We start from the raw sequence: 57671 nt of genomic DNA on the forward strand, positions 1-57671 counted from the left end.
CTGGCGTAGGTGAACACCACGTCGTCCGCGGTGACCGGCTGCCCGTCGTGCCACTTGGCGCCGTCGCGCAACTCGAACTTGAAGCTGGTGCCGTCGACGTCGGCGGGCAACTCCTTGGCCAGACCCGCGTACGGCTCGCGGCTGACCTGGTCACCTTCCACAAGGGACTCGTAGCAGTGCAGGATGGCGGCCATCGAGAACGCCGACGCCGTCTGCAACGGGTCCCACGTCTGGTTGTTGCCGTAGCCGACCACCGCGGTGATCTCCTCGGCGGAGTTGCCGGTGGAATTGGTCGAGGCGGGCCCGCCGCACGCGGCGAGCGTGGACGAGAACGCGGTGGCGACGCCGGCGAGGCCGGTGAAGCGCAACATGTCCCGCCGACTGAATGACTGACCGGATCCGGGTCGAGTCTTGGACACCGGGCCTCCTGACTGTGTGTGCTTCACCGCAGGACGATTCGACTACCCCGTAGGACATGGGACGTCCTATGACCTGCAAAACCATAGGGTGAGATCGCGAGGAGGTCAAGACCTTGGACGCACGGACGAAACGTGCTGGTCACGCACCGGACACGGTGTCGTCGGGTGTCAATTCGCGCGCGGCGCGCAGGTGCTGGGGCCGCACCGGTGACCTGCCCAGAGGGTGCCACAGCCGTCGATGTCCCGTGGGATCAGACCTTCTCGACGTGACTGGGAGTAGTGGTGCGGTGGCAGGACGTGCAGTCCGTTGCCTGGAGCCAGTCGGGTGTGCGCGGTGACGACTGGCGGATTCCCGGGTGGGTCGGTGGGTCAGCGCGGTGAGCGGCGGGCGCGTTCGACCTCGGCCAGGTCGGCCGGGGTGACCAGGCGGACCTCGGCGGCACGGCGGGCGATGGCGAAGCGGGTGTTCTGCTTGCGGGCGGCGTCCTCGGTGGTGAAGGGGTTGGCGTCCGGACCGAAGGCGACGGCGGCGATGACGCGCAGCGCGTCGTCCACCCGCTGGGGGCGGATGAGGTTCCAGGCGTAGCCGTGCCAGGCGAGCACCCGGTCGTGGATCTCGCGGTTCGACGGCGGGCGGGGGTAGTCGTCGGCCCCCGTCAGCCAGGGCTCGCACAGGGCCAGCGCCACGTACCACTCGCGGGAGTGCCGGGGCAGCATGGGGCTCGCCGCCGTCGGGTCGCCTGCCTGCCCTCCGTGGATAGCGGGCTCGCGTGGCTCGACCGCGACCACGACGTCCACGTCGATCCGGAGATCGGCCCCGCTCTGCTTGCCGCGCAGCAGAAGCAGCTGGTTCTCCCCGGCGTCGAGGGTGACGGTCGCGCCCTTCGACACGACCACCCGCCGCGCGCCGCCCGGGGCGTCGAACAGGCTCGAGAGCTGGGCCTCGCTCGCGCCCGACCAGTGCAGCGTCGCCGTCTCGCCGGTCACCGTGAGCGTGCCGACGAGGCGGGACACGTGCGGGGCGCAGCCGGGCAGCGCCAGCGCGAGGTCACCCGCGCCGCCGACCTGGTGCGGGGCGCGGCCGAAAGCCAGCCGCCCGCCCGGGTACAGCACGGTGGTGGGGATGTCCGGGCCGCGCACGACGACGTGGAGCATGGTTCACTCGCATCCGGTGTCGGTGGTCTCGATATCGGGGTGCTCGGCCATGATCACGCACAGCCTGGCCACGACCGCGGCCGGGTCCGTCGGGATCCGCAGCACCTCGTCACCGGCACTGGCGACCTCGGCGGAGGTGAACGCCAGCCGGGTCGGCGGAGAGCGGTGGCCCTGGACGGTGGCCAGCGGCTCCCCGCTCTCGACGTCCCACAGGCGCACGTCGGTCCGGTCGTCGGAGATCGTGGCCAGCGTGCCGCCGTCGGGGGCGAACGCCAGCGCGGTCACCGGGCCGACCGTGATCTCCCGCTTGACGTGCCCGGTCGCGGGATCGGTGAACCGCGCGGTCCCGCCCGCCGCGACGACCAGCGAGCCGCCGTGGAAGCCGATGGCGACGTCGAGCTTGTCTTCGACCCGGCCTTCCTGCTGGGTGAACGACCCGGTGTCCCAGACCCGCGACCACACGCTCACATCGCCGACGATCTCCCCGGCCAGCCACGCGCCGTCAGGTGAGAACAGGAGGCCGCGCGCCGCGTACGGGATCTCGAAGTGCCCGCGTTCGGCGAGGGTGTCCAGTTCCCACACGCGCACCTCGTTGCCAGTGGTCTTCCCCATGGGACGCAGGGAGACGGCGATCAGGTCCGCCGACACGGCGAAGGCGATCACGGCGCTGCCGGTCGGCAGCGGGACCGGCCGTCGCGTGCCGTCGGGAGCGGTCACGGTGACCTCCTCGCCGCCGGTCGGCCTGCGGACCACGGCGCGGTGTCCGCGCGGTCCGGTCCGCACGTCGACGCCGGTGACGGGTTCGCCGTTCAGGACCTCCACCTTGCCGCGGTCGGCCGTGATCCAGACCGTGTCGTCGGCGGTATCGGCGCCCGTGCCCGTTGTGGAGCTGTGCGGCCCGTCGAAGCGGTGCGGGTTCGGCCGCCACACGACCACGGCGTCGCCCGTCGTGGCCGCGACGGTGCCGCCCGCCGAGGCCAGGCCGATCACGGGATCCGGATTGCCTTCGTACTCGACCATGACCTCGCCGGTGGCCGGCGACAAGGCCGACAGTTCGGCCAGGTCGCTGGTCAGCACGCGGTCGCCCGCACCGAGCAGCGCCAGCCGGCCGCGGGCGGGCGCGAGTTCGCCCAGCGGTTCGGCGGTGTCCGGGTGCCAGAGCCGGACCGCGTCGTCCACTCGTGAAGTCACCAGGTAGGACGCGGCGAACGCGACGTGGACGACGTTGCGCGAGTCGGGCAGCGCGTCGCCGTGCTCTGTGCGCAGGGCTACGCGCTCGCCCGCCGGATCCCACAGTTCGACGGCGCCGTCCTGGCGTCCGACGGCCAGCCGCAGCCCGTCGGGGCGGAACCGCAGGTCGGTGATCCACCCACCGGACCCGAACGTCCGTACCCGGCTGCCGCCGCGCCAGAGCTCGACCCGGCCCGACACGGCGACCGCGAGCGTCCCGTCAGGACTCCACGCCGCCGTGTTGCCACCGTCGATGATGTGCTCGACCGACGCCGACCCGACGTTCCAGACGGTGGTGCCAGTGCCCACACCGGACACCGCGAGCCGGGTGCCGTCGGCGGAGAACCGGACCGTGTCGATGTGCTTGCCCGACCGGCGTTCGGCCGCGAGCACGGCACGGCGTTCGGCGACGTCCCAGACCAGCAGTTCGCCGCCGAACCCGCTCACAGCGACGCGGCGGCCTTCGGGGTCGACGTCGATCGTGAGCGCGGTGGTGAACGCGGGGTGGTCCTGTTCGGTGAAGAGCACCGGGGGCACGCGGGCCACCGCCGACAGCAGCGCCGAGCGCGCCTCCGGGGTCGTGTCCGCGTTCCAGGCGCGCAACGCGTCGCGCACCGACTGGACCGGGTCGTCCGTGGTCAGCGACTCGGTGGCGAGCTGCCGGGACAGCCGCTGGGCCGACTCGCCGCGGGCCAGCACCGCCACGGTCGCGGCGATGGCGACGACCACCACCACCGTCGCGGCACCGAACGCGGCCGCTGCCCGGCCGGCGCGGGAACGCCTGCGCGCCCGTCGGCCGGCGTCGACGTACTCCCGTTCCACCGGGGGCAGGTCGGTGCGTCCGTCGGCCAAGCTCAGGGTCGCGGCCAGGCGCGGTCCGCGCGGCAGGTCGCCGGGGTCGCGGCCCGCCTCGGCCCACCGTTGGGCGGCGTCGGCGAGGCGGCGTCGGGCCAGCAGGACGTCGCGGTCCTCGTCCACCCAGGCCCGCAACCGGGGCCAAGCCGACAGCAGCGCCTCGTGGCTGAGTTGAGCGCCGTCGTGGTCGACGGTGACGAGCCGGGCGGAGACCAGTTCGTCGAGCACCGGACCCGGCGGCACCACCGCGCGGCGGCGGGTGACCGTGCCGCTGTCCTGCACGGCCACCATGCTCAGCACGGTCGTGCGCAGAACCGCCTGGTCGGCGGGGGAGAGGTTGGCGTGAACCTGCTCCGCGGTGCGCGCGACCGCGCCGTCGATCCCGCCCGTGGCGAGGTATGCGGCGAGGGTGAGCGTGTCGCTCTGGCGTTGGTGCCAGGTCTCGCGCAGCGCGTGCGCCAGACGGGGCAGCGCGCCGGGGTCGTAGTCCGGTCCGCCCAGGTCGGCGATCAGGCGGGCGGGCAGCCCCGGTTCGACAGCCGCGCCCACCGCGGCGGCGGGGGCGGTGATCGCCTGGCTGAGCTCGTCGACGCTGAGCGGTCCCAGGATCACCGAACGGGTGAGCGTGCGGCGCAGCGGGGGCAGGCCGATGCAGTGCTCCACGAAATCCGCGCGCACGGCCAGCACCACCAGGCCCAGACCCGCGTCGGCCAGAGCCGCGGCGTACGCGGCACGGTCGGACTCGTCGGCGCCGTGCGTGAACAGCTCCTCGAACTGGTCGACCACGATCAACAAGCGCTTGGTCACGTCGAGCCTGCCCGCGCGGATCCGACGGGCGAGCACGGCCGGGTCGTCCCCGGTTCGCTCGGCGACGGCGGCGGCCAGCGTGCCGATGGGGTCCGCGCCGGGGGTGACGATCACCCACGGCCAGTCGGCGGCAGCCGGCAGCAGCCCCGCGCGCAGGAGCGACGACTTGCCCGAGCCCGACGCCCCCATCAGGACGGTCGGCTCGGGGCGGACGAGTTGGTCGGCCAGGCGCACCAGCAGATCGGTGACCACGTGCGCGCGGCCGTGGAACCAGCCCGCTTCTTCCGTGGTGAAGCCGCGTAACCCCGGATACGGGCAGCCCTCCCCGGACGCGACCGCGGTCGTGCCGGTGGCCGATCGGATGATCGCCTCGACGAACCACTCCTGGTCGGCGGTGCCCGCGGCGATCGTCGGGGTGCCGTTGGCCGGCATGGCGTCGGAGGCTGCGGAGATCAGCGCGGTCGCGGTGGGGTAGCGGTGGCCCGGGTCCTTGGCCAGACCGCGGGCCAGCACGGCGTCCAGGGCGGGTCCGATCCGCGGGTCGAGCCGTGACGGGGCGGGCGGCGGTTCCAGCAGGTGCGCGGCCAGCTTCGCGGCGGGTTCGGCGCCGCCGAACGGCAGTCGGCCGGTCAGACCCTCGTACAGCACGCAGGCCAACGAGTACACGTCGGCGCGGCCGTCGGTTTCGCCACCGAGCCGTTCGGGGGCGATGTAGTCCAGCGAGCCGATGAAGTGGCCCGTCCGGGTGATCGCGGTGGCCTTCGCCGACACCGGGCGCGCGATGCCGAAGTCGGCCAGGTAGGCGTGGCCCGCCCGGTCGACCAAGACGTTGGAGGGCTTGACGTCCCGGTGCACGAGCCCGGCCGCGTGCGCGGCGTCGAGCGCCTCGGCGACCTGGCCCAGCAGGGCGAGCAGGTCGTCCGGGGTCAGGCCGTCGGCCAGCAGGCGGTGCAGGTCGACGCCGTCGACGAGCATCATGTCCAGGTAGAGCGTGCCGTCGATCTCGCCGTAGGCGTGCACGGGGACCACGTGGGGGTGGGTGAGCGCGGCGGCGAGCCGGGACTCCCGACGGAACCGCGCCTCGAACTCCGCGTCGGCGGTCAACAGCCGTTTCAGCGCGACCGTCCGGTTGTTGGCGGTGTCGTGCGCGCGGTGCACCACCCCCATGCCGCCCCGGCCGAGCAAGGTGCCCACCCGGTACGGGCCGAACTGCTCTGCCATGCCCCTCCTCCGTGTCAGAGCCAGTCAACCGTGCGCGGGTTTGCCGCACTGGCGGTTCGTCGGACAAGGCGGAAGTTTCCGGTTCACCTTCAGCACGACGGTGGATACGGTCGCTGACATGATCGATACGAAGCAGGCGGGACCTCGGCACAACTGGCAGACCATCACCTTGCTGACGTTGCTGACGTTGGCGAACGGGTTCGTCTTCGTGGCCCTCATCTTCGCGTGGGTGGACGACGTCGACCACGGTGGGGACTGGGGCGACAAGGAACTGAACTACATCGTCTTCGCCACCGTCTTACAGGCCGCCGCGGTCGGCGCGCTGCTCGCGGCGTGGTTCAAGCGCCTCTGGGGCGCGCAGACGTACCTGGCGATCCAGGTGCTCGCGCTGTTCATCCTGCTCGTGACCACGCCGGAGGCGTTCAGCCTCCAGAACCTCCTGTCCATCGCGCTGGGAGGCCTCCTGGTCTCGGTGTGCGGCAAGGCCTGGCGCGACAGCGCGGCGTCGCTCTGACTGGCCAGGCCGGAAACCGAGGTCGTGCGCCGGGCCCGGCCGGTCAAGGGCCGGGGTCCAAAGCGGCGGTGACTTCGTGTCGATCAGCAGTCGTCCACCCGCCACGTGCCGGACTCGCGTACCCACGGCTCGCCCCGCTGGTCCAACTCGGGCTTGGCGAAGGTGTACGTGACGCGGGCCATGTCCCCGGCGGCTTGATCCACGGTCAACGTCCGGACGTCCAGCGGCCCGTAACGCCTGCCCGCCAGTTCCACCATCTGCACGAAGTCCACGCGTGTGTGCCGCTCCCGGCAACGCTGCGACAGCAGGTCGTAGGCCTCGCCGCCGCGTCCACCCAAGAATGCCGCCGAGTAGGCCCGGACCTGAGCTTCGAGGTCGGAGGTGTCCGGCTGCGCGGTGGTGGTCGACGCTTGGCCGGCGGTCGTCGCCGGTCGGGTGGCGGAGATCGGCTGACTGGTCGGCGACTGCGGGGCGGCGGTGTCGACGGGGGTGTTCCCGCAGGCGCTCAGGGCTGTCAGGGCGGTCACCAGGATGATCGTTCGTCTCACAGCACGCTGATCGTGCCCGGCTGTCGATTCGCTACCGCGGCGTCCCTCTGACTAGTCCAGTTGCACCACTGGTGCACCAAGAGGACTGGTCGGATGCGGCATTCGGTGCTGGGCGTAGGCCCATGCGACGCATTGACCGAAAGTTAATTTCAACCATTCTCATAGGTACGAAAACATCGGACCTAGGAGACGTTGGATGCCACGGCTACCCCTGCTGACGCACCGTCACCGCCTGAGAGGCATGGCGAGACCTTCACTCGCCATCGCCACCGCCATCGGGCTGTTCGCCGCACTGTCTCCCACCACCCAGCAACCGCTGGACGCCACCCCCGCGTCCATCGCGCCCGAACTCGTCGCACAGGTCCAGGCGACCTCCGCGGGCGAGCCGGTGCAGGCGCTGCTGATGCTCCCGAACGCCGAACTGTCCGGCGACCGCGACGAGGTCCTCGCCACCCTGCACGACCACGCGGCCGGTACTCAGGCCGAGGTCGCCGAGGCCATCGGTGAGACCGCGACCGTGGTGAACCGCTTCTGGCTCACCAACATGCTGCTGGTCGAGTTCCCCGCGGACACCGACACGCTCAACTCGCTCGCCGCCGTGCCAGGCGTGGAGCAGGTGATCCCGAACTTCACGATGACCGCGCCCGATCCCGTCACGAGCACCGCAGCCGTCACCCCGGCCGCCGAACTCACCTGGGGTCTCCAGAAGATCGGCGCGGGCCGGGTCTGGGACGAACTCGGTGTCAACGGCAGCGGCGTCCGCATCGCCACGCTGGACACCGGCGTCGACGTCAGCCACCCCGACCTCGTCGGCAAGATGGTGACCGACAACGCCGGCGACCCCAAGTACCCCGGTGGCTGGATGGAGTTCGACACGACGGGCAACCGCGTCGCCTCCGCGCCGCGCGACTCCGCCTACCACGGCACCCACGTGGCGGGCACCATCCACGGCGGCGCGACCTCCGGCACCGCGATCGGTGTCGCACCCGGCGCCGAGATGATGCACGGCCTGGTGATCCCCGGCGGTAGCGGCTCGTTCGCACAGGTCGCCGCGGGCATGCAGTGGGCCGTCGCGCCGGTCGACGCGGCGGGCAACCCCGCCGGACGGCAGGCCGACGTGGTCAGCATGTCGTTGGGCGGCAACGGTTTCCACGCCGTGATGATCCAGCCGACGCGCGCGATCCGCGCACTCGGCTCGTTCCCCGCCTTCGCCATCGGCAACAACTGCGGCACGTTCGGCACGGCGAGCCCCGGCAACGTGTACGAAGCGGTCGCCGTCGGCGCCACCGACAGCTCCGACAGCGTCGCGTCGTTCTCCTGCGGCGCCGTCGTGCGCAAGGACCAGTGGACCAGCCCGCCCGCCGACTGGCCCGCCACCTGGGTGAAGCCGGACATCTCCGCACCCGGTGTCGACGTGCACTCGGCGTCGCCGGGCGGCGGTTACCGGACCCTGTCCGGCACCTCGATGGCCACCCCGCACACCGCGGGCGCCGTCGCGCTGATGCTGTCGGCCGCCGGCGACATGCCCGTGTCCGACGTGCTGAACGTGCTGGCGGACACGGCCTTCTGGGACGACCGCTACGCCGGCGCACCGCCGGACACCCGGTTCGGCAAGGGCCGGATCAACGCCTACGAGGCGACGCGGTTCGTCGCGCTGAACTCGGGCGTGCAGGGCAAGGTCACCAACGCCGCGTCCGGCTCGCCGGTCTCCGGCAGCACCGTCCGGATCGAGCCTGGTGGCCGCACCGTCACCACCGGCGCGGACGGCACGTTCACCAGCAGGCTCGAACCGGGTGACTACACCGTCGCCGTCGAGGCGTTCGGGTTCGAGAAGGCCACGGCGAACGTCACGGTCGCGCCCGATTCCTTCGCCACGGTCGACGTCGTGCTCACACCGGCGCCCTTCGGCCGCGTCACGGGCGCCGCGAGCCTCGACGTGTCCGGCGCCGGCATCCCCGGTGTCGCGGTCAAGGTGCTCGGCGTGCCGACGGACCTCTCCGCGGTGACCGGCGCCGACGGCAAGTACACGATCAACAACGTGCCCGCGGGCACCTACCGGATCAGCGCGTCGTACCCGGCGTTCCGGTCGCCCGGCGAGGTCGAGGTGACCGTCGTCGCGGGTGAGGCGGCCACGGCCGACTTCGCCTTCGGCGCGCCGCCGCGCACGGTGGCGATCGTGGACAGCTCCGAGTCGCGGGCCAACCAGTACCGCGACGTCGTGTTCGCGCCACGCGGTATCGCGACGGCCTACTACAACTGGACCGAGCTGGACAAGGCGGCGCAGCACGCGACCGTCGTGCTCGGCTACGGCCTGACGTCGAACTACGACCAGGCCCGGTTCCAGGCGTTCCTCGACGCGACGGACGCCAACGGCACCGGCGTGATCTTCACCGACCACGCCAACTCGACCGGCAACGGCATCCGGCAGCTGTCCAAGCACACCGGGCAGCCGGCGTCGACCGGGTACAACTCGGGCGGCAGCACGTCGGCCGTGTCGTACTACGAGGTGACCTCGGCGCACCCGATCTTCGACGGGTACGCGGTGGGCGACCGCATCCCGCTCGACGACAGCACGCGGGCGAAGTGGGTGGCGTGGTTCGACGGCTACTCCGGTGAGGGCAGGCAGACCATCGCCGGCCTCGGCCGGACGGTCGACGGCGTGATGGGCGGCGGCATCGGCGTCGACCAGCGGGCCAAGAACCGGCACGTGCTGCTGTCGCTGCACGGTGTGTCGGCGACCAGGGGCCCTGGCGACTGGACGACGCAGTCGACCGACCTGTTCCTCAACGCGATCGATTGGGCGTCGCCTGCTCCGGACCCGAAGCAGCCGTACTACGCCGTGCACGACCTGAAGGTGTCGCCGGGTCTGGTGAAGGCCAGCGAGAACGTCACGGTGACCGTCCAGGTCAAGAACGTCGGTTCGTCGGCGGGCACCTACAACGCGGTGCTCAAGGTCGGCGGCGCGGTCCACACGACCACGCCGGTGCAGTTGACGGCCGGCCAGTCGAAGACCGTCACGTGGACGGTCGACCCCGACAAGCTGGGCACGTTCGCGGTCGAAGTCGGGCACCTGACCGGCTCGTTCCGGGTGCGGGCGCCACGCGTCGACCTCGCGGTGTCCACGGTGGAGGCACCGGGCGCCGCCGCGGTCGGTCCGCTCGCCGGGGCGACCGTCGAGCTGATCAGCGGTGGTCAGCTCCGCGGGCTCGGGAAGACCGACGGCGCGGGCAAGCTGTCGTTCGAGATCCCGGACACGGTCGGCAGGTACACCCTCGTGGTGCGCAAGCCGACGCCCGAAGGTGGCGGCGACGCCTACCTGCTGCACCGGGTCATCACCGTGATCGACGACGACGCGATCTCGTTCACGCCCAGGGTGTTGGCGGGCGCGCAGGCCGCGTCCATCGGCGAGAACTTCGCCGTCCGGGCGAACATCGCGCTGGACGCCGCCGACCAGCGGCACACCGGCTCGGTGTTCCTGCGGCCGTCGGGCACCGCGCCACACGGGTACCGCTTCGAACCGGGCAAGCTGGTGGCGACCCTGGACAAGTACGAAGCGGTCACCGTGCACTCGGTGAAGCACCTCGAACAGGACTGGTTCCTGCCGAGCACGAAGGTCGGCGGACTCGACTGGACCACCCCGTACGACGTCCCGTTCACCTTCGGCGGTCCCGCGAAGGTCTCGGTCGGCGACGTCGTGGTCGGCGCGGACGGTCAGGCCGCGGTGGACTGGTCGGTGACCGACGCGCACGGCGTGCCGTTCGCGACGGTGATGGCCTCCGCCGTGCGGCCGTTCCTGAGCCTCCCCGAGCGGGTGGCGCTGGAGGACGTCGAGGGCCTGGTCCGGGCCGCGGCGCCGAACGAGCTGAAGCCGGTCCTGCGGCTGTTCGCGCCGGACGGCAGCCCGGTGCGGGCCGGTTCGATCAACTGGAACGCGCGGCCGTACACGTTCACGGTCGCGCCGGGGACGCCGAACGGGGCGTACCGGTTGGCGCTGGACGTGAATACCGGCGGCTACTCCGGTGACCTCACCGGTGAAGCCAAGCTCAGGGTCGGGCCGGAACCGGTGGCCAACGTGTCCGTGACGGACACGCGGGGCACGTTCGCACCGGAAACGCACACGCAGTACGACGTGCGTGCGGTCAACAGCGGCACCGCCGACTCCGGGCCCATGGCCTGGACCGTGCGGATCGCGACCGGCCACGCACTGGCGCCGAAGGACGTGGTCCTGCGGCTGAAGGTGGGCGACAAGTGGCAACGCGTGGCGCTCACCCACGACGGCGGTGCGCTGGTCGGCACTGTCGTGGCCGACGCGGCGGTGGCCGCCGGGGCCGAACACACGTGGCGGATGTCGTTGCTGCTGCGCACAGCCGGCACCTACACGGTCACTGACACGTTCGCGGGCGGCGGCATCTCCGTCACCAACGCCGACGAACTGGTCGTGGCCGCACCGGTGGGCGTCCGGTAGTCGTCCGGTAGTCGTCCGACAGGCAAGGCAACACGTCCGGTCCCGCGGTGCTCCTGCCGCGGGACCGGACGTGTTTCCGGGACCATGTCGTCCTTCGAGCTGATCGTCGCGGACCGCGACGTGATCAGGGATCCGTGCGAGGTCGGTGCTACCTGGTCGCCGGGTCGAGGCGCACGCAGCAATGGCCCGCCGCGGGGGCGAGTCGGGCGGTCAGTCCGGTCGTGGCGAGCCCGTCGAGCAGGCCGTCGAGCAGGCAGAGGTTCATGCCGCACACGAGCTCGGTGTGCTGCCGGGCCAGTTTGTGGAAGGGGCAGTTGCCCAGGACGATCGAGGTGCCGGGATCGTCGGCGCGTGGCTCGAACCCGAAGTCCTCCAGCGCCCTCATCACGGTGAGCAGGCCGTCCTCGGTGGCCGGGGTGGCGGCTCGGGCTGTCTCACCCAGGTCCTTGCCGACGTCACGGGCGCGTCGGTGCAGGACGGTGCGCGGCGGTTCGCCGGAGGTCTCGGCTTCGGCGACGGCGTCGGCCAGCAGGAGCCCGGCCAGTTCGTAGTGCCGGTCGGGCAGCGAGACCGCGATCTGTTCGGCGGACCGCCGGTACAGCTTCGCCGGCCGGCCCGCGCCGGGACCGGTACGGCCGGTGCGCCGCTCGTGGACGACTTCCAACAGTCCTTCGGCGACCATCCGGTCGAGGTGGAACGCGACCGTGGTGCGCGGTACTCCGGTGGCCTCGGCGACCTCGTCACGGCTCGCCGGCGCGGGGTGGCGCACGACGAAGTCGTACAGCCGGCGGCGGGTCGGTTCGTCGAGCGCCGCGACGGCGGAGATGTGCGCCATGGACTGGTCGGCCTCACCCATTCTAAAACCCACTTCTGTTGACGAAATCTCGCGCTGCGTTCTAAGGTTAGCCGAAGTTGTCTATAGAAGGAGGAGCCATGGCCACCGAGGTGTCCGGCGTCCAGCCGGCCAGTCGAGCGTTGCGGTCCGACCCCGCCTACCAGGCGTTTCTTCTTCTGCGAACCGTGTTCACCGTGGCGCCGGTCCTGTTCGGGCTCGACAAGTTCGCCAACCTGCTCGTGGACTGGCCGCTCTACCTGGCCCCGTGGATCGACGGGATCCTGCCCGGGTCCGCGCAGCAGGCCATGTACGGCGTGGGCGTGGTGGAGATCGTGGCCGGCGTCGTGGTGGCGGTGGCGCCGCGCTTCGGTGGGCTGCTCGTCGCGGTGTGGTTGGCCGGGATCATCGTCAACCTGCTGACCATCCCGGCCTTCTACGACGTGGCCCTGCGCGACTTCGGCCTGTTCGTCGCCGCCGTCGCACTGGCCCGGTTGGCCACGAAGTACGCGCCGGCGCGCGGTGGGAGCGCGGGGTGAACGGGCTCGCGCGACAGACCTCCCTCGACGCTCCGCCCGCGGGCTCGCATCGACGGCTCCAGTCGGTCCACGGGCGTGACGGCGTCGACCTGGAAGCGGCACAGCGGGCGGTGGCCGACCTGCTCACCGCGCTCGGCCGGAACCCGGGGTCGGACCACCTGGTCGACACGCCCAGGCGGGTCGCCCACGCCTACGCGGAGATGCTCACGCCGCGCGAGTTCGACCTGACGACCTTCCCGAACGACGAGGGCTACGACGAACTCGTTCTGGCTCGCGGCATCCCGGTCCAATCGCTGTGCGAGCACCACCTGCTGCCGTTCCACGGTGTCGCCCACGTGGGTTACCTGCCGGGGGAGCGCATCCTGGGCCTCTCGAAGCTCGCCCGCGTGGTCGAGTTGTTCGCCCGCGACCTCCAGGTGCAGGAACGACTGACCAAGCAGGTGGCGGACTGGCTGCTGGAACACCTGGCGCCCAGGGGTGTCGGCGTCGTGATCGAAGCCGAGCACCTGTGCATGTCATTGCGTGGCGTCCGCGCCACCGGCTCGCGCACCGTCACGTCCGCCATGCTGGGCATGCTCCGTGACGACGCGCGCACGCGGCAGGAGTTCCTGGCCATGGCCGGCGTCTCGAGGTGAGCGGATCCCGGGACGCCGGCCTGCCGGAACGGACGTCGTCAGGCGTGCGGTCCGCGTGGTGGGTGCAGGGCGGCGCAGGTGATCACCAGCGAGGCCAGGACGACCACGGTCATGAAAACGGTGATCAGCACGTCGACGAGCCATTCGAAGAGCATGGTCAGTCCAGTGGTGAGGTGGTCTTGTCGCCTGGAGGGTGGGTGCGAGCGTCGGCACGTCGCAGGCTGGTCAGGCTGGTCAGCGTCACGACCGCGAGCACGACGATGATCACGGCGAGGGAGACCGGCGTGGGGATCTCCGGCACGGCCGGCCAGATCCCGTGCGCCCAGTGCAGCACCAGCTTCACCCCGATGAACGCGAGGATGATCGCCAGCCCGTGGTTGAGGTGGACGAGCTTGGCGAGCGCGGTGTGGAGCACGAAGTACAGCGCGCGCAGCCCGAGCAGGGCGAAGGCGTTCGTGGCGAACACCAGGTACGGGTCCTCGGTGATGCCGTACACCGCCGGTACCGAGTCGACGGCGAACACCACGTCGGTGGCGAAGACCGCCACCACCACGACCGCCAACGGCGTGAGCGCGCGTCGTCCCTGCTGACGGACGGTCACGTGGGCGCCGTGGTAGTGGTCGGTGACCGGCATCAGCCGGCTCAACAACCGGACCGACCGCATCCGGGAGACGTCCGGCTCGACCACGAGGCCGGTGATCGCGTGGTGGAGGACCTTCACCGCCGAGGCGAACAGGATCAGGCCGAACACGAGGAACGCCCAGGTCCCGGCCGCCAGCATCGCCGCGCCGGCCGCGATGAACACGCCCCGCAGCACGAGGGCGCCGACGATGCCGTAGAGCAGGACGCGTTGCTGCACGTCGGACGGGACGGCGAAGGCGGCGAGCAGCAGCATGAACACGAACAGGTTGTCCACCGACAGGGACTTCTCGACCACGAACCCGGTCATGAACTCCAGCGCCCGGTCGCTGCCGAAGGCGTTCCACAGCCAGGCCCCGAACACCACCGGCAGGGCGAGGTAGAACACCGACCAGCCGGCGGCCTCCCGCATCGACACCTCGTGCGGGCGGTGGGTGACCGCGAAGTCGGCGACCAAGAGCGCCACCAGGACGATGATGCTGATCAACCACAAGCCCGGCGACCCGACGGATTCCACCGAACTCGCCGGCACTGCCGCTGACAGGGGCACGAGACCTCCTCGAACAGTCGATGTTCGAGGTCTCCTTCACCCTGGCGGGCGGCCTCCCGGGGACACCGAACGGGATGTCCGTATTGACCGGGTCGGCGCTTGGGAAGTACTCCCCTCGGGGCCCAGTATCAGGCAGAACCGCCGTCGAGTAAAGGGTCGGTAAAGGGGCGTCGCTCGATCGGGTCGTGCCTCACGCCCCCGCTGACCGGCGGTCAATGATCGGCGTTCGACAACCACCGCGACCAGTCGGTGAACTCGGTGATGCCCGGTCTGCCGGTGCGCCGGGCGCCCGCCAGGCGTTTCGGCAGCCGTCCGGCGGCTTGGAGGCGCAGCCACTGGTCCGGGTTCAGGGTGAGCGCCCGCACGTCCAGATCGGCCAACGCCCCGACGTCGTCGACATCGGCTTCGGACAGGTCCAGGTAGGACAAGGAGGGCAGCCCGGCAAGGTCGGATATGGTGACAGGGAGGCCTTTCACGGTCAGGTCCCACAGCTTCGGGTGTCCTCTGAGGACGGACAGGTCGGCTTCCCGGACGTTGAGGTCCAGGCACTGCACGCTTTCCGGCAACCGCAGGTCCACGCTGTCGGCGCCGTTCACGAACAGCGCCCGCACGCGCGGGGTGGCGGTCAGGGCGCGCAGGTCGAGCGTTCGGCCCTCGGCGAGGAACAGTTCCTGCACGGTGTCCCGGTGGGGGATTTCGGCCAGCAAGTCCGCGAGGTCGCGGTCCTCGATCAGGACCGTCGCTCCGTGCTCGGCGGGCCCGTCCGGCAGGGACATGCGCGGACGCCCGTCCCACTCGACGTCGCCGGCGTCCAGCTTCGAGACGACCGCTTCCAGCCGTGCGGTCAGGGATTCCGCGATGTGGCCGACAGGTCCGAAGTAGTCGGCGCCGTGGACGATCAGCTGCCCGGAGCGACCGGCCGGGCCGGGATCGAGGTCGACGGCGCACGCGTTGCCGGCGAAGTCCTCGGCGATCACGACCCACCAGTCGTTGCGCGACACGTCCCGCACCGCGCCCGGCGGGTCTGATTCCAGGACGACCCGTGACAGGGCGAACAGTTCCTCGGTCCAGCCCCAGGCGCCGAGGGTGTCACCGGGGTAGTCGGACACGAGATAAGTGGACACGACTCTCGGCAGCGGCAGGAGGTTGAAGGGGCCCAGCAGGCGGGATTCCCGCATGTCGTCGCCGATGACGCGGTACAGCGCCCGCACGTCCTCGGGCAGTCGCAGGCCCATCTCGTCCTCGGCGGCGGCCAGTTCGGCCTCTGTGCTCGGCGTGCCGAACTCCGGTGCGCGCCCCGTCTGCCGGCGGTAGTGGTCGGTGAACCTCGTGACCAGCGCGCCGACGTGCCGCAGCACTTCGGGATCGGTCGGCTCACCTGTCGGCCGTGCCGCTGCGGGTCGTGGCATCCCTTGCAACGGGTGGTTCGGGTGTCGGTAGTCGGGGTCGAGGACGACCGTGTCCAGCGTCGCCGGGGCGGGCGTGAACAGGTGCCGGAACTCCGTGCCGCCGTGGCTGTCGCCCGACACCTCCAAGACCAGCGTCCGGTCGTCGCCGGGTGCCCGCAGCGCCTTGTCCAGTGCTTGCAGCAGCTGGGAGAACGGCTCGGTGTGCGCTTCGGGGATCTGCAACCCGCCGTCCGGCCAGGTGCGGAAGTGCGGGATGCTGCGGTCGGGGACATGGATCTGCCACGTCCCGGCGCGTTCCGGGCCCAGCGTGCCCCGTGCCATCCGCATGAGTTCACCGACGAGCACTTCGAGATGATCGTCCACGGGCGGCAGTCTGCCGGCGAAACACCCATTCCAGACGTGAGATGCGGCGGGTGGACCACATGACAGCTGAGTTCGACCACGTGACCCGCAACGAGACGGAGATGGACTCGATCCACGAGCGGTGGCTCGGCGACCGAAACCGGGGGAGGGGCGGCCATGAGTACGAGGAGTCCTGGGCCGGCGAGCAGTGTGGTGGTTGTCGGTTCTGGGTCCCGTTGGCAGGACGCGTCGGCCACGACTACGGCGTGTGCGCGAACGCGCTGTCGCCGTTCGACGGGCGGGTGCGGTTCGAGCACGACGGCTGTGACGTGTTCGCCGACGCGGGCCGGTGGCTGATCCCGGAGGACTTCGGCTGAGCCGGCGCGACCGACCAGGGCTCAAGCCTCGGCGGGCCGTGGCACTGTCCACAGTGGAGTGTTTGCTGAGTGGGAGCTTGCGCGATCGGTGGGCGTGGTGCGATCATCCCGGCATGTCGATTCGAAAGGGCGGGAACGCCCTCGATCTGTGAGCGGCCGGCGCCGGCGTGGCGCTGCCCGTCATGAGTTCCCCCCTCCCCGTGCAGTGCCGATCGACGCCGAGCGTTGGTGGCGTGCCGTCGCGTTGCGTGACGCGTGGCAGGCCCACGGGCTGGCCACCGGGCCTTCCGACCGTGCCGCCACCGAGGCCGCGATCTCGGCGCTCTACCAACTCGCGGACCGGCCGCCACCCGTCTTCACCTGGGTCGACTCGCCCCGCGCGGCCCTTCGGCTGGTGCCTCCTGGACCGGTCCGACATCCCGTGCGCGACCTGTCCCGCGATGTCGCCAACGACATCGCCGACCGGTGGAGCGCGTTGCGGTGGCGGTTGGACGGGGTGTTGCCGAGCCGTCAGTGGAGCGCTTGGTCGACCGAGAACGCTCTCGACGCGTTGCGCGCCGGGCATTCACCGGCCTACATCGCGGAAACCCACCTGCTGGCGCCGCTGCTGAGCCAGGTGCGCGACAGGGTCGTGAGGTTCGTGCGCGCCGAGCTGGGGGAGACGGTCGGGTTGTGCTGGTACGGCCAGCACGAGGTCGACTGGATCGCACGGTTCGAGGTGCACCGGCTGCTCGGCGGACTGTCGTTCACGGACGAGGACTCGGCCGAGTTGGAGCTGTGGGCGGTGCTCGCGCGTTCCTGCGGCTGGTGGTGGCCACGGGAAGGCCACTGCGTGGTGTCCGAACGGCCTGTCGTGACGCACTTCGAAGCGGGCGACGAACCGCGCCTGCACAACGAGAACGGGCCGGCGGTGGCCTACGGCGACGGGTTCGCGCTGCACTTCTGGCACGGCACCCGCGTGCCCGCGTGGGTGATCGACGACCCGACCCACGAGCGCATCGCGGCCGAGCGGAACGTCGAGGTGCGCCGCTGCGCCGTAGAACGCCTGGGGTGGCAGCGATTCCTCGACGGCGCGGACCTGGCACTCGTGGCCACCGCGCCCGACCCCGGCAACCACGGCCACGAGCTCCGGCTCTACGACCAGCCGGCCGGGTGGGGCGCGCGTCAACGCCTCCTCGTGACCGTCAACGGTTCCGTCGAACGTGACGGCACCCGCCGCAGGTACGGCCTGCGCGTCCCCGCGTGGTTCGACGACCCCGTGGACGCCGCCGCCTGGACCTACGGCCTCACGGGCACCCAGTACGCCCTCCTCGTCCGACGAACCTGAACCCCCCAAAGGTGCTGATGAAACTCTTCGAACTGCTCGACAAGACCAATCTCGACGTGCTCGACCACCTGGAACGGGAGGTGTCGGTCCCGGTGGTCGACGGCCTCCACGCCCAGGGCGACGTGCTCGTGCTGCCGTTCGACCTGGTGTCCTCGGTGGTGCGGATCGACGTGCACGCGCTGCTGGCGGACGTTCCGCCGGAGGGGGTCGAACTCGTGCGCGGCGCCGCCGGAGGCAACCCGCACACCCTCACCGCCGATCGCAACGCGGCCCGGTGGACCGCGAGCGTGATGGACCCGCTGGGCCTGGCCGTGGCCTACGTGGAGAACACCGCGCCCGTCTACCTCGTGCACCCCGAGCACGGCGCGACCGGCATCGCGCCTGGCCGCTGGCTCGTGCGCCGCCAGCGTGAACACGTGGCGGTGCGTCGACGGACGTCGTTCTCCTCCGGGTGGAGCGGCAGCGTGCTGGTCGCCGACTAGCCGGCTCGACTGACCAATCCGACGCGCGACCGGCGCCGAAGCAGGACTGACAGCACAATCACCTGCGGAGGAAATCATGTCTCGCTCGGTCAACCAACTGGTCGGTCTCGGGTTCGGCGCGGTGTACGTCCTGGTCGGTCTGCTCGGGTTCGTCGTGTCCGGTGACCACGCGTTCGCCGGCTCCCACGGCGGTCACCTGGTCGGCGTCTTCGCCGTCAACGGCCTGCACAACGTCGTGCACCTGCTCGTCGGCGCGGGCTTGATCGGCGGCGCGGTCCTCGGGCACGAGGTGTCGAAGAAGGTGAACACCGTGGTCGGGGCGGTGTACCTGCTGGTAGGTGTCCTCGGCCTGGTCATCGGTGGTTCGCAGCTGAACGTCCTGGCGCTCAACGCCGCGGACCACGGCCTGCACTTCGCCAGCGCGCTGCTGCTGATCGCCGTCGGTGTGGCGGCGGACCGCAGCCGGGGCGGTGCCTACGCCACGAGGTGACGGGCAGCGCGGCGCGTGGCCGGGACAGTGCCCGTCCACGCGAGCGCGATGTCGTGAACGAGCAGTCGGCCGATCGGAAGGGACACGATGGCAGGGCGTGAGCGCAAGCTCCAAGCCGTCTCGGCCGCCGGAGCCGGTGACACCGGCGACGCCACGGCCGAGACGTTGCTGTGCATGGTCGCGCGCGGTGACGAGAAGGCGTTCGAGCGGTTGTACGACGTGGTGGCGGGCAAGGTGCTGGGCCTGATCGTGCGGATCCTGCGGGACCACGCGCAGTCGGAGGAGGTCGCCCAGGAGGTGCTGGTCGAGGTGTGGCGCACCGCCGGCCGCTACGACCCGCAACGGGGCAGCGCCCTGGCCTGGGTGATGACGATGGCGCACCGCCGCGCCGTGGACCGGGTGCGCTCGGCGGAGGCGGCGACCAGGAGAGAGGACCTCGCCGCCCGCCGTGACGTCGAGACGCCGTTCGACGCGGTCAGCGAGCAGGTCGCCGCGCGGGTCGAACGCCGGCAGGTGCAGCGGTGCCTGTCGGCGTTGACCGAGTTGCAGCGGGAGTCCATCCTGCTGGGTTACTTCCAGGGCTACACCTACCCGGAGACGGCCTCCTTGCTGGGCATCCCGCTGGGCACGGTGAAGACCAGGATGCGTGACGGACTGATCAGACTCCGAGACTGCCTGGGGGTGACCCGATGACCGACAACACCGCCCGCTCCGAAGCCCACACGCTGATCGGCGCCTACGCGCTCGACGCCGTCTCCGAGGCAGAGCGCCGCCTCTTCGAGGAGCACCTCGCGGTCTGCTCGGACTGCGCGCAGGAGCTCGCCGAACTCCGCGAGACCACCGCGCTGCTGGCCGGCGCGTCGACCGTCGAGCCTCCGGCGCACCTCCGCGACCGGGTGTTGGCCGCCGTCGCCGACACGCGCCGGCTCCCGCCGGAGACCGGCGGCGGCGCGACGTTCATCGGAACGAAGACCGGGTCCCGACCGGACGAACGGCCCGCAGTTACGGGTCCGAAGCTGTGGTTGCGCCGGACGGCCGCGCTCGCCGCCGCGGCGGGCATCGCGGTCGCCGTGACGCTGGGCATCCAGGGCGTGGACACGAACCGCCGGCTTGAGCGGGACCTGCATGCGCTGCAACAGGCCAACGCCCAGAACAGCCGGGTCGCCGAGCTGCTGTCCGCGCCGGACGCCAAGCTCGTCCGCGGTGAGGTGGCCGGCGGCGGCACGGGCACGGTCGTCGCGTCCTCGACCGAGGGAGCGGTGGTGTTCCTCGCCCAGGGCCTGGCGCGGCTGCCCGAGGACCGCGCCTACCAGATGTGGTTGATCGGTCCCGACGGTCCACGTTCGGCCGGGCTGCTCACGGCCTCCGACGATCGGATCGAGCCCTTGCTGGCGGGCGGTTTCACCGGCAAGGAGGCCGTGGGGCTCACGGTGGAGCCGCAGGGCGGGTCCCCCCAACCCACGACCCCGACCGTGGTGGTCCTCCCGCTCGTCTGAGGAACAGCACGGGAGCAAGAGCAATCCGCTGGGCGATCGGTGGCGAATACCTGGTGTGAACGCAACCACACACAGGCAGAAATCCGATCCCGGGGTGCCGCGGCTGCCGCTGTGGGCGGCCGCCGCGGCGGGTCTGATCGCGGTAGGGGCGGCGTTGGCCGCCGGGCACCTCGTCGCCGCGCTCATCGACCCGTTCGCCTCTCCGTTCCTGGCGGTGGGCAACACCGCCATCGACCTGACACCGCACCCGGTCAAGGACTTCGCGATCCGCACGTTCGGCGAGGACGACAAGCTCGTCCTGCTGGCGGGCATGGCGTTCGTCATCGCCGCCGCGGCGGTCGTCGCGGGACTGCTGTCCCGCCGCAGCCCGGCGCCGGGCACGATCCTGGCCGTCGGGTTGGGCGTCGTCGGTGTCGCGGCGGTGCTCGCGCGGCCCACGTTGGGCACGATCGCCGTGCTCGCGCCGTTGGCCAGTCTGGTCGTCGGTGTGGTGGTCTTCAGGTGGCTGCACCGGCTCGCGCGCCGTTCGCCGGCGGGCGGAACGCGGCCCGTCGAGGACACTGCGGACACACCCGCGACGGACACACCCGCGACGGACACACCCGCGACGGACACACCCGCGACGGACACACCCGCGACGGACACACCCGCGACGACGCGGTCGGTGGACTGGGCTGTCCCCGGCCTGGGACGCCGCCGCTTCCTGATCACCTCCACCGCCGTCGCAGCCGCCGCGGGAGCGACCGCGGCGGCGGGGCAGTTCATCGGCGGCCGGGTCGACGTCGAGGCCTCCCGCCGTTCCATCCGGCTGACCCCCGGGGTGACCGCACCGCCGATCCCGGCGGGCGCGGACTTCGCCGGTGACGGAACGCCGACCTTCATGACCTCGAACGCCGACTTCTACCGCGTGGACACCGCGTTGTCGGTGCCGAAGACGCGGGCGCAGGACTGGCGCTTGCGCGTGCACGGCATGGTGGACCGCGAACTCGTGCTCACCTACGACGACCTGCTGAACCGGCCACTGGTGGAGAAGACGATCAGCCTCTGCTGCGTGTCCAACGAGGTCGGCGGTCCCTACATCTCCACCACGAACTTCATCGGTGTGTCCCTCAGCGACATCCTCGCCGAGGCGGGCGTCCGACCCGGCGCGGACCAGCTCGCTACGCGCAGCGTGGACGGTTGGACCTGCGGCACTCCCATCGACGACATCATGAAGCCCGGCAGCGACGCGTTGCTCGCCATCGGCATGAACGGCGAACCGCTCCCCGCCGAGCACGGCTTCCCCGTGCGCATGGTCGTCCCCGGCCTGTACGGGTTCGTCTCGGCGACCAAGTGGCTGGTCGACGCTGAAGTGACCACTTTTGCCGACTTCGACTCGTACTGGGTCAAGCGGGACTGGGCGCAACGCGCCCCGATCAAGACCATGTCCCGCGTCGACCGGCCCAAGGCCTTCGAACGGGTGCCCGCAGGGAAGTTCGTCGCCGCCGGTGTGGCCTGGGCGCAGCGAAGGGGCGTCGAGAAGGTCGAGGTCCGCGTCGACGGCGGGTCTTGGCAGGCCGCGACGCTGAGCGAGGAGGTCAACATCGACACCTGGCGGATGTGGCGCGTCGAGCTGGACCTGCCCACCGGCTCGCACACCCTGGAAGTGCGGGCAACGGACCGGACCGGCTACACCCAGACCAGCGAGCGGGCCGAGCCGATCCCGGACGGCGCCTCCGGATGGCACACGATCGTGTTCACCGCACAGCCTTGACACGGTCGGTCCGGAAACAGCGCCAACTTTCTCCCCGATCCACCAATCCGATGCGACACCTGTGTCGAACCACCTGTGACAAGCCGGGAAACACAGTTCCGGTAACCGTCCTCAAAGGAGTGACTTCCATGCGCAGCACCCGGCTCGCCTCCGCGATCGGCGTCCTCACCGCCGCCTTGATCTCCGCCACCGCCTGTAGCAGCGGTGGGCAAGCAGCCTCCGACGCCCCGGCTTCGGCGGCTGCCACCACGACCACCACCACGACGACCAGTGCGGCGATGAGTGACGGTGTCACCACGACAGGGGACGTGTTCGGCGCGGGTTGTGCGAGTCTGCCGAAGGACACGGAGGGTTCGCTCGACGGGATGGTCGACGACCCGGTGGCGACCGCGGCGAGCAACAACCCGTTGCTGAAGACGCTGGTGGCCGCGGTGCAGGCCGCGGGCCTGGTGGACACGTTGAACAAGACCGACGCCAAGTACACGGTCTTCGCGCCCTACGACCCGGCGTTCGAGGCCCTGGGTCAGGAGACGCTGAACGCGGTGCTGGCGGACAAGGCGAAGCTGACCGGCATCCTGACCTACCACGTCGTGCCGCAGCGCATGGACAAGGACGGCATCCTGTCCTCGGCCAGCCTGCCCACCGTGCAGGGCGGGACGTTGAAGGTCGAGGGCTCGGGTGACAACGTGACCGTCAACGGCGCGAAGGTGCTGTGCGGCAACATCCCGACCGCCAACGCCACCGTCTTCGTCATCGACAAGGTCATGATCCCCACCTCCTGACCCGCACTCGCACCTCCCCAGCGAAGGGATCGCGGCCCACTCAGCGGCCGCGATCCCTTCGTCGTCGGGCGGGGTTAGCCTGGAGGACCGTCGTGGAGTGGATCCGGGGGGTATCTCGCATGGGCAAGGGCCGCACGCTCGCTCAGGTGTACCGGCAGTTCGGCGAGGTCGACGCCGCCGGGACATCGCCGTTGTACGAGCGCGTCGCCGTCGTCCTCAGCGAGTCCGAGGAGGCGTTGCGCGCGATCGAGGCGGCACCGGCGCGCAAGCGGCACCCCACGCTGATCCTCGCCGCGCTGCACGACCTCGCCCTCGCCGGACGTGCCCCGGAGCTCGCCGCGGCCTATGCCGCCGGGGACGTCGACGCTGCTGCCAGTGCGGCGATCGACACGTTGCTGAGGATGACCGACTCGGTCGTGGACATCGCCGTGCGCCGGCGGACGCGGACCGACGAGGCCGGGCACGCCGCCGTGCTGTACCCGGCCATTGCCGAGGTGGCACGACGGGTGGGCGCGGAGGCGGTCGGGTTGATCGACGTGGGCTGCTCGGCCGGGTTCAACCTCAACGTCGATCGCGTCGGCATCACGTACGGCAACGGGCAGTCGCTGGGCGACCCGTCGTCTCCCGTGCAGCTGTCGGCGTCGGTCGTGGGGGACCGGCCCATCCCGACGCGAGCGATGCCCGAGGTCGTCGCCAGGATCGGCGTGGACCTCGATCCGGTCGACGTGACCGACGCGGACGACGCCCGGTGGCTGCGCGCATGCCTGTGGCCGGACCAGCCGGACCTGTCGGAACGGCGCGCGCGGCTCGACGCTGAGATGGCGTTGGCGGCGACGGCACCACCGCAGCTGCTGCGGGGTGACCCACTCGAGGTGCTGCCCGACGCCTTCGCCCGGATGCCCTCGGACGTCCTGCCTGTCGTCACCACGACGTGGGCGCTGTCCCGCTTCACGCTCGAAAGCCGCCTGCGCTTTCTGCACCGCCTGGACGAAGCGGCAGCGGGCCGGGCGGTGGCATGGGTGTCGGTGGAAGGGGTCGGAGTCGCGCCGTCCATCCCGACGTTCGGCGACCGCCGCGCCTCCGGCCACAGCATCATCGGCTTGGCGGTGTTCGACGGGTCGGCCATGCGCGCCGAGGCCGTCGGCCGCTGCTGGTCACGGGGCCGCCTGTTGGCGTGGCTGGCGGACTAGGCGTTAGGCGCGGTCAGGCGTTGCTCGACAACCGCTCGAACACCGCACGCGCCTCACCGCCGGGCCTGATACCCAGGTCCGCGTCCAGCACCCGCCACAGGCGCCGGTAGACGTTGATCGCGCCGACGCGGTCGCCCAGGTGGGCTAGCGCACGCATCAGCAGCACCTGCAACGACTCACGGGTGGGGTGGGCGGACGCGTGCGGCGCCAGCAGGTCGGCCGCCTCCTCCCACGCCCCCAGCGCCACCTTCGCGGTCGCCAGGTGTTCCACGGCGGCGATCCGGCGTTCCCGCCACAACGCGACCACCGCCGTGGCCGGAGCCGAGGGCACCAAGCCGGCCAGCCCGTCGACCGGCCACCGCGACAGCGCGGTGGTCAACGACGTGACGGCACTGAGCGGATCGCCCTGGCGCAGGCAGGCCACCCCACGGCGGAGCAACCCGCCCGCGCACAGCACGTCCACGTCCTGCGCGGGCACGTCCAGCCGGTAGCCGTGACCGACGTGGGCCAGCAGGCGGGAGAGGCCGGCGTTCGCGGTGTCCAGGCAGCGACGCAGCCGTGACGCGTACAGCTGGAGGTTCTTGAGCGCGCTGCGCGGCGGTTCCCGCTCCCACAGGTAGTCCATCAAGCGTTCGGTGGACACGGCCGCACCGGCGTCCAGCGCCAGCGCGACCAGCAACGTCCGCGTCTTCACCCCGCCGGGCACCACGTCGACCGCCCTCGGCCCGCTCACCGAGGGCCCTCCTAACAGCCGGATGTCGACTTCCAGCCGCACCTGCGACGTCGAACGGATCGACACCCCGGATCTCCCCACGTCGAACCCGATCAGTCACCGCACACGGTAGGTCGTGGCGACGGGTGTGCGGAGGGCGGCCGAATGCCGCGAACCACCGGACGGCGCAACGCATACCGGACGTATACCGGCAGGTGGGAGCGTGCGGCTCGACGCCCGCACCGTGGGGAGGCACCGGATGATCCCGCACGATCCCGATTCGGGGAACCGCACCGCGCGCGGTGCGGTCCGGTCGCCGCGGCGGGGCCGGGGACGATCCCAGGCGGGTTGATCAGCACCACCCGACGCGGCGCGCCGACCGGTCCCGCCGCACCTCTCCAGAAGGGACGTGACCGATGGACCTGACCTTCGACGACTCGGAACTCGACCTCGGCGACCTGGCCGTCACCGCGATGCGTGACGCCGTCGCGCTGCCCGAGACCGGCGCCTCGGCGCAGGCGTGCTCGTGCAGCAGCACCTCGTGCTGTTGCTGCCAGGTGCCGCAGCTGCCGGCGTAGTTCTGAGCCGAACCGGGGGCGTTCGCGTGCGGACGCCCCCGGCCCACACCACGGGGAGCACCGGATGGCCAGTGACCGCACCACCACCGAACTCGCGCCGTACGCGCTGGTCCGGGTGGCCGCGCTGCCGCACCCCCGACCAGTCCCCTCCGACTTCCGGCAAGGCTTGGACGCGGTGGTCGCGGCCGAGGCCCGGATCGCCGCGCTGGCGCCGGATCTCGCCGACGCCCTGCACGACAGCGCCGCCGGCCACTCGACCTTCTTCCACCACAAGGTCGTGCTGCCGCTGCGCCGCGATGTGCACAACGGCCGCGTCCCGCGTCCTACGGCGTTGGGCACGTTGCCGGAACGGGTGCCGCTGCTGGGGGAGTGGTTGGCAGCGCATGAAGAGCTGGCACGAGCGGTGGACGCGGTGCTGGCCGCGTGGCCGCACGACCTCGCCGAGGCCCGCAAATGGCTCGCGGAGGTGTGCGCGACCGACGCGCTGCGCCGCGCGAGCGTGCTGACCGGCCCGGACCTGTTGCACGGCTTGGACCGCACCGCACGGGGACGGGGTGAGCCCGACCGCAAGGCGCGCAAGGCGGAGCCGACGGTGCTGCGGTACGCGTTGCGCGCGACTTCCAAGACCAGCCCGCTGTCCTGGTACACGCACGTCGGCTGGGGCGTGTGGGGCGAAGGGCCGTGGCCTGCGGCTGAGCCGGTGTCACATCCGGCGGTGCACCGACTGCTCGTGACGAGGCTGGTCGACGCCCTGAGCCTGCGGATGCCGCACCGGCTCGCGCCCGCCCTCAGGGAACGCGAAGGCCGCCTGCTGTTCCGCCGTGACGTCCCGGTCGAGGGCGTCGGTCGCGCTGCGGTGGTCCGCGAGGAAGAGGTGAACGTCGCCGCGTCACGCCCCTTGCGATTCCTGATCGAGGTCGTGCGCGAGGCGGGGCCGGACGGGCTGTCACTGGACCGGATCGCCGGGGCGCTGGCGGCCAAGCTGACCACTCCGGACGCGGACCGCACGGCACGCGCGTTCGTGGCGAAGACGCTCGACCTGGGCCTGCTGGTCCCGGTGTCCCCGATCCACCCCCAGGACCCGGACGCGGTCGGCTCGCTGGCCTCCTGGCTGGCGCCGACCGACGACGACACCGCCCGCAGGCTGACCACTCTCGCCACGACCACCGCCGCGTTCGCGACCGCCGACCCGCCGACCCGCGCGGCCGTCCTCGCGGAGCTCTCCGAGGGCTGGCGTGACCTGGGCGAGCGGGTCGGCGCGGACCTGACCGGCGTGACCCCGGTGGTCGAGGACGTGCTGCTGCCCGAACCGGTGCCCGTGCCGCCGGGTGCCGCGCCCGCGTTGACCCGCCTCACCCCGCTGCTGGTGGCGTTCGACCAGCACGTGTTGCTGAGGCGGCTGATCCGGGCCAGGTTCGTGGAACGGTTCGGTGAAGGTGGTGTGGCGACGTTGGCCGACTGCTCCGCGCCGCTGTCACAGGCGTGGCAGGAGTCCATGAACGTCGATGAGGTGGACGACCCGGACATCCGTGCCGTCATCGGGATGCGTGACAAGCTGGCCGGGCAGGTCCACGACGGCGTGGTGACGGACGACGTGCTGGCGTCCGCCGCCGACCTGCTGCCCGCGTGGGCTACCCGCCGCACCGGCTCGTACGGCTTCTTCGCCCAACCGACCCACGACGGTCGGCTGGTGGTCAACCGCGTCTACGCCGGGTTCGGCAAGTTCACCAGCCGCTTCCTCGACCTGCTGCCCGGCGCGCGCGACGCCGTGACCCATCAGGTGCGCCGCCACACCACCAACCCAGTGCAGTTCCGCCCGGTGCAGGGCTTCAACGCCAACCTGCACCCGTTGCTCGGCGCCCGCGAGGTCGGCGAGGACGCCCGGTGGGCCGACCTGGTCGCCGACGAGTTGGACGTGCGGCACGACCCGGTGACCGACGAGGTCCGGGTGACGCACCGAGGTGTGCCGCTCGACGTGCTGTACCTGGGTTTCCTGATCCCGCTCGCGCTGCCGGACCGACAGGTGCCGCTGTACTCAGATCTCGCCTGCGGCTGGGTGGACCTCGACCGGCTGCGCGCCGCCACGACGGACGGCGAGGTGACCACTCGGGGCCGGTTGACGTACGGGGATGTGGTGCTGGCACGTCGTTCCTGGGACTTCGCCGTGCCGCCGTCGGTCGGCGCGGAGGAACGGTCGGCGCTCGACGTGGCACGGTTGCGCGCCCGGCACGGGCTGCCCGAGCACGTCTTCGTCGGGCCGGACCGGGGGCCCGTGTCGGCCGACGCCTACCAACGCGCGCTCACGGCGGGTAAACCGCAGTACGCCGACCTGGGCGACCCGCTGCACCTGCGCTGCCTGCCGCGTCTGCTGGCGCGGTTCCCGGACGGCGTGCGGCTGACCGAGGCGTTGCCCGTGCCCGGTGTCGGGGACAGCCGGGTGGTCGAACTGATCGCGGAAACGTACTGGAGGGCCTCGTGACGGACGTCGTCTGCTACTACCACGACCCGGTGAAGGCGCCGCTGCTCCGCGATGCCGTCCTGCCGGCGCTCGCGGAGGCGGAACGTGCGGGCGCGACCGGGCACGTGGAGCGGCACTGGTTGCACGGGCCGCACGTGCGGGTGCGGCTGGACGGGCCGGACCAAGCCGCTCTCGTCGCCTCGCGCATCCGTGCATACCTGGCGATCAATCCGTCCACTGTGGACGCCGATCACGACATGCTGCTCGCGCAGGCCAAGCAGAACGGGATCGCCGAGCTGGTTCCGCCGCCGTACGAGCCGATCCGCCCGGACAACACCGTGGTCGTCGAGCCGACCGACCTCACGACTCTGCGGCAACTTCTGGTGTCCGACGCACTGGTCGACCTGCGCACCCGGTGCCTGAGGCTCGGCGTCCCCGCGATCGCCGACGCTGTGGCCGTGGACGGCACCAGCCAGTCACGCGTGCGGCTCGCCATGATCGCGATGACGGCGCACGCGAGCAGGTTCCCGGCGGGCCTGGTCAACGGGTACCACTCGTTCCTGTCGCACCTGGAAGGCTTCCTGCTCCACAGTGACCCGGACGGCGTCCTGCGCGCCCGGTTCGACGCGGTGTGGCAGCGGAATGCCGATCAGGTGGTCGAGACGGTCCGGGGTGTCGCCGAGGGCGCGGTCACCACGCCGTGGGTGACGTGGACGGACGGCACCCGTGCGGTGATCGAGGAGGCGTTCGACCAGGGCGAACTGCCCACCGAGTATTCGACGCAGCTCGGCGAGCGCGCGCTGGAGATGGGTGAGGACGAGGCGATCCGGCGCTGGCACCGCGACTCCACCGACCGGATCAGCGACTACCACGTCAGGTTGCGGGAGGTCGACTTCGACCACCCGGACTACCAGCGGCCCGTCACCGTCTACCGCTTCGGGACGAACATGCTCTACCAGCTGCTGTCCGTGTGCGACGTGACGCCCGTCGAGCGCTACCTCGCCGCGAGCCTGGTCGTGCGGGCGGTGCAGCGGATCACCGGCATCGGGTGGTCGGAGCACGTCGCGCAGATGGCGAAGGTGATCCGTTGAGCGCGGTGTTGTTGCGGCTGCGGCCGATCGTGCACGCCACGCCCACGGCGACCGGTCTGCACGTGCGGGGGTGGCGTTCCAGCTTCACGCTCGACGGCGGCAAGGGGCTGTGGACGATCTGGGAGCGCTTGGCCGGTCCGCTGGCCGACGGCGTGCCGCCGGAGCAGTTGGCCGTGCCGGAGAACGCGTCGCCGGCCGTGGCGCGTGCGTTGGAACTGCTCATCGGCCAGCTCCACGAGCACGACATGCTGGTGGAGGTGCCCGCCCAGTGGAGTGAAGGACAGTGGGGTGAAGCACAGTCGGGTGACGACGTGCCTGCCGACATCGCGAGCTGGCTGGAATCCGTCGCGCCGTCACCGCTTGAGGCGTGGCAGCGGCTCCGGTCGGCGATGGTCGTGGTGACTGGTGAGGGTGCCTTGGCAGCTCACGCCCACCGTGCTCTCGTCGCCGTGGGCCTGGACGTCACGCTGCGGCCCGGTGCCGGTCTACTCCTGGTCGGCGGCGCGCACGCCGTAGCCGCCGGGTGCGCCGCCGACGCCGGTTTCGTGGTCGCGCCGGGTTCGGTCGCGGACGTGCAGGCCGACGCGGTGGCGGTGGCGGAACGGTTGGCGGGCGCGTCGGGGCCACCGCCGGAGGTATTGGCCGCGCTGGTCGGATCGGCTGCGGCGCACCGGCTCGTGTGCGCGGTGGGCGGGCTTCCCGACCCGTCCACCGAGGTGGTGGACATGTGGAGCGACGTGCCGCCGACCGGGCCGCCGCACCAAGCCGTCCTCGTGGCCCGGCTCGACCCGCTGCACGCCGAGTACCACCCGTGGCTGTCTCCGGTCCGGCCACAGGAGCCGAACGGCACGGTGCTGGACGTGTTGGGCGATCGGGAATTGGGGCCGGTGCCGACTCCGCTGCCCGGTGAGCTGCCGCAGTTGCCGGTCAAGCTGGCCGCGTCCGGTGACGTGGTCGGGTTCGGCACCACCGAGCACGCCGCCCGGCTCGACGCCCTGCTCCGCTCCGCACGTTCACTTGCACCGGACGGCGTGGTGCTCGGCGCGGATCAGGTGCACGCACTCGGTTTGGCCCTGCGCACGGCCGTTCGGCACCTCGACGGCACAACGGTCGAAGAGGACGAGTGGGCCGCCGACCCGACCGCCCGGCGTTGGTGGAAGGCCGTGACGCTCCGGTTCGCCCTGCCCGCCGTGGTCGAGGTGACCAGGCTCGGTCCGCGGGTGGTCCGTGCGGTGGTGCGGGCCGACGGTGAGGAGCTGTCCTGGGCGGTCGAAGCGTCACCGGCGGACGCCGTCGCGTTCGCCGCGATGGCCGCCGCCGGACGGGCGCAGGCCGGGGTCACCGGAACAGTCGTGCTGTGCGGTGCCGCGCCCTTCGCCGAACCCGATGGGGCCGCCGCACCGTGGACGAACCGGGACTGGTACTGGCCGTATGGCCTGCGGGACGGCGAAGAGGCGTTCCAGGACGACCTGCGGGCGCTCGCGGCGGACGTCAAACCGGTGCACCTCGGTCCCGTGCTGGAGGCGGCGGGCCTGGTGGCGTTCGCGGTTCAGGAGGACGGCCGGTGACCGTGCGGGTGGTGGAGCTGGCCGACTACACGATCGGTGACCTGGACGGCATCGGTCCCGTGCTGCCGGTGCGGTTCGACGGCGCTCTGGTGCTGATCGGGCCGGTGTCGGACGGGGTGTGCGTGGGCTGTGCCGAGGACGCACGGCTGGCCACGCTCGGCTCGTCCGTGCCGCGTGGGGATCGGCGGATGCGGTTGGGAGGCTTGGCGTCTCCGGCGTTGCGACCGTTGGTGACAGTGCTGGTCGACCGGGTGCTGGCCGATCCCGCTGCCTACCGCGACAAGGTGGTCGCGTTGCGGACCGACCTGGCGACGGTGGGGGAGCACCGGGTGCGCCCCCGGCCCGGTGGCTGCCCGACGTGCGGCCCTCTGCCCGAGGATTCACCGGAGACGGTGGTCCGCGAGCCCGTCCCGGTGGTTCCCGGCACGTTGCGCGGGCCGAACCCGCTCACCGAGGGCGACGCCCTGCGGCGTGAGCTGTTCGACCTCAGGCACGGTCCGGTCGGCGGGATGTACCGCATCGGTGACCTGACCGTGGCGGCGGTGAGTGCCGAGCTGGGTGGTGGGCAGGCCGGGTTCGGCCGCACCGCCGACTACGCCGAGGCCGAACGGGTCGCGCTGTACGAAGCCGTGGAACGGCACGCGGGCATGCGTCCCCGGCGCGTCACCACGGTCGTGGAGGCGTCGTACGCGGAGCTGGGCGATCGTGCGCTCGATCCGACGCGGCTCGGCCTGCCCGACCACGAGTCGCCGCACGTCGTGCCGTACCACCCGGACGTGCGGACCCGGTGGGTGCACGGTTGGTCGTACACCCACGGGCGGCCGGTCCTGGTGCCCGAGCACGTGGCGTACTGGGGGTACGGTGAAAGGCGGTTCGTGGACGAGACGTCCAACGGGTGCGGCGCCGGCAACAGCCTCACCGAAGCCGTGCTGTACGGGCTGTTCGAGGTCGCCGAACGGGACGCGTTCCTGATGGCCTGGTACCAGCGGACGCCGTTGCGGAGCCTGCGCGTGCGCGACGACGTCACCGCGCACATCGCGGACCGGTTGGCACAGCTCGGCTATCGGCTGGAGCTCTACGACGCCACCAACGACCTGGGTGTGCCGTCGGTGCTGTCGCTCGCGCGTTCTCCCCGGCAGCCGCACGCCTTCTTCGCCGCCGGTGCCGGGCTGGACCCGGACGCGGCGATGCGGTCGGCGGCGGCCGAGGTGGTGATGGACGTGGAGGCGGGCGCCAAGCGCTACCGCGTCGAGCCCGGTGACTACGACACGGACCGGCTGCGGCGACTGCTCCGCGACCCCCGGCTGATCCGGGGCATGGAGGACCACGTGAACGTCAACGGCCTGACGGAGGCCGTCGAGCGGCACGACTTCCTGGTGCCGGGACCTGAGGTGGATCTGCGGGTGCCGGACGTGCCGCGCGACGACCTGGACGCGTTGCTGGAGCACTACGTGCGCAAGTGGGCGGGGTTGGGGTTGGAGGTGATCGCGGTCGACCAGAGCGACCCGGTGGTGCGTGACCGGCTCGGCCTGCACTCGGCGAAGGTGATCGTGCCCGGCACCGTGCCGATGACGTTCGGTGAGCTGAACCGGCGCACGCAAGGCATACCGCGGCTGCGCCTCGCTGGTCCTCCGCTGCCCCATCCGTTCCCGTGAAGGCCGTTCCCGTGAACGCCGAGGCCTTGCGCGCCGCCTACACCCACGGGCCGGGGCGGGTGGTCGAGCCGGGGACGTCGCCGCGCACGGCCGCTCCGGAGGGGCCACGCGTGCCGCTGACCTCGTTGCGCGGACGCTTCGGAGCGGCGTTGGCCCGGCTGCTGACCGACGTGGCGACCCCGCTGCGGTGGGAGCCGTGGAACCAGTACAACGACCACCGCGCGTACCCGTCGGCACGGGCCGCGTCCACCGTCGACCTGGTGGTGGAGGGCCGGTGGCTGCTTGATCCGGTGCGCCGGGTGCTGGTCGGCGAAGGAACTCCGGTGATCGACGGGCCGGTGCGGGTCGAGCTGGTCCGCCGCCGCGATCGTCTCTCGCCCGGATACCGCGAGTTCGGTGACGTGCTCACGGAGTTGGAAGTCGGGCACGTCGCGGGGGCGTTGGTCGAGCACGCGGCACGGCTCGGTCTCGACGCGCGGGTGTCCGGGCTGACCGTCACGGTGGCGTTCGAAGGCGTTGCCGACCCGGCTCCTGTTCCGCTTCGAAGTTCGGGAGTGGGTCCGCGTGGTGTCGCGGCCGATCCCCGGCCATTGCCTTTGAGCGTGCTGCAAGCGGTGGTCGAGGCTCTTGATCACCCGCCCGCCGGGTCGCCTGTGCGGGACGACCTGCGGCACCGGCTCGGCGTGCGGAACGTCGTGGGTGTCGACGATGGCTGGTACGCCGTGGACGGTGGGCTGCGGCTGGTGTCACCGGGGCCGGCCGTGGCGGGGTTGCAGCCGGTGTTCGGCCATCCGCCCGGGACGATCCACGTCGCCTCGATGAACCTCGCGCTGGTGACGACCGGTGACCCGGCCGCCGCCGTGGCGTCCGACGGTCCGGACGGCTACCGGGCGCTGCTGCGTGCGGCCGGTGCGACCGCGCAGCACGTGTGCACGGCGACGGCGCGCTCCGGGGCGTTCTGCCGGCCCGCGCGCAGCACCGACGACGGACCGCTGGAGGCCATGGTCGGCGCGCCCGCGTCGCACACGCTGCTCTACCTGCTGCTCGTCGGCCGCCCGCGTGGCACGGGCTTCACCTACGACCTCACCCCACTGGAGACGTCATGACGTGGACCAGCCTGCACGTGCGGCTGTCGTGGGCGGTCGAGGACGTCGACGCGTTCATCGCCGACGTCCTCGCACCCGAGTTGGACGGGCACCGTGCGGCGGGACGTGTCGCCGACTGGTTCTACGTGCGGTACTGGGAGGCCGGCCCGCACCTGCGCGTCCGGGTGCGTGACGCGGCCGTGGACCTGGCCGATCGGTTGCGTTCGCTCGTCGCGGGGGCTGATCGCCCGGTGGTGGTCTCGTCTCCCGACTGGCTGCCGCACGGTGACGTCCGCGAGATGCCGTACGTGCCCGAGGTGGAGCGGTACGGCGGGCCGGAGTCGCTACCGGTCGCCGAGGCGGTGTTCTGCCGCAGCACCGAGGTGGCGGTGGCCGTGCTGCGGTCGGCGGGGTCGAAGTTCACCGCAGCCGTGGAGCTGGTGATGGCCACGACGATCGCGGTGAAGCTGGACCGGGTGGAGGCGGCGTCGTGGCTGCGTTCCCTGGCGACGGGGTGGCGGCAGGCGCGCGAGCCCGTCGCCCCGCCGGGGATGCGTTCCCACATCGCCGCGCGGACGTTGCACGAGGCACGTGCGACCCACCTCGCCGCCCGGTGGGACCGGCTCGAATCACGCGCGACGGGTGCGGTGGGGTACTGGGCGGACCAGGTGCGGGCGGTGGACCTGCCGCGTTACGTCTGGGCCTCGCAGCTGCACATGCTGTTCAACCGCCTGGGTCTCGGCCCGGAGGAGGAGCGCACCGTCTGCCGGCTGGTGGCGATGACGGCCGAAGCTCCGGACGGGCCGACGCCGTTCCACGAAGACGGCGCGACGGCAGCCGACCGGCGTTACCTGGCGGCCAGCAAGTTCCACTCGGGCGTGCCGGACCAGGGTCCGCTCAAGGTAGAGGTCACGTCGCCGACTCTGCCGTGGTGGCCGGACGTGCCGCTGCCCGACGCCGCGCCCGTGTCCGGTGCCCTGGCCGACGCGTTGCTGGCCCGGCACACCGCCCGTGGCCCGGAGCTGTCCGGCCCGCTGGACGCCAGGCAGTTGGCGACCCTGCTGTGGACGGCGCAGGGTGCTCTCCCGGACGGGCGCAGGCCGTACCCGAGCGCGGGAGCACGGCACAGCGCGAGGCTGCGGGTGGTGGCGTTGCGGGTGACCGGGCTGGAGCCGGGCGTGTACGAGGTGGACGAGGTGCGGCGGACGCTGGTCCACGTCGCGCCCGCGCCGCCGGTGGACGACGTGCGCGCGTCCTCGATGTGGTTCGGCGAGGGGGAGGGAAGGGTGGACCCGGCCACGACGCCCGCCGTGCTTGCCCTGTACACGCGGATTGGTGAGTTACGGGCGGCGTACGGCCTGCGGGCGCTGCGGTTGGCGTTCACGGAGGCCGGGCACCTGGCGCAGAACCTCGCGCTGGTCGCCGCGTCGTCGGGGCTGGCGCTGGGCATGATCGGCGGCTTCTACGACGACATGGCGCACGACGTGCTGTGCCTGGACGGCGTGGACGACACCCTGGTCTACCTGATGCCGCTGGCGTCCGTCTGACCTGCTGTTTTACCGTCAGGCGTCGCCACGCATCGAGCGGCGGATCTCTTCGAGCTTGTCGAGCCCGGCCTGCCGACGTGCCTCGAACTGGTCCTCGACCGCCTTGGCCTCCGGGGTGGCCTCCGCGAGCTCCTCGGTCCCGATGCCGGTGGCGACCCGGCTCTCAATGCGGTCGCGGACGTGCTCGAAGGTCGGCACACCGCCCTCGCTGTAGTCACCGGCCGGCACCGCGGTCGGCGGCGCCTGCTCCTCGACGATCTCGGCGTCGATCACCGGTTCGTGGTTCTCGTTCATCGCCCAACTCCCGTTCGTCGTGACTCCCGAGGCTACCGCCTTACACCGATTGGGTGACTCGGTGACGGCGGTTCCGAACGTGGGCGATCACCTTCACCATGAGCGCGGACACCGCGACGCAGTAGACGCCCAGCACGACGACCTGGTGCGGGTAGCCGACGCCGCCGTCGATCAGCAGGCCGCTCAGCCCTGGACCGGCGGCCGAGGCGAAGACCAGGATCGCCACCACCACCGAACGGATCGCGCCAAGGTGGTCCACGCCGTAGATCTCCGGCCACGTCGCGCCGAACAGGCTGAGTGACAGGCCGTTCGTCACGCCGTAGAGGGCCATGAAGGCGAACAGGCCCCACTGGGCCTCCGTCAGGCCCAGCACCAGCAGCCCGCCGCCGAGCGGCAGCAGGAAGAGCGGCACCAGGCGCAACGCGGTCAGCCGGTCGACCAGGTGACCGCCGATCACGTTGAACACCACCGTCGACACCGCGTACACCGTGAACGCCGTCGCCGTCACCTGGAGCGGCCACCCGCGCAGGTCGGCCAGGTGCACCTGGTTGAAGAACACCGTGTTGCCGATCAGCGCGGGCGCGCCCATGGCCAGGCAGACGAGGTAGAAGTACGGATCGCGCAACGCCTGCCGTCTGGTCCAGCTCGGCGTGGACACGCGAGCGCTGTGCACGGCGTCCGGCGCCGGCATGCGTTCACGGCGGAACAGCGCGGCCACCGCGAAGGCCGCGACCAGGAGGACGACCGCGCCGAGCCACCACACCTGGCGCCAGCCGGCCGCTGCCACCATGAGCACCACCAGCAGCGGGAACAACGCCTCACCGGCGTTCAGGCCCAGGGTCGACACCGACATCGCCCGACCGCGCTCGCCGGTGAACCAGCGGCCCACCACGGTGAACGCGATGTGGGTCATCATGCCCTGCCCGAAGAAGCGCAGCAGGACCACGGCGGCGAACAGCACGATCACGTGGCCGGACGCAGCCATGGCGAACGCGCCCAGCGCGAGCATCGGCACGGCCACCAGCACGACGTGCCGCGCCGGGTACCGGTCGACCGCCGGGCCGGCTTTGGTCAGCACGAGGGCGCTCACCAGCGTCGCCGCCATGTACAGGCCGCCGAACTGCCCGTGGGACAGGCCGTGCTCGGCGCGGATGTCGTTGCCGAACAGGGAGATGAAGAACGTCTGGCCGAAGCAGGACAACAGGAACAGCAGGAAACCCCCGGACAGCCAGCGTTTGTCGCGGCGGAGGAAGTCGACGGTGCTCATCGGCGGGTCTCCAGGGTCAGCTCGGCGTGCGCGCGGGCGTGCGCGCGGGCGTGCGTCGCCCAGTTCACGTCGCGGTGCGCGGACATCATGTGCAGATCGCGCCAGTGCCGTGCGATCGGGTGGTCTTCGAAGTGGGCGGCGGTGCCGGACAGCTCCACCAGCCGGTGCACCGCCCGCACGCAGAGCCGGGCGAGGTAGGCGCGGTCACGCCCGACGGTCGCCGCTTCCAGCGCCGTGAGCGGGCGGCGTTCGAGCCCGGCCGAGTGCAGGGTGTCGCACACCGAGTCGTACAGCCACCGCCCCGACACGACGACGCCACCCGGCACCGCGGTCACCCGTCCGCCGGACGCCGTTGCGAACAGCGGGCGGCACCCGGTGAACATCAGGTCCGCAGCCGACATCCGTCCGACGACGATCTTACGGGGGAGTTCCCGTGCCGGGCCATCACGCGGAAAAGCCATTGCGGTAATGCGCGCCGTGCCCGCATACTCGAATCACACCGCGAGACGAGGGAGTCGGAGTCATGACGAGCATGGGAAAGCGAGGTTCGCAGCGCTTGCCGCAAAGCACCGCGATCGCCGCCACGTGCCCGTCCGTCGATGAACGCAGTGCTCTCCCGCTCCAGCGGGAAGAGCTTCTGGCCTGCGCGGACTCCCTGCCCTGACCTGATCTGGTCACGTGGACAGGGAGCCGCCCATCGGGAAACCGATCCGGGCGGCTCCACTATTTCGGGCACCGGAAATCACTTTTCGAATGCCGTTCATCACCGGATTCGATGTGTCGGTTGACAATTTATTGCAGAGCGCGTTGGTCCAGCGGAACGGACACCGGACTTTCACTCCGATGACGCGGGTTCGACTCCCGTACGCGCTACGACCGGGGTGCCTGGCGCCCCGACTGCCTCTTCAGCTCAGCACGCCCCTGTAGCCCAACGGTAGAGGCAACGCGCTCAGAACGCGTTCGGTCCAGGTTCGAATCCTGGTGGGGGCACGTCCGGCACTATTTCGCCTTGTCGTAGCGATCGACCATCGCCTGGTAGGCGTTCACCATGGTGACCTCGCGGAAGTGCTTCGCGGCCTTGTCCCAGGTCCACGTCAGGTGGGGCCCGTGGTACTTCATGTCCACACCACCGAAGGACAGTCGGAGCATGAAGTCGCGCTTGGTGTCCACGATGAAAGCACTGAGAGTCGTACCGGTGCCGGTGTCCCCCAGGAGGACGATCGCCTTGTCCCACGGGCCGTCCACGGCGCGCTCGGCAACGTTGCCCTCGCTCCCATAGTTTTTGCGCATGAGTTGCAGCGTCAGGTCGTAGCGCCCGGTCGGCGTCTTGTACTTCTCCTCGTGATAAAGATCGCGCTCCATGTTGGCGCGGCCGAACCCGATCTCGATCAGCCCCTTGGCATCGCTGCTCTTGTGCTTGGGGTCCTCGTAGAAGAGGGCGCGCCCCTCGCAGTTCCGGACCCCGGCGGTGATGGAACCGTTCCCGCTGGCCAGCTCGTCGGTGAACTTCTTGTGGTCGAGGAACTCGGCGAGCTCGCGCACGTGGTCGGCGAACATGTCGCAGGCGCGCCAGCTCTCGATGGTGGCGGCCCTCACCTCTTCGAGCGACTTGAGGCTGGGGGGAGTCGGAGGAGTCGGAGTCATGCCCCCACCGCCGCCGCCTCCGCATGCGGAGAGCAGGAGACCAGCGGCGAGGACCGCCGCAAGGCCCTTGCCCAGCCTTCGCCGGCGACCGGTTGTCGATGGGGTGGTCACGCCACATCCTCCAGGGTTGTCGATCAGTGGGTCTGTCGCCTTGACGGCACGCGTGCGCCGATGCCACAGCTGATCGTCACGTTATGAGGTCGGTGGCTCCACTGGTGTCCGGTGAACACCGGACATGTGCGGCTCCGGCCGGCCCGCTCCCGGTCGATCTTCGGGAGCGGGCTGAACCAGTGCTCAGCGGCGGGGCAGCAACGGGATCGTGAGCTGGACGGGAACGTTGTGGTGCGGTCCGGTGTTGGCTGTGTCGTGGTAAGTGCCGTCGGCTCGCTGACGCTGGTACACGACGGTGAGCCGGGCCGGACTGTGAGCAGTCGCGGTGATCTGGTTGCCGCGGACGACGACTGTGCCCGCGTCGGCGGGATGCAGCTCGGCGCGGATGCGGTTTTGCGGGTTGGTCAGCGTGAACTCGGCGCCGTGGGCGCTGGTCACGTGGACGGTGGTGGTCGCGGGGCCGTTCGGGCGGGGACGCAGGACGCGGTCGTCGGCGCGGATTCGCAGTGGTCCTACGCCGGACGGCACGAGCTGGTCCTTTGTGGACGCTTCGATGGACAGGTCGTCGCCGAGGTGCAGGCGCGAGGTGTACAGCGCGCGGGACGAGGTGGTGGACGGGCGGCCGTGGTGGACGTAGTAGAGCTGCGTGCCGTCCGGTGAGTCGATGATGCTGCCGTGTCCGGTCGAGTACAGGCCCTGCGCCGGGTCCTGGGACAGCACGGGGTTCGCGGAACTCTTGTGCCACGGCCCGAGTGGGCTGGTGGCGGTCGCGTAGCCGACGCCGTAGAACTCGTTCTCGTAGTTGTTGGCCGAGTAGGTCAGGTAGTAGCGGGGATTCCCCTGCGAGTCGACGGTCCGGATCGTGGTCGAGCCCTCGGCCCACCGGCGGTCCTTCTTCTGGCCACCGGACTTCGCGTAGTCGTGGACGTGCGCGTTCTCCCACGCCTGCTTGTCCGAGCCGTAGTCCAGGACGGGGACATAGCCGTCCTTGCGGACACCGGGCGGATCGTTCGGCGCACGGTTGCTGTTGACGTACGCGGGCGCGATGGTCGGCATGGTCCGGCCGGTGGGGTCGCGCCACCAGTCGCCGGTCAGCTCGACGGCGTAGATGTTGGACTCCTCGATGTACTTGCCCAGGTCGTCGTCCCACACCCAGTTCCGGTAGGCGTTGCGGGAGAAGTACAGGTAGATCCGTCCGTCGGCGTCGAAGTACACGTTCGGGTCGATGTAAGGGATGTAGGTCCCGAGCGGGGCGGTCCGGCCCTCCTCCAGCGTGGCGGGCGGCTTCTTCTGCGCGGCGTCCATGATGAGGTTGACGTCGTGGTAGGTGGGGTCGTAGGGGGAGTAGTCCAGCGGCGCTTCGGCGATGTCGTGGAACGGCCCGGCCGGCGAGCGCGACACCGCGACGCCGACCTTGCACGGCTCTTCGAAGTCCGCGTGCCGGAAGTGCTCGGCCACGCCGCGGTTCATCCTGGCGGCGTAGAACAGGAAGTACAGGCCGGTTTCCGGGTTGTGGTAGACCTCGGGCGCCCAGAACCAGTCGTGCGCCCAGTCGCCGTCCTGCCCCGCCCGCAGCGCGCCACCGGGCAGGTGCTCCCACGTGGCGAGGTCGGGGGAGCGGTAGATGCCGAAGTGGTGGCCGGGGTCGGCGCCCTCCGTGGAGTACGCGTAGTAGTAACCGCTGGGGCGGTCGAACAGCACGAACGGGTCCGCGCCGGGGGTGGCGGCGTCGTTGTGGAAGGTCGCGTCGGTCGCCCGGACGGGGTGGGCCGGTTGGGCCGGTTGGGCCGAGACCGGTGCGGGCACGAGGCTTAAGGCCGCGATCGCGGCGACGAGCAGGGTGGTACGTCGCATACCTCTCATCCTGCCGCCGACCTACTCGGCGTGGAATGCCGTGGACCGTACTGATTCCGGTATCGAACGAAGCGGGAAATGCGATACGCCAAGGAAGGACTGATAGAGGGGATCACGCGATGTCACGATTACGCCGTTCCATCGGCGCGTTGATGTTGACGGTCGTCGTCTGCGCGGGGGCGTCGGCGGGACCTGCGTTCGGCGACACCTCGGCACCGGCCGAACCCGCCGCAACCCAGCCCGTCGCAACAGAACCCGTAGCCACCGAGCCCGCAACGACCGAACCGCCTGCCACCGAACCGCCTGCCACCGAGCCGCCCGCGACCGAACCGACTGAAACCCAGCCGATCGAAACCCAGCCGACCGAGACTCCACCGACCGAGACCTCGAACCCGGTCGAGCCCACGAATGCCGAACCCCCGGCCCCGGCCGAACCGTCCCCGACCGAACCGATCACGATCACGACCACCACCCCGGTCACGCCCACCGATCCGGCAGCCGCGGAACCCGTTGCGCAGTCGGTCGATCTGACGATCTCGGTCACCTTCGACAAGCCGGTGTACTTCGCCGACGAAGAGGTCACCGTGCGGGCCGGCGTGACGAACGTCGGAACCGCGTCCGCGACCAGGGTGTTCCTGGACTCGACCGGGAACCTGTCGAGCCATTACTGGTCCGGGTTCGGCTACGGCGGCTCGCCGCCGATCGGCCCCGGAGAGACAGCGGAAGGCACGCTCTCCGCGCGGATCACCGCCGCGGACGACTTGCTGACCCTCGTCGTCACCGCCAGATCCGACATCGAGCCGGACGTGAACCCGGCCGACAACACGGTCACGGTGTCCGTCCCGATCACAGTGGTCCGCGGCACCTTGACGGGGACCGTTTACGGCGACAGCGACGGCAACGGTGTGATGGGCGCGGACGAGGCGCTCGCGGACCTTGAAGTCACCGTCCGCGGCGGCCGCCCTTACGCCGACTACACCGCCACCACCGATTCGGCCGGCCGCTTCACGTTCCCCGACCTGCCCCGCGGCCGTTACGAGGTCAAGTACGCGAGCGACACGTGGTGGTCCCCGCACCTGGAGGTAGACGTCGACGGTGTGGACGACCCGGACCTGCTGATCCGCGGCACCCCGTTGGCCAACCGGGTCCTCACCGTCACCGGGGCACTTGACCGGTCGACCTACCAACTGGGCGACACAGCCCGCTTCGCGTTGACCCTGGCCAACAGCGGACCGATGCCACTCACGGGTATCACGGCGGCGTGCTGGTCGAACGGCAACGCTCCGCTCGATCTCGGCGAGCTGGCACCCGGAGGCCCCGGCGTCACCCTGCCCGCGAACGCGAGTCGGGACCTCGTGGTGCCGATCCCCATCGACAGCCGCATGGTCGACACCGGGAACCTGCAAGCGGATTGCACGTTCGGCGCGCCGCCCCACTACAACGGAAATGTCGTCGTCAAGGTGCTCGCGCGCGTGCCGGGAGGCCGAGCCCCGAAGGTCGCCGGCCTGGTGGCGTTGGAGCGCCCCAGGTCGGGGACAGCGCCACTGGGGCCTCCGGTGCCCGGCGCACCGGTGCCGAACCTGAAGGTCTACCTGAAGGACCAGTTCACCGGCGCGGTCTTCGTCCGTGCGACGACCAACGCTTCAGGCGTGTTCGAGTTCTTCGACGTGCCTGCCGGAACGCACCAGTTCGGCGTCGTCGGGCCGTGGGAGATCGTCCACGGTGGCCCGGTGTTCCCGGTCACGGCAGGTGACAACGGCTCGCCGTCGAACCACCTCGTGCTCCTCGTCCCCGGCACGGACAAGCCGGACCCCGATCCGGCGCCCCGGCCCAACGACCCGTCCCCACCACCAGGCACCGCACCACCAGGGGCCGCACCACCGGGAACGGGGCCGGCGCAACAGCCCACAGCGGCACAACTCGCCGCGACGGGCGTGAACGTGACGTGGCTCGCACTGGGCGGGTTGCTCACGCTGCTGGCGGGCATCGGCCTGCTGACGCGCACCGGCCGAAGGCGGATCTGACCGCGTGGTCGGCGGGTCGAGCACCGGGCCTTCAGCGCCAGGCGCTCGACCTGCCACCGCCCTCGTGGTTCATCCGCATGGAGCGTGCCCCCGCGTCGGACGTCGGGCCGGGACTCGGCTGCGATCGGTCCGTCACGTCGGTGGGCCGCGCGGTCCAGTCCGCGCCCAGCCTGGTCCGGCGAGGGTTGGCGACCGCCCTTCCGAAGTCTGTCTCGTGCATCGTCCCTCCAGGTCGACTACCTGTACCCCGATAGTTGCCGGCCGGCCGCACCGGCCAAACGATGAGGTACGTCACGCGCCACGCCACGACCCCCGCCGGTGGTGCGTGGCGGGGGTCGTGGCGGTTGCGGTCCGGCGCGGTGTCACCCGGCCCCGTGCGGTGTCACCGAGGGGTGGTCACCCTGTGCAGTTGGGGACCGCGGGAGTGCTGCCGACGCAGTTGTTCGGCGTGTTGGCGGTGATGGGGGAGTTGGTGGTGGTCATCGTGCCGCCTTGGCGGTACACGCCGCCGGCGCCCAGGAGCAGCGCGTGGTTGTCGGTCACGGCGGTCTGGGTGAGGGTCGTCGCGGTGGACTGGATCGCGGAGATGCCGCCACCGCGCCCCGCGGTGTTGCCGGTGATGAACAGCGGGCTGCCGGAGACACCGGTGACCGTCAGCGTGCCGCGGAGACCGTTGTAGATGCCGCCGCCGTCGCCAAGGGTGACGTTGCCGGACACCGGGCTGTTGGTGAACGTCGCGGCGGGTGCGGTCCCGGACGGGGTGTCCGCGTTGGCGAGACCGCCGCCGTCGCCCGAGGCGGTGTTGCCGGTCAGGGTGCTCCCGGTGAGGGTGACCGCGCCGCGGTTGAGGATGCCGCCGCCGTCGCCGAGCACGTTGCCCCGGGTGAACGCCACCCCGGTCGTCAGCGTCAGGCTGCCGGTCGGGCTGACCTCGGCGATCCGGAACAGGCCGAGGCCCAGCGGCGAGTCGTTGGTGACGGTGGCGGGACCGACCATCTCGATCGGCGTGGTGATCACCGGCAGCGCGTTCGACGGGCCACCGTGCGCGGTGGTCATCCGGTACGTGCACCCTCCCGCCAGCGCGAGGGTGTCCGAGGTGGCCGTGGAGTTGGCCAGGTTCACCGCCGCGACCAGGGCGTTCTCGGTGCAGGCGACGGGGATGGTGATGGCCTGGGCCATCGGTGGGAAGGCGACCAGACCCCCGGCCATGATGGTGGCGCCGAACAGGGCTTGGACTGTGGTGCGGATGCTGCGCATGACGACTTCATTTCCTGGAGCACGATTGTGGATGACCTTGGCGGCACGCCGGTGGCAAAAACAATGCGGATGGCGTGCGCGTGCATCAGCACGATTCGAGTGGTGCTGTTCAGCCAATGATGTTCATCCATGCAAAAGACCTCGGTAGTGCGAATCCTCCGCGATCGAAACGGGAGGACTCATGCCACCGAGGTCCTGGGTAACTCCTTTCAACCTATACCTTCGTCGGATCGACCGATACCGTAGTCGCCCGAATGGGCGTAACTGCTCGGCGTTCCCGAAAGTATTCCACGTCAGCGGTCCAGGAGGGCCCTGGCCAGGTCGTCCGCCACGGCGTGCCGGTACGGGTTGGTCGCGGGACCGGCCGCGGTCGGGTGCACGCGGTTGGTCATCAGGAGGACGAAGGCACGGCTGTCCGGGTCGATGACCAGCGACGTTCCGGTGTACCCGGTGTGGCCGATCGTGTAGGGCGTGGCGAGCATGCCCATGAACGCGGGCTTGTTCAGGTCGAGGCCCAGCCCGCGGTCGGCGCCGGGAATGGCGGCGTTGCCGTTCCTGGTCATTTCCCGGACGCTTTCCGGCCGCAACACGCGCCGGTCGCCGTACTGGCCGCCGTTGAGCAGCATCTGGGCGAACACCGCGAGATCGTGGGCGGTGGAGAAGACGCCGGCGTGCCCTGCCGTTCCACCGAGGTACCAGGAAGTGGAATCGTGCACCTCGCCCCAGATCAGCCCGCGCGAACCACGCACGTACTGGGTGGGCGCGATGCGTGGACGCAGGTGCGACGGCGGGTTGTACATGGTGTCGTGCAGGGAAAGCGGCTCGGTGATCTCCGTTGCCACGAGCTCCGGCAGTGACCGCCCGGTGACCCGTTCCAGCACCTTGCCGATCACGATGAGGCTCAGGTCCGAGTAGACGTACCGCGTCCCCGGCTGCGCCCGCAGTGCCACCGCGTAGATCGCCGCCAGCCGCTGCTCGACCGTCGGGTACGACCCGATCGCCAGACCCGCGGGGAGACCGGAGGTGTGGGTCAGCAACTGCCTGAGGGTGACGTCCTGCTTGCCGTTCTGGCCGAACTCGGGCAGGTAACGGGCGGCGGGCGCGTCGAGTTCGATCAGGCCGCCCTCCACCAGCCGCAGGGCGACCACGGTGGTGAACAGCTTCGAGATCGACGCCACGTCGAAGATGGTGTCCTCGCGCATGGGGATCCGTTGGTCCGGCGGCAGTTCCGCGCCGTCGGTCCCGAAGCGCAGCGCGTCACCCACCGCCGCGTGTTCGACGATCACACCGTTGCGCGCGGCCAGCACCACACCGCCCGGGTACGCCTGCGGGGCGGCCGTCACGCCCGCCTCGACGTCGGGCACCAGCCGTTCCACGTGCTCGGCGGCCAGCCCGGCCTGGTGCGCCGGGCCGTACCGCAAGCGCTGGTGCGGGAGCGCCCCGTCCCACGGTGACCCGTGCCGCCGCGAGATGGCCAACTCGGCCAGCACCGGCAGGTGGTCCGACGCGTCGGTCGTGATCACCCGCGTGTCGCGGACCCGCGCCGGGTAGCCCGCGGCGACGTAGTCGATGCGCTTGGTGGGCGCCTGCGCCGGGTACGTCATGCCCGGCGACGCCGGATCGGTCATCGCCCACGCGTCGACCAGTTCCGTCCACAGTGGAGCGAGTTCCGGTGCGGTCGGGATCGCGTTGAAGTCGCCGAGCAGCACCCTCGCCTTGCCCCGATCCTCGGCCATCACCCGCAGCATGTCGGCGACCTGCGCCCGGCGCACCGCCGGATCGGCGCGGTAGTCGAGGTGCGTGTTGTAGACGTGCACGCGTTCACCGCGCACGTTCAGCTCGACCTCGGGGAAGCCCGGCGCCGGCTCGGGCGTCGGGTTCGGCACCTGTGTGGACAGCCGGGTGATCGAGTGGTTCTCCGCCGCGACGATCGGGTGCCGGCTGAGCACCGCCACGCCGAACTGCCGCCGAGGCTGGCCCGGCTCCACCGGGTCGAGGTCGTAGATCGGCGCGAAGTAGACGTCCATGCCGACCGCCGCCGCCAGTTCCGCCGCCTGGTCCCGCCACTCGCTGCGGGCCATCCAGTGGACGTCCACCTCCTGCAACCCGACCACGTCGACGTCGGCCGCCTTGATGTCCGCGGCCACGCGTGCCAGGTCGAGCCTGCCGTCCACGCCGATTCCGGTGTGGATGTTGTAGGACATCACGGTCAGCGGCACCGACGGCAGGCCAGGGGCAGTGCCCTCTTGGCCTACTGCGGACGGACTCGTGACCAGCAGCCCGCACAGGGTGGCGGTCAGCAGTCGGCGGACGGCGTGGCGCATCGGTTCAGTTCTCCCAGGTCAGGCCGTGGCCGAACGGGTACAGCGCGGTCGAGGGGTCGCCCGCGACCGGGATGGTGACGGGCAGTTTCCCGACCGGCGCGTTCTCCCCGTAGAGCACCCGCACCGCGGACTCCACCGAGACGGCCGTGTACGAGTAGGTGGCGAGGTAGGTCGGCGCGTCGGGGAAGTGCGCGATGTCGTACGGGTCCCGGACCGCGATGACGACGACCGGCTTTCCGGTGCCCAGCAGCGCTTTCACGAGGTTCTGCTGGCCGACGTCGGTCCACGCCTTGTTGGTGGCGACGATGGTCAGGTCGGCCGCGCCCGCACCGGCCACCGCCCGGTCGATCGTGGCCCGGTTCGGGTTCGCGCCGGTGACCAGCGAGGTCGTCGTCGCCGAACGCTGGCCGACCGCCGTGGCGAGCCGTTGCGGCACGGGATCGGCGGTGGTTCCCCAGCCGGTGGTGAAGACCGATGCCGGGCGGGTGGTCAGCGGGAGGACGGCGGCGGAGTTGCGCACGAGCGTCGTGGTCCGGTCCGTGATCTGCTGCGCGGTCCGCTTGTTGTGCTCGGTCCCGACCACGTCAGGCAGCACGGCCGGATCGGCGAACTGGCCGCCGAACAGCCCACGTCCGGCCTTCATCCGCAGGATCCGGGTGACCGACTGGTCGATGCGGTCCTCGGTCAGCTCGCCGCCGCGCACCGCCGCCAGCACCGCGTTGTACGCGACGTCGATGTTCGGCGGCATCAGCAACTGGTCGACGCCCGCCTTCAGCGCCAGCACCGGAACGCGGTCGTCGCCGTACTTCTGCCGGACACCGGCCATCCCGAGCGAGTCGGTGACCACCACGCCGTCGTAGCCGAGCTGGTCGCGCAGGATGCCCGTCATGATCGGCCGGGAGAGCGTGGCCGGATCGCCGGACGGGTCGAGCGCGGGCACCACGATGTGCGCGGTCATGATCGAGTCGACGCCGGCCGCGATCGCACGGCGGAACGGCGGCGCGTCCAGCCGCTCCCACTCCTCCAGGCTGTGGCCGATCACCGGGAGCCCTGTGTGGCTGTCGACGGCGGTGTCGCCGTGGCCCGGGAAGTGCTTGGCGGTGGCCGAGACGCCACCCCGCTGGTACCCGCGCACCTGTGCTTCGACCAGACGGGCGGTGAGGTGCGGGTCCTCGCCGAACGAGCGGACGCCGATCACCGGGTTGAGCGCGTTGACGTTGACGTCGGCGACGGGCGCGAAGTTCTGGTTGACCCCCACCGCGCGCAGTTCCCGCCCGGCGATCGTGGCCGCGATGCCGGCCGACCCGGGGCTGCGGGCCGCGCCGAGCGCCATGTTGCCGGGGAACAGCGTGGCCGGCGCGCCGACCCGTGACACCACGCCGTGTTCCTGGTCGGTGCTCACCAGCGCGGGGATGGCGGACACCCGCTGGATGCCGTTGGACAGCTCCGTGATCTGGGCCGGGTTGACCGTGTTGCCGGACCACGCGAAGTAGATGATGCCGCCGAGGTGGTACTTCTCGATCAGCTGCTGCGCGTTGTCGACACCGTGGGAGCGCCGGTTGGCCGCTACCGAGGCGGAATCGGCCGCGTCGACAGTCGCCCCGTAGGCGTAGGTGACGAACAGCTGGCCGATTTTCTCCTCCAGCGTCATGTTTCGCAGCGTGTCCGCCACGACGTCGGTGGTGTCGGCCGCCGCCGGTGGCGCCAGCGAGCAGACCAGCAGGGCCGACACACCGATGAGCAGGCGGCGTCGGTTGAGAATTTTCCTCATGTGCTCTCCCACCGTGAGGAAGTGACCATCCTTCGCAACGTACGCAGTCGCCGGCCAAAGCGGCATCGACCGTTCGGACGTATCGAGCGAGCCGCGCCCGGTCGGTTCGGACTGCCGTTACAACGTTGGAAGATCTGGGCGAGCGCTGCTACGTTCGAGATCGGCCCGCTCCGCCCTGTTCGGATAGAGGTGGTCATGACCGGCACGCACGACGTGGACTCCCTGGTGGAGACCCTGTACTCGGACGGCATCGTCGCGTGTCGCGGCGCGTTCACGCCCGACTGGGCCGATCGGCTCGGCGAGGACGTCGACGTGTTGTTACAGGAGGCGCTCGCGCGTCCGGACGGCGCGATCGGCCGGGGCCCGAACCGCTACTACGTGGAGATCCACCCCGAGCGGATCAGGGGCTTCCAGGACCTGGTGACCCATCCGTGGGTGGTCGACCTGGCGACGGCGGTGTTGGGACCGGACTACCAGGTGGTCGAGATCGGCTTCGACGTGCCGCTGCCGGGCGCGGTCACCCAGCCTTGGCACCGGGACTTCCCGGCACCGAGGGAAACCGTGGAGGACCGGCGACTCACATCGCTGGCGTTGAACGTGACGACGGTCGACACCGTCCCGGAGATGGGGCCGTTCGAGATCGCACCCGGCACGCAGTGGGACGACGCCACCGAGTTCGACCACGGGATGTTCCCGCCGAAGTCGCTGTACCCGCGCTACGAGGCGCTCGTCCAGCGGAAGATGCCGCAACGGGGTGACATCTCGGCCCGCTCCGCCCTGACCATCCACCGCGGCACGCCCAACCGGTCGCGGTCCGCACGGCCGGTGCTCGTCCTCGGACTGGCCGCCGGCGGGGTCGAGAACGACCGCAATGACCTGGTGGTCAGCCGTGCCTACTACGAGCAGCTGCCCGAGGAAGTCCGCACGCGCTTGGGGTGCAGGATCGTCGACCGCCTCGAACCGTTGGCGCAGAAGCACACCATCGAAGGTCTCGTGATGGGCGCCGAGTAGCCGGGTGGGTCAGAACCGGCCGAACAGCCAGTGACCGGGCCTGTCCGGGGTCGGGTCGAGGCAGAACTCCCTGGTGGCGCGCACGATCTCGGACACCTCGACGGTGCCGCGGTGGTCGGTGTCGAGGCGTTCGAAGAGGGCTCCGGCGTCGTTGTCGGGTAGGCCGCAACGAGCCATCAGGGTGAGGAACTCGTCGCGTTCCACCACGCCCGTGCCGTTGGTGTCGACGAGAGCCAGCACGGCGGTCGCCAACGGTCGGAGGGTGTGCTCGAAGGCGGTGTGCGTGGCGCGGCCTGCCCACACCAGGAACTCGGCCTTCGTGACGCGGCCGTCCTGGTCGGTGTCGGACTCGGCGGCCAGCGCGCGCCACAGGGCCCGGTAGGCGGAGCGGACGGCCATCGCGGCGACGGAGCGGGGTGGGTGGCCGAACGACTGGACCAGGCGGAGGGCGAACACCTCGTAGTCGTCACGTCGCAGGTAGCCGTCGCCGGTGGCGTCCAGCAGGTCGAAGCGCAGCGACCTGGTGACGGGGGCGGGGGAGTGGCCGGTGACCGCCGCCGCCCAGGCCGTCGCGTCGGCACGGGCCGCGGCCAGGATCGTGCCGTGGTCGGCGTCCGGGTACGTCGTCAGCTGGACGGTGCTGCCCGCCGCGGCGATGTCGTCGGCGAAGTCGTGGATCACGGCGGGCGGGACGATCTCGTCGTTGCCGGCGGCGGCGAGGAAGACCGGGCGGTCCAGGAGGGTGATCGGGACGCGGCACTCGTCGAGCACCCGTTCCACGTGGTGGTGGCGGGTCAGGTCGGTCATGCCGGTGTCGTGGTTGGTGACCGTCCTGGTGGCGCGGAACATCTCGACCAGCGTCACCCGCTCGGCCAGGTCGACCAGGGTGGTGCCGCGGTCGGTGAGGAAGGCGTGGGTGAAGTCGGGGTACCGGGTGCGCATGCCCGCCAGCACGATCGGCACGAACGGGCAGACGGTCGCGGACGCGTCGCTGGTGCGGGTGGCGATGACGCGCACCAGGTGGACGGGCGGCGCGAGCGCCACCGTGCCCAGGAAGCCCAGTTCCGGCGCGTAGTTCGTCGCGATCAAGGCGGTGAACAGGGCGGCGTGACCGCCTTGCGAGAAGCCCGCGACGAGCCAGCGGCGGTCGAGCGGGTGGTCGAGCCGGCGGGCGGCGCGGACGATGTCGATCACGTCGTCGGCCACCGCTTCGCCGTTGAGGTACGGGTGCGGTCCGGGCGTGGCGAGGCCTTCGTAGTCCGTCGCCGTGACGGCGTAGCCGGACGCGAGCCAGGCCGCGATGTGGGCGCGTTCCAGGCGGAGCAGGCCGGTGCGGGACGGCGCGGTGCGGTCGGACAGGCCCGTGGTGCCGTGGGCGTAGCTGACCACGGGCCAGCCGTCGGCCGGGGGCGTGCCGTCGGGGATGAACACCGACCCGGTGACGAGGCGACCACGGCCGTCGTGGCCGACGCCCTGGTAGAAGACGCGGTACGCGGCCTCCGCGTGGTCCGGTCTGAAGCGGGAGGGGAGCGGTTGGGCACGGATCAGCGTGCCGGGCCGTCGGTCCGGCGCCGTTCCGGTGGAGGCGATCACGTCAGGACGTTAGCGGCTTCCGCCACCACTGCGCCGTACCGGAGGTCCGGGCGTGCGGCGATGGCGGTGTCGAGGAGGCGGTAGGCGGTGATGGTGTCCTCGGCGAGGACGGTGGCCAGTGAGCCACCGTGGGCCAGGGGCACCAGAGACCACCAGTCGCCGACCGCCGGCTCGGGCGGGTCCGGCTCGCCGACGAGCAGGTCGGTGGCGATGACGTGGTGACCGGCCATGTGCGCGGGAGACGCGTCCAGGTCGGGGTCGCCGAGGTCGAGGCGTTGGCGCAGCAGTGTGGTGCCCTCACGGCGGACACGGGTATCGCTGCGGAACAGGCCCGGTTGTTCGCCGCTGCGGCCGAGGACGACGACCTCGCGGAGGCGCAACCGGGCGTCGGACGCGAGGTCGGCGCACAACGACGCGTGGTGGTCGGCCCCGGCGGCGACGACGGTGGGTTCGGCCAGGTACTCCAGCCGGCCGCCGTCCGCGACGTGGAAGGTCACCGCCGTGCGGCTGGGGCCGGGGTGCTGGCCGGGCAGCACGACGGTCGCGCCGATCGCGCGCAGGGTGAGCGCGGCGCCCGGCCCCACCGCGACCTCGACTCCCAGGACGTCGCCGCCAAGCGGTGCGGCGGCGGAGCCGACGAGGTGGACCAGCGCGGTGTCCGGGTCCTCGTCGTGGCACGCGGCGGGGCAGGGCATCAACGTCAGCGGCGACACCGATCGCAGGTCGCGCACGACGCTGCGACCGGTGCGGTCGCGTTCCACCACCAGTCGTGCGACGGCCTTCACACCGTGCCCGACAGCTGGGCGACTTCGGCCGGGTCGTGGCGGAGCACGGCACGGACCCAGGCGGCCACGTCCGGCGCGTCGGGGGTGCGCACCAGCGACTGGCTGATCACCGGCAGCTCGTGGCGGCGCATGCGGTGGGCGTCCGAGAGCATGACGTCCAAGTCCGCGCCGACGTGTGCGGCGAGGTCGGTCTTGTTGACGACGAGCAGGTCGGCGGTGGTGACGCCGGGACCGCCCTTGCGGGGGACCTTGTCGCCGCCGGAGACGTCCACGACGAAGATCTGCCGGTCGACCAGGCCGCGGCTGAACGTGGCGGTGAGGTTGTCGCCGCCGCTCTCGATGATCACGAGGTGCAGCCCGGGGAAGCGCTCTTCCAGCAGTTCGACGGCGTCGAGGTTGGCGGTGATGTCGTCGCGGATGGCGGTGTGCGGGCACGCGCCCGTCTGCACGGCCTCGATGCGCTCCGGGGCAAGCACGCCCGCGCGGCGCAGGAAGTCGGCGTCCTCGGTGGTGTAGATGTCGTTGGTCACCACCGCGAGTTCCAGTTCGTCGCCCAGGGCCCGGCACAGCGCGGCGACCAGGGCGGTCTTGCCGCAGCCGACCGGGCCGCCGATGCCGAGGCGGAACGCGCGGTCCGGGTCGACGTGACGCGCGTACGGGTCCGGGGCGGTGTGGGTGGGGTCGAAGTCGACCGGATGTGAATGGCCGTGGCCGTGTCCGGTTGTGTGGTCAGCCGGCAAAGAGACGCACCTCCAGGCGGTGGGTTCGGTCATGGGTCTCGGCGAAGAGGTCGAGGGCGGGCGAGCTCGGCGCGGGTAGTTCCGCTGGTGGCAGGTCGGGGTTTCCGGCGGCGGTGGCGGCGATGCGCCCGATCGGTGCGGACAGGTCGGCGACGATCGCGTTGACGTGGAACGGGTCCAGGCCCAGCAGCCGGACGCAGGCGCTCGCCGGTCCGCTGACCGACAGGTAGGCGGCGGCGAGCGCGGCCTGGCGCGGGGACGCGCCCGCGATCCCGGCCAACGCGCCCAGCGCGACGGGGTGGTGTGGCCGCGGTGTGGCCGCCAACAGGTCGTCCAACACCGGTGAGGGCCAGGCGAGTCGACCGGCGCGGGCCATGCCGCGGCCCTGCGCGCGTGACACCTCGCGTTGCGAGGGAGAAGGGGTGCGGGCGTCGACTTCGACGTCCAACTCCCGCCACCGGCGCCGTTCCCGAGCGGAGTGGGCCGCCATGGCGGCGATGGCGGCGGTGAGCGCGCCGACCGTGCGGAGTCTGCCGCGCAGGAACGAGGCGAGCGTCGGGACGTCGGTGACCAGGCCGCGGGCGACCGCCTCTTCGAGCCCGCCGGAGTGGGCGTGCCCGCCGCCGGGGAAGCGGGAGTCCGCGATGCACAGCACGACGGCCATGCCCGTGGCGTCCGACAGGTCGGCGTTCATCAGAACAGGAAGTAGCGCTGCGTCATGGGCAGTTCCGCCACCGGATCGGATTCGACCAACTCGTCGTCGATGTACACGGCGAAGTTGTCCGCCCGCACCACGACTTTCGGCAGTGCGTCGTTCAGCTTCATCTTCTCCTTGAACACCCGACGGGTGTTGTGCACCGCCTCCAACGGCGTGGCAGTCCTCAGGGCCGTTTGGAGGTCGGCCTCGATCGCCTCTTTGGCCACGAAGTGCACGCTGCACTCGGCGGCCACCTTCGGCGCGGACCCGTACATCGGACGCGACCACACGGGTTGCGGCGTCGGGATGGAGGCGCTCGGGTCGCCCATCTGCGCCCACGCGATGACCCCGCCCTTGAACACCAGGTGGGGACGCACCCCGAAGTACTTCGGCTCCCACAGCACCAGGTCGGCCAGCCGGTCCACTTCGACCGAGCCGACCAGGTGGTCGATGCCGTGCGCGATCGCCGGGTTGATCGTGTACTTGGCGACGTACCGACGTGCCCGCATGTTGTCGTTGTCCGCGGCCTTGTCCTCGGCCCCCCGCTTGCGCTTCTCCTTCATCACGTGCGCGGTCTGCCAGGTGCGCAGGACGACCTCGCCGATCCGTCCCATGGCCAACGCGTCGGAGCTGATCATCGAGATCGCGCCCATGTCCTGCAACACGTCCTCGGCGGCGATGGTGCTGGGCCGGATCCGGCTGCTCGCGAAGGCCAGGTCCTCCGGGATGGACCGGTTGAGGTGGTGGGCCACCATCAGCATGTCCAGGTGCTCGTCGAACGTGTTGACGGTGTACGGCCGGGTCGGGTTGGTCGAGGAGGGCAGCACGTTGGCGTAGGACACGACGCTCAGGATGTCCGGCGCGTGCCCGCCACCGGCGCCCTCGGCGTGGTAGGCGTTGACGGAGCGGTCCCCGACGGCCTTCATCGTGGACTCCAGGAAACCGGCTTCGTTCAGCGTGTCGGTGTGGATGGCGACCTGCACGCCGCTCTTCTCCGCCACGCTCAGCGCCATGTCGAGCGCCGCGGGCGTCGCGCCCCAGTCCTCGTGGATCTTGAACCCGCCCGCGCCGGCGCGCAGTTGCTCCCACAGGGCGTCGGGACGCGCGGTGCAGCCCTTGCCCAGTTGCAGGATGTTCACCGGTTGGCCGTCCATGGCGCGGAACATCCGGGCCAGGTTCCACGGGCCCGGTGTCACGGTGGTGGCCTTGCTGCCGTCCGCCGGACCGGTGCCGCCGCCGATCAGCGTGGTCAGCCCACCGGCCAGGGCCGAGTCCACGAGCTGCGGGCAGACGAAGTGGACGTGGCAGTCGATGCCGCCGGCGGTGAGGATCTTGCCGTTGCCTGCGACGACCTCCGTGCCGGGTCCGATGACCAACGTGGAGTCGACCCCGTCCATGACGTCGGGGTTGCCCGCCTTGCCGATGCCGACGATCCTCCCGTCCCGGACGCCCACGTCGGCCTTGACCACACCCCAGTGGTCGAGCACCACGACACCCGTGATCACCAGGTCCGGGGTACCTTCGGCACGGGTGGCCGTCGCTTGGCCCATCGACTCGCGGATGACCTTGCCGCCGCCGAAGACCACCTCGTCGCCGGAACCCTGAGGCCCCATCGAGCGGTCTTCGGTCGGCTCGATCAGCAGGTTCGTGTCGGCGAGCCGGATCTTGTCCCCGACGGTGGGGCCGAGCAGTTCGGCGTAGCGGCGGCGCTTGATCTCCCACTTGTCGGTCACGAGCTGCTCCCGCCCGCCGCGTCCGGTTCCGTTGTGGACGGATCGGGTTCGGACGGGGCAGGTTTGGACGGATCGGGTTCGGACGGGGCAGGTTTGGACGGGGCGGGTTCGGACGGGTCGGGTTTGGCGAGTTCCGGGTCGGTCGGCTCCCACTCGCGTTCGTCCAGCTTGCCCGCGAACTCCCACCGCAGCCCGGGAACGACGCGTCGACCCCCGATCGGCACGAGGCGGACATCACGCGCCACGTTGGGCTCGAACCGCACCGCCGTGCCCGCCGGGATGTCCAGGCGCTTGCCCCACGCCGAGGGCCGGTCGAACTCCAGCTCGGGGTTGACGGCGCCGAAGTGGTAGTGCGAACCGACCTGGACGGGCCGGTCACCCCTGTTGACCACCACCACGTGCGTTCGGGGGCGGCCCGGGTTGAGCGGCACCGGGTCTTCGGCCGGGATGATCTCGCCTGGACGCACGCGTGCCTCCCGCGGTTAGGGGATCGGGTCGTGGACGGTCACGAGCTTCGTGCCGTCCGGGAACGTCGCCTCGACCTGCACCATGTCGATCATTTCCGGCACACCGTCCAGCACCTGCTCCCGGCGCAGCACGGTGCGGCCCGAGGCGGCCAACTCGGTGACCGTCCGCCCCGCCCGCGCGCCCTCCACCAGGTACGAGGTGATCAACGCGACGGCCTCCGGCTGGTTCAGCCGCAGACCGCTCTCCAACCGCTGCCGGGCCAGATCGGCGGCCACGTGGACGAGCAGCTTGTCCCGCTCCTGAGGTGACAGATGCACCGGACCGACGTTGCCATGGGCCACTGGCGAACACACCAGGTGACACCCGATGGGGATCGGTTCACCCGCCGGCGGCCAGGAAGGTGGCGCGGGGATCAACCCGGGCCGCCGACCGATCACCTGGACGCGGCTTCCGACCTGACCGGGGGATCGCGCTCCAACACCGAAATCTGCGGAAGCCGCGCGCGTGGTCCAGACCGGACACCGGTCCGGGTGAATCCGGCGGTCAGCGTTGGCGGCGCTCGTCGTGGTCCGGCGAGGCTGGGCCGTCGACACCGCGCGGCAGAGTGGGAAGGGCGAAACGTGCTCACTGGGAACAGCCCTGAAGACCAGTCCGTCGCGATCGTGGGCGCGGCCTGTCGGTTGCCCGGCGGTGTGTCCGGATTGGACCAGCTGTGGCAGGCGTTGGTCCAGCGCCGGGACCTGGTGGGCGAGGCGCCGGACGGCAGGTTCGACCCGGCCCGGTTCGTCGACGCGTCGGGTCTTCGCCCGGGGAAGAGCTACACCTCGGCGGGCGGGTACCTGGACGACGTCGAATCGTTCGACGCCGGCTACTTCGGCATCTCGCCCAAGGAAGCGGCGCGGATGGATCCGCAGCAGAGGTTGCTGCTGGAGCTGGCGGTGGAGGCGCTGGACGACGCGGGCATCGCGGCGGAGTCGTTGGCCGGGTCGGACACCGCCGTGCACATCGGCATGTCGGACAACTCGTACGGCGCGCTACAGGCCACGTCGTTGGACTCGACCACCGCCTACACCATGACCGGAGCCGCCGCCTCGATCACGGCCAACCGCCTCTCGCACAGCCTGGACCTGCGCGGACCGAGCTGGGCGGTGGACACCGCGTGCTCGTCGTCCCTGGTGGCGGTGGACCAGGCGTGCCGCACCCTGCTGGCGGGCACCAGCCGGACGGTGTTGTGCGGCGGCGTCAACCTGCTGCTGAGCCCGTTCCCGTACGTGGGTTTCTCCCAGGCGTCGATGCTGTCGCCGCGCGGCCGGTGCGCGGCGTTCTCCGCCGAAGCCGACGGTTTCGTGCGGGCCGAGGGCGGCGGGCTGGTGGTGCTCAAGCGACTGGCGGACGCGCTGGCCGACGGCGACCGGGTGCACGCGGTGATCGTGGGCAGCGGGACGAACAGCGACGGCCGGACCAACGGCCTGGCGCTGCCGAACCCCGAGGCGCAACGCGACCTGCTCAGGTCGGTGTACGAGCGGGCGGGTGTGCACCCCGACGAGTTGGTCTACGTGGAGGCGCACGGCACCGGCACCCAGGTCGGCGATCCGGCCGAGTGCACCGCGCTGGGGGAAGCCCTGGGCGGCCCGCGCACGGTCGGGGCCCTGCCGATCGGGTCGGTCAAGACCAACACAGGTCACCTGGAACCCGCCTCGGGCATCGTGGGCCTGCTCAAGGCGCTGCTGGTGCTGCGCCACCGGACGATCCCGGCCTCGCTGCACGCCGAGCCGCCCAACCCGGACATCGACTTCGCCGGCCTGGGTCTGGCCGTGGCCACCGAGCCCAGCCTGATCCCGGCCGCCGGACGTGCGGTGATCGGCGTCAACTCCTTCGGCTTCGGCGGCACCAATGCCCACGTCGTCATCTCAGCGCCGACGCGGTCCGAGCCAGGTGACCGTCCGGTGGGCGGGCCGCGCCCGGTGCTGGTGTCCGCGCAGACCCCTGCGGCGTTGAGCCGTGCCGCCGCCGACTTGGCCGCACGGCTGCTGGAAGCGACCGGTCCGGAGTTCTACGACATCGCCCGCACCAGCTGCCTGCGGCGGGGACGGCGTGAGCACCGCCGGGCCGTGCTGGCGGCGGACTCGGCCGAGGCCGCCCGGCTGCTGACCGCCGACACGTCGCCGGGGCAGCCTCCCGCGCCGTGCGCGAGCGGTGTGGGGGTGCGGCAGGGCCGGGTCGCGTTCGTCTTCTGCGGCAACGGCGCGCAGTGGGCCGGGATGGGTGTGGACCTGCTGGCGGCCGACCCGGTGTTCCGGGCGGCGTTCGCCGAGGTGGACGCAATGCTGGCGCCGCACCTGGGGTGGTCCGTGGCCCGTCGGCTCGGCACGTGCGTCCAGCCCGACCTGGCCGCCACCGAGGTCGCGCAGCCACTGCTGTTCGCTGTGCAGGTCGGCGTGGTCGCGGTGCTGCGGGAGCGGGGGATCGTTCCGTCGATGGTGCTCGGACACAGCGTGGGCGAGGTCGCCGCGGCTTGGACGGCCGGCGCGCTGAGCCTGGCGCAGGCCGCCTGGGTGATCGCCGAACGCAGCAAGGCCCAGGCGCTGACCGCCGGGTCCGGCCGCATGGCCGCCGTCGCCCTCACCCAGGACGAGGCGCGCGACGTCCTCGCCGACTATCCGGACGTGGAGCTGGCCGGGGTCAACGGCCCACGCGGCGTCACCGTCGCCGGGCCGGGACACCAGGTGGAGAAGCTGGTCGAGGAGCTGACCCGCCGGGACGTCCACGCCACCGCGCTCGACTTGGACTACGCCTTCCACAGCGCCGCGATGGACCCCGTCCGCGACGGCCTGTGCGCGGCCCTGGCCGATCTGGAGCCCGGTGGCACCACGATTCCGCTGATCTCCACCGTGACCGGACGGAGTGTCGACGGCACCGCGTTGGACGCCGAGTACTGGTGGCGCAACGTGCGCACCGAGGTGCGGTTCGAGCCCGCCGTGGAGCAGGCGATCGCCGACGGCGCCGACGTCCTGGTCGAGATCGGCCCTCGTCCGCTGCTGCGCGGCTACCTGCGCGACATCGCCGCTGCGCACCCGCAGACCCCGATCGCCGTCGTGCCCACGCTCCGCCGTGACGCCGACGGCGCGGCGGCGCTGTCCGAGGCGGTCGCGTCCGTGATCGCGGTGGGCGGGCACGTCGACTGGGACCGGTACTTCCCCGTGCCGGGCCGGATCGCGGAGCTGCCGGCGTACCCGTGGCAGCGCGAGCGGCACTGGAACGGCACCCCCGAGGACTGGACGCGGACCAGCGGCAACGGCCGGATCGAACACCCCCTGCTGGGCGAGCGGATGCCCGCGCCGCACCCG

At 71.2% G+C, this 57671-nt stretch carries 46 protein-coding genes, 2 tRNA genes and 1 pseudogene (2 of these 49 cut by a window edge); 25 read left to right on the forward strand and 24 right to left on the reverse strand.

The features are described 5' to 3' along the window. The 3 genes from F4560_RS08905 to F4560_RS08915 all read right to left on the reverse strand — a co-directional run. On the reverse strand, nt 1-371 hold the start of the coding sequence (locus tag F4560_RS08905) for an ABC transporter substrate-binding protein (protein WP_184918508.1). 1195 nt of this gene lie to the left of the window's left edge; 371 of the gene's 1566 nt are visible here — the first part of the coding sequence; it begins with the start codon at nt 369-371; its stop codon lies off the left edge, out of view. 417 nt (nt 372-788) lie between these two features. Further along, the gene (locus tag F4560_RS08910) at nt 789-1574 is read right to left on the reverse strand and encodes a hypothetical protein (protein ID WP_221483415.1); all 786 of its coding nucleotides are present in this window, start codon (nt 1572-1574) and stop codon (nt 789-791) included. Between the two features lie 3 nt (nt 1575-1577). Next, nucleotides 1578-5687: an nSTAND1 domain-containing NTPase gene (locus F4560_RS08915; RefSeq protein WP_184918510.1), complete on the reverse strand. Its 4110-nt coding sequence runs from the start codon at nt 5685-5687 to the stop codon at nt 1578-1580. Nucleotides 5688-5805: 118 nt separating this feature from the next. Between F4560_RS08915 and F4560_RS08920 the strand changes: the two genes are divergently transcribed. Further along, nucleotides 5806-6201, forward strand: coding sequence for a hypothetical protein (locus tag F4560_RS08920; protein ID WP_184918512.1), 396 nt, complete (start codon nt 5806-5808; stop codon nt 6199-6201). 83 nt (nt 6202-6284) lie between these two features. On the opposite strand, the gene F4560_RS43465 is transcribed toward F4560_RS08920, so the two are convergent. Then, nucleotides 6285-6728 (reverse strand): hypothetical protein, encoded by a 444-nt coding sequence (locus tag F4560_RS43465; protein WP_221483416.1) that lies wholly within the window; start codon nt 6726-6728, stop codon nt 6285-6287. A gap of 262 nt (nt 6729-6990) precedes the next feature. Between F4560_RS43465 and F4560_RS08930 the strand changes: the two genes are divergently transcribed. Then, nucleotides 6991-11214, forward strand: coding sequence for a S8 family serine peptidase (locus F4560_RS08930; RefSeq protein ID WP_184918514.1), 4224 nt, complete (start codon nt 6991-6993; stop codon nt 11212-11214). Nucleotides 11215-11362: 148 nt separating this feature from the next. On the opposite strand, the gene F4560_RS08935 is transcribed toward F4560_RS08930, so the two are convergent. Further along, on the reverse strand, nt 11363-12070 hold the full coding sequence (locus F4560_RS08935; protein ID WP_184918516.1) for a helix-turn-helix transcriptional regulator: 708 nt from the start codon (nt 12068-12070) through the stop codon (nt 11363-11365). A 77-nt stretch (nt 12071-12147) separates the two neighbouring features. Here F4560_RS08935 and F4560_RS08940 point away from each other — a divergent pair, with 77 nt between their 5' ends. Both F4560_RS08940 and folE read left to right on the forward strand, forming a co-directional pair. Continuing rightward, complete coding sequence (locus F4560_RS08940; protein ID WP_184918518.1) at nt 12148-12585, forward strand: hypothetical protein; 438 nt, start codon at nt 12148-12150, stop codon at nt 12583-12585. Between the two features lie 89 nt (nt 12586-12674). Beyond that, a complete protein-coding gene (gene folE / locus F4560_RS08945) occupies nt 12675-13220 on the forward strand; it encodes a GTP cyclohydrolase I FolE (RefSeq protein WP_221484116.1) in 546 nt (181 codons plus the stop codon). Between the two features lie 157 nt (nt 13221-13377). Here folE and F4560_RS08950 read toward each other — a convergent pair whose 3' ends face one another. Together F4560_RS08950 and F4560_RS08955 are read right to left on the reverse strand one after the other, a co-directional pair. Next, nucleotides 13378-14403, reverse strand: coding sequence for a TerC/Alx family metal homeostasis membrane protein (locus F4560_RS08950; protein WP_221484117.1), 1026 nt, complete (start codon nt 14401-14403; stop codon nt 13378-13380). 218 nt (nt 14404-14621) lie between these two features. Further along, nucleotides 14622-16181: an SMI1/KNR4 family protein gene (locus tag F4560_RS08955; protein WP_184918524.1), complete on the reverse strand. Its 1560-nt coding sequence runs from the start codon at nt 16179-16181 to the stop codon at nt 14622-14624. A 41-nt stretch (nt 16182-16222) separates the two neighbouring features. On the opposite strand from F4560_RS08955, the gene F4560_RS08960 reads away from it, so the two are divergent. The 9 genes from F4560_RS08960 to F4560_RS09000 all read left to right on the forward strand — a co-directional run bounded on the left by F4560_RS08960 (nt 16223) and on the right by F4560_RS09000 (nt 24057). Beyond that, nucleotides 16223-16537, forward strand: coding sequence for a DUF3027 domain-containing protein (locus tag F4560_RS08960; RefSeq protein WP_184918526.1), 315 nt, complete (start codon nt 16223-16225; stop codon nt 16535-16537). 205 nt (nt 16538-16742) lie between these two features. Next, complete coding sequence (locus tag F4560_RS08965) at nt 16743-17864, forward strand: DUF6745 domain-containing protein (RefSeq protein ID WP_184918528.1); 1122 nt, start codon at nt 16743-16745, stop codon at nt 17862-17864. Between the two features lie 17 nt (nt 17865-17881). Next, the gene (locus tag F4560_RS08970; protein WP_184918530.1) at nt 17882-18346 is read left to right on the forward strand and encodes a DUF8820 family protein; all 465 of its coding nucleotides are present in this window, start codon (nt 17882-17884) and stop codon (nt 18344-18346) included. A 76-nt stretch (nt 18347-18422) separates the two neighbouring features. Next, the gene (locus tag F4560_RS08975) at nt 18423-18836 is read left to right on the forward strand and encodes a DUF4383 domain-containing protein (protein WP_184918532.1); all 414 of its coding nucleotides are present in this window, start codon (nt 18423-18425) and stop codon (nt 18834-18836) included. Between the two features lie 87 nt (nt 18837-18923). Further along, the gene (gene sigK / locus F4560_RS08980; protein ID WP_184918534.1) at nt 18924-19529 is read left to right on the forward strand and encodes an ECF RNA polymerase sigma factor SigK; all 606 of its coding nucleotides are present in this window, start codon (nt 18924-18926) and stop codon (nt 19527-19529) included. Then, nucleotides 19526-20332 (forward strand): anti-sigma factor, encoded by an 807-nt coding sequence (locus F4560_RS08985; protein ID WP_184918536.1) that lies wholly within the window; start codon nt 19526-19528, stop codon nt 20330-20332. Before sigK ends, F4560_RS08985 begins: the two co-directional genes overlap by 4 nt. A 94-nt stretch (nt 20333-20426) precedes the next feature. Beyond that, nucleotides 20427-22085, forward strand: a complete 1659-nt coding sequence (locus F4560_RS08990; protein WP_312868900.1) for a molybdopterin-dependent oxidoreductase — start codon at nt 20427-20429, stop codon at nt 22083-22085. A 128-nt stretch (nt 22086-22213) separates the two neighbouring features. Then, nucleotides 22214-22867 carry a fasciclin domain-containing protein gene (locus F4560_RS08995; RefSeq protein ID WP_184918538.1) on the forward strand — a complete coding sequence of 218 codons (654 nt, stop codon included), beginning with the start codon at nt 22214-22216 and terminating at the stop codon, nt 22865-22867. A gap of 119 nt (nt 22868-22986) precedes the next feature. Then, entirely contained in the window at nt 22987-24057 is a 1071-nt protein-coding gene (locus F4560_RS09000) for a DUF2332 domain-containing protein (RefSeq protein WP_184918540.1), read from the forward strand. Nucleotides 24058-24070: 13 nt separating this feature from the next. Here the strand turns inward: F4560_RS09000 and F4560_RS09005 are convergent, their stop codons facing one another. Beyond that, a complete protein-coding gene (locus F4560_RS09005; protein WP_184918542.1) occupies nt 24071-24856 on the reverse strand; it encodes an AfsR/SARP family transcriptional regulator in 786 nt (261 codons plus the stop codon). Between the two features lie 329 nt (nt 24857-25185). Between F4560_RS09005 and F4560_RS09010 the strand changes: the two genes are divergently transcribed. From F4560_RS09010 to F4560_RS09040, 7 genes are all read left to right on the forward strand, one after another. After that, nucleotides 25186-25347, forward strand: coding sequence for a thiazolylpeptide-type bacteriocin (locus tag F4560_RS09010; protein WP_156077218.1), 162 nt, complete (start codon nt 25186-25188; stop codon nt 25345-25347). A gap of 64 nt (nt 25348-25411) precedes the next feature. Continuing rightward, nucleotides 25412-27826: a lantibiotic dehydratase gene (locus tag F4560_RS09015; RefSeq protein WP_184918544.1), complete on the forward strand. Its 2415-nt coding sequence runs from the start codon at nt 25412-25414 to the stop codon at nt 27824-27826. Further along, nucleotides 27823-28896 (forward strand): lantibiotic dehydratase C-terminal domain-containing protein, encoded by a 1074-nt coding sequence (locus tag F4560_RS09020; protein ID WP_184918546.1) that lies wholly within the window; start codon nt 27823-27825, stop codon nt 28894-28896. Before F4560_RS09015 ends, F4560_RS09020 begins: the two co-directional genes overlap by 4 nt. Continuing rightward, nucleotides 28893-30464, forward strand: coding sequence for a hypothetical protein (locus tag F4560_RS09025; protein ID WP_184918548.1), 1572 nt, complete (start codon nt 28893-28895; stop codon nt 30462-30464). Before F4560_RS09020 ends, F4560_RS09025 begins: the two co-directional genes overlap by 4 nt. Further along, nucleotides 30461-32119 carry a TOMM precursor leader peptide-binding protein gene (locus F4560_RS09030; RefSeq protein WP_184918550.1) on the forward strand — a complete coding sequence of 553 codons (1659 nt, stop codon included), beginning with the start codon at nt 30461-30463 and terminating at the stop codon, nt 32117-32119. Before F4560_RS09025 ends, F4560_RS09030 begins: the two co-directional genes overlap by 4 nt. Beyond that, nucleotides 32116-33225 (forward strand): hypothetical protein, encoded by a 1110-nt coding sequence (locus tag F4560_RS09035; RefSeq protein WP_184918552.1) that lies wholly within the window; start codon nt 32116-32118, stop codon nt 33223-33225. Before F4560_RS09030 ends, F4560_RS09035 begins: the two co-directional genes overlap by 4 nt. Next, entirely contained in the window at nt 33222-34751 is a 1530-nt protein-coding gene (locus F4560_RS09040; protein WP_184918554.1) for a thiopeptide-type bacteriocin biosynthesis protein, read from the forward strand. The genes F4560_RS09035 and F4560_RS09040 overlap by 4 nt, the downstream gene beginning before the upstream one ends. 15 nt (nt 34752-34766) lie before the next feature. On the opposite strand, the gene F4560_RS09045 is transcribed toward F4560_RS09040, so the two are convergent. Genes F4560_RS09045 through F4560_RS09055 form a run of 3 tightly spaced genes read right to left on the reverse strand, consistent with a single transcriptional unit; the run spans nt 34767 to nt 36713 of the window. Then, nucleotides 34767-35045 (reverse strand): hypothetical protein, encoded by a 279-nt coding sequence (locus tag F4560_RS09045; RefSeq protein ID WP_184918556.1) that lies wholly within the window; start codon nt 35043-35045, stop codon nt 34767-34769. Nucleotides 35046-35085: 40 nt separating this feature from the next. After that, the gene (locus F4560_RS09050) at nt 35086-36312 is read right to left on the reverse strand and encodes an MFS transporter (RefSeq protein ID WP_184918558.1); all 1227 of its coding nucleotides are present in this window, start codon (nt 36310-36312) and stop codon (nt 35086-35088) included. Then, nucleotides 36309-36713 (reverse strand): hypothetical protein, encoded by a 405-nt coding sequence (locus F4560_RS09055; protein ID WP_221483418.1) that lies wholly within the window; start codon nt 36711-36713, stop codon nt 36309-36311. The genes F4560_RS09050 and F4560_RS09055 overlap by 4 nt, the downstream gene beginning before the upstream one ends. A 400-nt stretch (nt 36714-37113) precedes the next feature. On the opposite strand from F4560_RS09055, the gene F4560_RS09060 reads away from it, so the two are divergent. Further along, a tRNA-Glu gene (locus tag F4560_RS09060) sits at nt 37114-37185 on the forward strand. A 44-nt stretch (nt 37186-37229) separates the two neighbouring features. Next, nucleotides 37230-37302: transfer RNA gene (locus tag F4560_RS09065), tRNA-Leu, on the forward strand. A gap of 9 nt (nt 37303-37311) precedes the next feature. Here the strand turns inward: F4560_RS09065 and F4560_RS09070 are convergent. The 3 genes from F4560_RS09070 to F4560_RS46055 all read right to left on the reverse strand — a co-directional run bounded on the left by F4560_RS09070 (nt 37312) and on the right by F4560_RS46055 (nt 40465). Beyond that, complete coding sequence (locus F4560_RS09070) at nt 37312-38067, reverse strand: hypothetical protein (protein ID WP_184918562.1); 756 nt, start codon at nt 38065-38067, stop codon at nt 37312-37314. A gap of 183 nt (nt 38068-38250) precedes the next feature. Beyond that, nucleotides 38251-39921 (reverse strand): glycoside hydrolase family 43 protein, encoded by a 1671-nt coding sequence (locus F4560_RS09075; RefSeq protein ID WP_184918564.1) that lies wholly within the window; start codon nt 39919-39921, stop codon nt 38251-38253. A 112-nt stretch (nt 39922-40033) separates the two neighbouring features. After that, nucleotides 40034-40465 (reverse strand): hypothetical protein, encoded by a 432-nt coding sequence (locus tag F4560_RS46055; protein WP_184918565.1) that lies wholly within the window; start codon nt 40463-40465, stop codon nt 40034-40036. A gap of 13 nt (nt 40466-40478) precedes the next feature. Between F4560_RS46055 and F4560_RS45475 the strand changes: the two genes are divergently transcribed. Further along, nucleotides 40479-41945: a carboxypeptidase-like regulatory domain-containing protein gene (locus F4560_RS45475; RefSeq protein ID WP_184918567.1), complete on the forward strand. Its 1467-nt coding sequence runs from the start codon at nt 40479-40481 to the stop codon at nt 41943-41945. Nucleotides 41946-42341: 396 nt separating this feature from the next. On the opposite strand, the gene F4560_RS09090 is transcribed toward F4560_RS45475, so the two are convergent. The 3 genes from F4560_RS09090 to F4560_RS09100 all read right to left on the reverse strand — a co-directional run bounded on the left by F4560_RS09090 (nt 42342) and on the right by F4560_RS09100 (nt 47297). Next, on the reverse strand, nt 42342-43202 hold the full coding sequence (locus F4560_RS09090; protein WP_184918569.1) for a hypothetical protein: 861 nt from the start codon (nt 43200-43202) through the stop codon (nt 42342-42344). 293 nt (nt 43203-43495) lie between these two features. After that, complete coding sequence (locus F4560_RS46060) at nt 43496-45526, reverse strand: serine hydrolase (protein ID WP_184918571.1); 2031 nt, start codon at nt 45524-45526, stop codon at nt 43496-43498. 4 nt (nt 45527-45530) lie between these two features. Then, on the reverse strand, nt 45531-47297 hold the full coding sequence (locus F4560_RS09100; RefSeq protein ID WP_184918573.1) for a glycoside hydrolase family 3 protein: 1767 nt from the start codon (nt 47295-47297) through the stop codon (nt 45531-45533). 195 nt (nt 47298-47492) lie between these two features. Between F4560_RS09100 and F4560_RS09105 the strand changes: the two genes are divergently transcribed. Continuing rightward, a complete protein-coding gene (locus tag F4560_RS09105; protein ID WP_184918575.1) occupies nt 47493-48308 on the forward strand; it encodes a phytanoyl-CoA dioxygenase family protein in 816 nt (271 codons plus the stop codon). A 9-nt stretch (nt 48309-48317) separates the two neighbouring features. On the opposite strand, the gene F4560_RS09110 is transcribed toward F4560_RS09105, so the two are convergent. From F4560_RS09110 to F4560_RS09140, 7 genes and pseudogenes are all read right to left on the reverse strand, one after another. Further along, nucleotides 48318-49901, reverse strand: a complete 1584-nt coding sequence (locus tag F4560_RS09110; RefSeq protein WP_184918576.1) for a lipase family protein — start codon at nt 49899-49901, stop codon at nt 48318-48320. Then, nucleotides 49898-50686, reverse strand: coding sequence for an urease accessory protein UreD (locus F4560_RS09115; RefSeq protein ID WP_184918578.1), 789 nt, complete (start codon nt 50684-50686; stop codon nt 49898-49900). Before F4560_RS09115 ends, F4560_RS09110 begins: the two co-directional genes overlap by 4 nt. Then, nucleotides 50683-51426, reverse strand: a complete 744-nt coding sequence (ureG, locus tag F4560_RS09120) for an urease accessory protein UreG (RefSeq protein ID WP_246477764.1) — start codon at nt 51424-51426, stop codon at nt 50683-50685. The genes F4560_RS09115 and ureG overlap by 4 nt, the downstream gene beginning before the upstream one ends. After that, a complete protein-coding gene (locus tag F4560_RS09125; protein WP_246477765.1) occupies nt 51416-52120 on the reverse strand; it encodes an urease accessory protein UreF in 705 nt (234 codons plus the stop codon). The genes ureG and F4560_RS09125 overlap by 11 nt, the downstream gene beginning before the upstream one ends. Then, on the reverse strand, nt 52120-53856 hold the full coding sequence (locus F4560_RS09130) for an urease subunit alpha (RefSeq protein ID WP_184918582.1): 1737 nt from the start codon (nt 53854-53856) through the stop codon (nt 52120-52122). Before F4560_RS09130 ends, F4560_RS09125 begins: the two co-directional genes overlap by 1 nt. 134 nt (nt 53857-53990) lie before the next feature. Continuing rightward, nucleotides 53991-54323 (reverse strand): annotated as a pseudogene (locus F4560_RS09135) (urease subunit beta); the annotation flags it as partial. A 15-nt stretch (nt 54324-54338) separates the two neighbouring features. Then, nucleotides 54339-54641: an urease subunit gamma gene (locus tag F4560_RS09140; protein WP_184918586.1), complete on the reverse strand. Its 303-nt coding sequence runs from the start codon at nt 54639-54641 to the stop codon at nt 54339-54341. Nucleotides 54642-54944: 303 nt separating this feature from the next. Between F4560_RS09140 and F4560_RS09145 the strand changes: the two genes are divergently transcribed. Continuing rightward, a protein-coding gene (locus tag F4560_RS09145) for a type I polyketide synthase (RefSeq protein WP_221483419.1) crosses the window boundary here: on the forward strand, nt 54945-57671 show its 5' end (the start). The gene runs 4656 nt beyond the window's last position; 2727 of the gene's 7383 nt are visible here — the first part of the coding sequence; the start codon lies at nt 54945-54947; its stop codon lies beyond the right edge, outside the window.

The organism is Saccharothrix ecbatanensis (assembly GCF_014205015.1).
Lineage (GTDB): Bacteria > Actinomycetota > Actinomycetes > Mycobacteriales > Pseudonocardiaceae > Actinosynnema > Actinosynnema ecbatanense.

What these genes read in the sequence shown, in the direction of transcription:
- F4560_RS09055 (WP_221483418.1), bottom strand. Translation starts at nt 36,713, where the DNA reads ATGTCGGCTGCGGACCTGATGTTCACCGGGTGCCGCCCGCTGTTCGCA.
- F4560_RS09050 (WP_184918558.1), bottom strand. Translation starts at nt 36,312, where the DNA reads ATGAGCACCGTCGACTTCCTCCGCCGCGACAAACGCTGGCTGTCCGGG.
- F4560_RS09090 (WP_184918569.1), bottom strand. Translation starts at nt 43,202, where the DNA reads ATGCGCAGCATCCGCACCACAGTCCAAGCCCTGTTCGGCGCCACCATC.
- F4560_RS08915 (WP_184918510.1), bottom strand. Translation starts at nt 5,687, where the DNA reads ATGGCAGAGCAGTTCGGCCCGTACCGGGTGGGCACCTTGCTCGGCCGG.
- F4560_RS08935 (WP_184918516.1), bottom strand. Translation starts at nt 12,070, where the DNA reads ATGGGTGAGGCCGACCAGTCCATGGCGCACATCTCCGCCGTCGCGGCG.
- F4560_RS09125 (WP_246477765.1), bottom strand. Translation starts at nt 52,120, where the DNA reads ATGAACGCCGACCTGTCGGACGCCACGGGCATGGCCGTCGTGCTGTGC.
- F4560_RS09100 (WP_184918573.1), bottom strand. Translation starts at nt 47,297, where the DNA reads ATGAGGAAAATTCTCAACCGACGCCGCCTGCTCATCGGTGTGTCGGCC.
- sigK (WP_184918534.1), top strand. Translation starts at nt 18,924, where the DNA reads ATGGCAGGGCGTGAGCGCAAGCTCCAAGCCGTCTCGGCCGCCGGAGCC.
- F4560_RS08930 (WP_184918514.1), top strand. Translation starts at nt 6,991, where the DNA reads ATGGCGAGACCTTCACTCGCCATCGCCACCGCCATCGGGCTGTTCGCC.
- F4560_RS08985 (WP_184918536.1), top strand. Translation starts at nt 19,526, where the DNA reads ATGACCGACAACACCGCCCGCTCCGAAGCCCACACGCTGATCGGCGCC.
- F4560_RS08960 (WP_184918526.1), top strand. Translation starts at nt 16,223, where the DNA reads ATGCGGCGGGTGGACCACATGACAGCTGAGTTCGACCACGTGACCCGC.
- F4560_RS08995 (WP_184918538.1), top strand. Translation starts at nt 22,214, where the DNA reads ATGCGCAGCACCCGGCTCGCCTCCGCGATCGGCGTCCTCACCGCCGCC.
- F4560_RS08940 (WP_184918518.1), top strand. Translation starts at nt 12,148, where the DNA reads ATGGCCACCGAGGTGTCCGGCGTCCAGCCGGCCAGTCGAGCGTTGCGG.
- F4560_RS08910 (WP_221483415.1), bottom strand. Translation starts at nt 1,574, where the DNA reads ATGCTCCACGTCGTCGTGCGCGGCCCGGACATCCCCACCACCGTGCTG.
- F4560_RS09075 (WP_184918564.1), bottom strand. Translation starts at nt 39,921, where the DNA reads ATGCGACGTACCACCCTGCTCGTCGCCGCGATCGCGGCCTTAAGCCTC.
- F4560_RS08975 (WP_184918532.1), top strand. Translation starts at nt 18,423, where the DNA reads ATGTCTCGCTCGGTCAACCAACTGGTCGGTCTCGGGTTCGGCGCGGTG.
- F4560_RS09045 (WP_184918556.1), bottom strand. Translation starts at nt 35,045, where the DNA reads ATGAACGAGAACCACGAACCGGTGATCGACGCCGAGATCGTCGAGGAG.
- F4560_RS08970 (WP_184918530.1), top strand. Translation starts at nt 17,882, where the DNA reads ATGAAACTCTTCGAACTGCTCGACAAGACCAATCTCGACGTGCTCGAC.
- F4560_RS09010 (WP_156077218.1), top strand. Translation starts at nt 25,186, where the DNA reads ATGGACCTGACCTTCGACGACTCGGAACTCGACCTCGGCGACCTGGCC.
- F4560_RS09015 (WP_184918544.1), top strand. Translation starts at nt 25,412, where the DNA reads ATGGCCAGTGACCGCACCACCACCGAACTCGCGCCGTACGCGCTGGTC.
- F4560_RS09000 (WP_184918540.1), top strand. Translation starts at nt 22,987, where the DNA reads ATGGGCAAGGGCCGCACGCTCGCTCAGGTGTACCGGCAGTTCGGCGAG.
- F4560_RS46060 (WP_184918571.1), bottom strand. Translation starts at nt 45,526, where the DNA reads ATGCGCCACGCCGTCCGCCGACTGCTGACCGCCACCCTGTGCGGGCTG.
- F4560_RS09040 (WP_184918554.1), top strand. Translation starts at nt 33,222, where the DNA reads ATGACGTGGACCAGCCTGCACGTGCGGCTGTCGTGGGCGGTCGAGGAC.
- F4560_RS09105 (WP_184918575.1), top strand. Translation starts at nt 47,493, where the DNA reads ATGACCGGCACGCACGACGTGGACTCCCTGGTGGAGACCCTGTACTCG.
- F4560_RS08920 (WP_184918512.1), top strand. Translation starts at nt 5,806, where the DNA reads ATGATCGATACGAAGCAGGCGGGACCTCGGCACAACTGGCAGACCATC.